This is a genomic window from Chitinophaga sp. 9-1-y (assembly GCF_059511905.2).
The window spans coordinates 5,706,387-5,764,057 of record NZ_CM197955.1 but is presented as its reverse complement, the minus strand read 5'-3'; the positions used below and the strand labels follow the sequence as shown (position 1 = coordinate 5,764,057).

Annotated in this window: 38 protein-coding genes (2 of these 38 cut by a window edge); 27 read left to right on the top strand and 11 right to left on the bottom strand. The window is 45.8% G+C overall.

From position 1 onward, the window contains the following. The 13 genes from AC5ZC7_RS22575 to AC5ZC7_RS22515 all read left to right on the top strand — a co-directional run. Positions 1 to 505, top strand: partial view of an RtcB family protein gene (locus AC5ZC7_RS22575; protein ID WP_496158777.1) — the 3' end only. The gene continues 896 nt to the left of window position 1, outside the view; only the last 505 of its 1,401 coding nucleotides appear in the window; its start codon lies off the left edge, out of view; it ends in the stop codon at positions 503 to 505. Between the two features lie 4 nt (positions 506 to 509). Further along, positions 510 to 1,124 carry a peptide chain release factor H gene (gene prfH / locus AC5ZC7_RS22570; protein ID WP_496158778.1) on the top strand — a complete coding sequence of 205 codons (615 nt, stop codon included), beginning with the start codon at positions 510 to 512 and terminating at the stop codon, positions 1,122 to 1,124. Between the two features lie 123 nt (positions 1,125 to 1,247). Further along, on the top strand, positions 1,248 to 1,808 hold the full coding sequence (locus AC5ZC7_RS22565; protein WP_496158779.1) for a sigma-70 family RNA polymerase sigma factor: 561 nt from the start codon (positions 1,248 to 1,250) through the stop codon (positions 1,806 to 1,808). Positions 1,809 to 1,863: 55 nt separating this feature from the next. Beyond that, complete coding sequence (locus AC5ZC7_RS22560; protein ID WP_496158780.1) at positions 1,864 to 3,033, top strand: FecR domain-containing protein; 1,170 nt, start codon at positions 1,864 to 1,866, stop codon at positions 3,031 to 3,033. 207 nt (positions 3,034 to 3,240) lie between these two features. Beyond that, complete coding sequence (locus AC5ZC7_RS22555) at positions 3,241 to 6,474, top strand: SusC/RagA family TonB-linked outer membrane protein (RefSeq protein WP_496158781.1); 3,234 nt, start codon at positions 3,241 to 3,243, stop codon at positions 6,472 to 6,474. A 10-nt stretch (positions 6,475 to 6,484) separates the two neighbouring features. Continuing rightward, positions 6,485 to 8,002, top strand: a complete 1,518-nt coding sequence (locus tag AC5ZC7_RS22550) for a RagB/SusD family nutrient uptake outer membrane protein (protein ID WP_496158782.1) — start codon at positions 6,485 to 6,487, stop codon at positions 8,000 to 8,002. 10 nt (positions 8,003 to 8,012) lie between these two features. Further along, positions 8,013 to 8,876: a PKD domain-containing protein gene (locus tag AC5ZC7_RS22545; protein ID WP_496158783.1), complete on the top strand. Its 864-nt coding sequence runs from the start codon at positions 8,013 to 8,015 to the stop codon at positions 8,874 to 8,876. 28 nt (positions 8,877 to 8,904) lie between these two features. Then, positions 8,905 to 10,017 (top strand): acyltransferase family protein, encoded by a 1,113-nt coding sequence (locus tag AC5ZC7_RS22540; RefSeq protein ID WP_496158784.1) that lies wholly within the window; start codon positions 8,905 to 8,907, stop codon positions 10,015 to 10,017. A gap of 292 nt (positions 10,018 to 10,309) precedes the next feature. Beyond that, positions 10,310 to 10,852 (top strand): sigma-70 family RNA polymerase sigma factor, encoded by a 543-nt coding sequence (locus AC5ZC7_RS22535; protein WP_496158785.1) that lies wholly within the window; start codon positions 10,310 to 10,312, stop codon positions 10,850 to 10,852. Positions 10,853 to 10,872: 20 nt separating this feature from the next. Continuing rightward, positions 10,873 to 12,015: a FecR domain-containing protein gene (locus AC5ZC7_RS22530; RefSeq protein WP_496158786.1), complete on the top strand. Its 1,143-nt coding sequence runs from the start codon at positions 10,873 to 10,875 to the stop codon at positions 12,013 to 12,015. 257 nt (positions 12,016 to 12,272) lie between these two features. Continuing rightward, on the top strand, positions 12,273 to 15,728 hold the full coding sequence (locus AC5ZC7_RS22525; protein WP_496158787.1) for a SusC/RagA family TonB-linked outer membrane protein: 3,456 nt from the start codon (positions 12,273 to 12,275) through the stop codon (positions 15,726 to 15,728). A gap of 21 nt (positions 15,729 to 15,749) precedes the next feature. After that, complete coding sequence (locus AC5ZC7_RS22520; RefSeq protein WP_496158788.1) at positions 15,750 to 17,582, top strand: RagB/SusD family nutrient uptake outer membrane protein; 1,833 nt, start codon at positions 15,750 to 15,752, stop codon at positions 17,580 to 17,582. Positions 17,583 to 17,699: 117 nt separating this feature from the next. Beyond that, positions 17,700 to 18,917: an IPT/TIG domain-containing protein gene (locus AC5ZC7_RS22515; protein WP_496158789.1), complete on the top strand. Its 1,218-nt coding sequence runs from the start codon at positions 17,700 to 17,702 to the stop codon at positions 18,915 to 18,917. Between the two features lie 703 nt (positions 18,918 to 19,620). Here the strand turns inward: AC5ZC7_RS22515 and AC5ZC7_RS22510 are convergent. Beyond that, complete coding sequence (locus tag AC5ZC7_RS22510) at positions 19,621 to 22,749, bottom strand: efflux RND transporter permease subunit (RefSeq protein WP_496158790.1); 3,129 nt, start codon at positions 22,747 to 22,749, stop codon at positions 19,621 to 19,623. A 203-nt stretch (positions 22,750 to 22,952) separates the two neighbouring features. On the opposite strand from AC5ZC7_RS22510, the gene AC5ZC7_RS22505 reads away from it, so the two are divergent. From AC5ZC7_RS22505 to AC5ZC7_RS22475, 7 genes are all read left to right on the top strand, one after another. Further along, positions 22,953 to 23,378 carry a hypothetical protein gene (locus tag AC5ZC7_RS22505; protein WP_496158791.1) on the top strand — a complete coding sequence of 142 codons (426 nt, stop codon included), beginning with the start codon at positions 22,953 to 22,955 and terminating at the stop codon, positions 23,376 to 23,378. Between the two features lie 80 nt (positions 23,379 to 23,458). Beyond that, positions 23,459 to 24,655 (top strand): DUF4934 domain-containing protein, encoded by a 1,197-nt coding sequence (locus AC5ZC7_RS22500; protein ID WP_496158792.1) that lies wholly within the window; start codon positions 23,459 to 23,461, stop codon positions 24,653 to 24,655. Between the two features lie 9 nt (positions 24,656 to 24,664). After that, a complete protein-coding gene (locus tag AC5ZC7_RS22495; protein ID WP_496158793.1) occupies positions 24,665 to 25,309 on the top strand; it encodes a hypothetical protein in 645 nt (214 codons plus the stop codon). A 26-nt stretch (positions 25,310 to 25,335) separates the two neighbouring features. Then, positions 25,336 to 27,168, top strand: coding sequence for an O-antigen ligase family protein (locus AC5ZC7_RS22490; protein ID WP_496158794.1), 1,833 nt, complete (start codon positions 25,336 to 25,338; stop codon positions 27,166 to 27,168). Between the two features lie 17 nt (positions 27,169 to 27,185). Further along, the gene (locus AC5ZC7_RS22485) at positions 27,186 to 28,313 is read left to right on the top strand and encodes an efflux RND transporter periplasmic adaptor subunit (RefSeq protein ID WP_496158795.1); all 1,128 of its coding nucleotides are present in this window, start codon (positions 27,186 to 27,188) and stop codon (positions 28,311 to 28,313) included. A 27-nt stretch (positions 28,314 to 28,340) separates the two neighbouring features. Beyond that, positions 28,341 to 31,412, top strand: coding sequence for an efflux RND transporter permease subunit (locus tag AC5ZC7_RS22480; RefSeq protein ID WP_496158796.1), 3,072 nt, complete (start codon positions 28,341 to 28,343; stop codon positions 31,410 to 31,412). Positions 31,413 to 31,420: 8 nt separating this feature from the next. Then, positions 31,421 to 32,875: a TolC family protein gene (locus AC5ZC7_RS22475; RefSeq protein WP_496158797.1), complete on the top strand. Its 1,455-nt coding sequence runs from the start codon at positions 31,421 to 31,423 to the stop codon at positions 32,873 to 32,875. Between the two features lie 4 nt (positions 32,876 to 32,879). On the opposite strand, the gene AC5ZC7_RS22470 is transcribed toward AC5ZC7_RS22475, so the two are convergent. Continuing rightward, positions 32,880 to 34,790: a hypothetical protein gene (locus AC5ZC7_RS22470; protein WP_496158798.1), complete on the bottom strand. Its 1,911-nt coding sequence runs from the start codon at positions 34,788 to 34,790 to the stop codon at positions 32,880 to 32,882. A gap of 303 nt (positions 34,791 to 35,093) precedes the next feature. On the opposite strand from AC5ZC7_RS22470, the gene AC5ZC7_RS22465 reads away from it, so the two are divergent. Together AC5ZC7_RS22465 and AC5ZC7_RS22460 are read left to right on the top strand one after the other, a co-directional pair. After that, complete coding sequence (locus tag AC5ZC7_RS22465) at positions 35,094 to 36,611, top strand: right-handed parallel beta-helix repeat-containing protein (RefSeq protein WP_496158799.1); 1,518 nt, start codon at positions 35,094 to 35,096, stop codon at positions 36,609 to 36,611. A gap of 73 nt (positions 36,612 to 36,684) precedes the next feature. Next, positions 36,685 to 36,828, top strand: coding sequence for a hypothetical protein (locus tag AC5ZC7_RS22460; protein WP_496158800.1), 144 nt, complete (start codon positions 36,685 to 36,687; stop codon positions 36,826 to 36,828). 80 nt (positions 36,829 to 36,908) lie between these two features. On the opposite strand, the gene AC5ZC7_RS22455 is transcribed toward AC5ZC7_RS22460, so the two are convergent. The 7 genes from AC5ZC7_RS22455 to nirB form a co-directional block, all read right to left on the bottom strand. Continuing rightward, positions 36,909 to 38,066 (bottom strand): MFS transporter, encoded by a 1,158-nt coding sequence (locus AC5ZC7_RS22455; RefSeq protein WP_496158801.1) that lies wholly within the window; start codon positions 38,064 to 38,066, stop codon positions 36,909 to 36,911. 115 nt (positions 38,067 to 38,181) lie between these two features. Then, positions 38,182 to 39,636, bottom strand: coding sequence for a rubredoxin (locus tag AC5ZC7_RS22450; protein WP_496158802.1), 1,455 nt, complete (start codon positions 39,634 to 39,636; stop codon positions 38,182 to 38,184). A gap of 3 nt (positions 39,637 to 39,639) precedes the next feature. After that, positions 39,640 to 43,137 carry a molybdopterin-dependent oxidoreductase gene (locus AC5ZC7_RS22445; RefSeq protein ID WP_496158803.1) on the bottom strand — a complete coding sequence of 1,166 codons (3,498 nt, stop codon included), beginning with the start codon at positions 43,135 to 43,137 and terminating at the stop codon, positions 39,640 to 39,642. Between the two features lie 24 nt (positions 43,138 to 43,161). Next, positions 43,162 to 44,454, bottom strand: a complete 1,293-nt coding sequence (locus AC5ZC7_RS22440; RefSeq protein ID WP_496158804.1) for an MFS transporter — start codon at positions 44,452 to 44,454, stop codon at positions 43,162 to 43,164. A 17-nt stretch (positions 44,455 to 44,471) separates the two neighbouring features. Next, a complete protein-coding gene (locus tag AC5ZC7_RS22435; protein WP_496158805.1) occupies positions 44,472 to 45,785 on the bottom strand; it encodes an alginate export family protein in 1,314 nt (437 codons plus the stop codon). A gap of 73 nt (positions 45,786 to 45,858) precedes the next feature. Next, on the bottom strand, positions 45,859 to 46,242 hold the full coding sequence (gene nirD / locus AC5ZC7_RS22430) for a nitrite reductase small subunit NirD (protein ID WP_496158806.1): 384 nt from the start codon (positions 46,240 to 46,242) through the stop codon (positions 45,859 to 45,861). 24 nt (positions 46,243 to 46,266) lie between these two features. Further along, positions 46,267 to 48,765, bottom strand: a complete 2,499-nt coding sequence (nirB, locus tag AC5ZC7_RS22425; RefSeq protein WP_496158807.1) for a nitrite reductase large subunit NirB — start codon at positions 48,763 to 48,765, stop codon at positions 46,267 to 46,269. Between the two features lie 185 nt (positions 48,766 to 48,950). On the opposite strand from nirB, the gene cobA reads away from it, so the two are divergent. Beyond that, positions 48,951 to 49,742 (top strand): uroporphyrinogen-III C-methyltransferase, encoded by a 792-nt coding sequence (gene cobA / locus AC5ZC7_RS22420; protein WP_496158808.1) that lies wholly within the window; start codon positions 48,951 to 48,953, stop codon positions 49,740 to 49,742. After that, a complete protein-coding gene (locus AC5ZC7_RS22415) occupies positions 49,717 to 50,406 on the top strand; it encodes a cyclic nucleotide-binding domain-containing protein (RefSeq protein ID WP_496158809.1) in 690 nt (229 codons plus the stop codon). Before cobA ends, AC5ZC7_RS22415 begins: the two co-directional genes overlap by 26 nt. 12 nt (positions 50,407 to 50,418) lie before the next feature. Here the strand turns inward: AC5ZC7_RS22415 and AC5ZC7_RS22410 are convergent, their stop codons facing one another. Then, positions 50,419 to 51,087 carry a cyclic nucleotide-binding domain-containing protein gene (locus tag AC5ZC7_RS22410; protein WP_496158810.1) on the bottom strand — a complete coding sequence of 223 codons (669 nt, stop codon included), beginning with the start codon at positions 51,085 to 51,087 and terminating at the stop codon, positions 50,419 to 50,421. A 110-nt stretch (positions 51,088 to 51,197) separates the two neighbouring features. Between AC5ZC7_RS22410 and AC5ZC7_RS22405 the strand changes: the two genes are divergently transcribed. Together AC5ZC7_RS22405 and AC5ZC7_RS22400 are read left to right on the top strand one after the other, a co-directional pair. Beyond that, positions 51,198 to 53,000 (top strand): chloride channel protein, encoded by a 1,803-nt coding sequence (locus AC5ZC7_RS22405; RefSeq protein WP_496158811.1) that lies wholly within the window; start codon positions 51,198 to 51,200, stop codon positions 52,998 to 53,000. 134 nt (positions 53,001 to 53,134) lie between these two features. After that, entirely contained in the window at positions 53,135 to 54,151 is a 1,017-nt protein-coding gene (locus tag AC5ZC7_RS22400; RefSeq protein ID WP_496158812.1) for an MBL fold metallo-hydrolase, read from the top strand. Positions 54,152 to 54,180: 29 nt separating this feature from the next. On the opposite strand, the gene AC5ZC7_RS22395 is transcribed toward AC5ZC7_RS22400, so the two are convergent. Next, positions 54,181 to 55,017, bottom strand: coding sequence for a class I SAM-dependent methyltransferase (locus tag AC5ZC7_RS22395; RefSeq protein ID WP_496158813.1), 837 nt, complete (start codon positions 55,015 to 55,017; stop codon positions 54,181 to 54,183). Between the two features lie 261 nt (positions 55,018 to 55,278). On the opposite strand from AC5ZC7_RS22395, the gene acnA reads away from it, so the two are divergent. After that, a protein-coding gene (gene acnA / locus AC5ZC7_RS22390; protein WP_496158814.1) for an aconitate hydratase AcnA crosses the window boundary here: on the top strand, positions 55,279 to 57,671 show its 5' portion. Its footprint extends 334 nt past the window's final position; only the first 2,393 of its 2,727 coding nucleotides appear in the window; it begins with the start codon at positions 55,279 to 55,281; its stop codon lies off the right edge, out of view.

Below are 57,671 nucleotides of genomic sequence, written 5' to 3'. Positions count from 1 at the left end.
GCTGTCGATGAACCTGGCCGGCGATTACGCCAAAGCCTGTCATGACCGCATTCATATGAACCTGGTCAAAGCGCTGGGTTTGCAGTCGCTCGCCAAAGTGGAAAACCACCACAATTTCGCCTGGCAGGATACATTGGCCGATGGCCGCTCCGTGATCATCCATCGCAAAGGCGCTACCCCGGCACATGCCGGCGAAATGGGTATCATTCCGGGCAGCATGTGTACGCCTGCTTACCTGGTGATGGGGAAAGGTGTAGACAACGCCTTATACTCCGCCTCTCACGGTGCAGGCAGAGCCATGAGCCGTAAACGTGCCAAAGAAAACATGACCGTTTCCGGCATGAAAAAAATGCTGGCCAGTGCAGGTGTAACACTGATTGGCGGCAGCGTGGAAGAAAACCCGCTGGCATATAAAAATATCGACCAGGTAATGGATGCACAGCAGGAATTAATTGAAATACAAGGCCGGTTTATGCCTGCCATTGTAAGAATGAATAAAGACTAATTATATGGAACAAATGATTATACAGATCACCTCCGGCCGCGGCCCGGCAGAATGTTGCCGGGTAGTGGCCAGGGTGCAGGAGCGCATGATAAAACAAGGTCGTGCGGCAGGCATCGATATGACCGTACTCGAAAATATTAAAGGAGATATCAACGGTACCTTATTGTCTGCCACGCTGTTGGCAAAAGGAGATCAACTGACCACCTTCCTGCAGGAATGGGAAGGGACGGTACAATGGATCGCACAAAGTCCTTACCGCAAATTTCACAAACGTAAAAATTGGTTTGTGGGCGTATCGGTATTCGATGTAAAAAAGCAACTACAATGGAATCCGAAAGATGTAACATTGGAAACTTGTCGCGCGGCAGGTCCGGGCGGACAGCATGTCAACAAAGTAGAAACCGCCGTGCGTGGTACACATCGTCCCAGCGGATTACAGGTGTTGGCAATGGATAGCCGCTCGCAACTGCAGAATAAACAACTCTGCCTGGAGCGGCTGGAAGCCAAATTCCTGGCCTGGCAAACCTCGTTGCTGGTGAGCCAGCAACAAAGCCAGTGGCAGGAGCATAATGAACTCGAAAGAGGACAGGCGGTGAAGGTGATCAAAGATGCGTTGTAAAAAATAACCTCCCCCCACTAGAAGTGGGGGGCTTTACCCACCGGCAGGTGCGCCGGCGTTATAAATTGTAAGTCTTTTTCGCTATTTTTATAGCATCCGTCGGATATCAACCAACTACCACACGTGGATGAACTGAGTGACATAGCACTATTACAAAGACTACAACAGGCCGATGAAGCGGCCTACACCGAAATATTTCACCGCTACTGGGAAAAATTATATGCCATCGCCTATAATCGCCTGCGTGTACGTACCGCCGCAGAAGATGTAGTGCAGGAAGTATTGGCCAGTTTGTGGATACGAAAAGAGGCGCTGGAAATACGTCATCTATCCGGTTACCTGGCCACTGCTACCCGTTACGCCGTATTCCGCCAAATCAGCCGTTTGCTGCCAGATCAGCCACTTGATAACCCGGAGGTGATGCAGCAGTTGGTAGCCACTCCCGATATGGATCATCTCGACTATTACCGTTTACAGGAAAGGTTGGGCATAGAAATAGCCCGGCTCCCGGAAAAATGCCGCCTCGTGTTTTTATACAGCCGGAAAGAACAATACAGCAATAAAGAAATCGCTGCCGCCATGCAGTTGTCTGAAAAAACGGTAGAAGCCCATCTCACAAAGGCTTTAAAGCATCTGCGCATACGTTTGAAAGATGTATATCCCTATCTTTCTTTCTTCTTCTGAAAAAATATTTTAATCCCGACTAAGGGTAGGACAGGTATTCCTGTACTCTACTATTATGCAGCATCTAAAAGACCTGATTCAACGTTATCTGAAAGGCAAGGCTACACCGGAAGAGGCCAGTGCACTCCATGAGTGGTACGAGAGCTTTGATGATAGTGAAGTATCCCTTCCCCTGGAGCCGGGAGAAGACCGGCAAATGCTGGAACAACGCCTGTTGAGCCGGTTGCAGCCCGTTATGAAAGAGCAGAAAGCAGAAAGCGGAAAGCAAAAAGCTATTATCGCGAATGTTGATGGCGGGAAGCTGCCACGTTACCGTCGTTATCTCGTGGCTGCTTCTGTGGCTGCATTAGTAGGTGTGGCGGGTGTAATAGGATTAAAGCATCGGTATTCATCTCCCCCCAAAAATATAATAGCAGTAAATACTCCCTTGAAAGAGGTGCCGCCTGCCCATAAAAAAGCCCTACTCACATTGGGTGATGGCAGCACAGTGGCCCTTGATGATGCCGCCAATGGGGCGATTGGGAAACAAGGAGGCGCCAGCGTTATCAAAAACACCGCGGGACAGCTTTCTTACCAGGCCGGCGACACGCCTGCTGAAGTGGTGTATAATACGCTGTCGGTACCTCGTGGGGGCCAGTTCCAACTGGTATTGCCGGATGGCACCAAAGTATGGTTGAACTCTGCCTCTTCTTTACGTTATCCTACCGCTTTCACCGGCGGAGAGAGAAAAGTGCTGCTACAGGGACAAGCCTATTTTGAAGTAGTCAGTAAAGCAGGACAGCCATTTAAAGTGCAGGCCAATGAAATGGAAGTACAGGTGTTGGGTACCCGCTTTGATATGATGGCATATACCGACGAACCCACTATCAATGCTACCCTGCTGGATGGAAAAATAAAAGTAGCAGATAAAATCCTGCGCCCCGGCCAACAGGCCGTGCTGGCACTTTCCGGGCATCAACTAACTGTCAGGGAAGCAGACATCAACAAAATCATGGCCTGGAAAAACGGACTGTTTGTATTTAATAATATGGATTTGCCCACCATACTACGGGAAGTAGCCCGCTGGTATGATGTGGAAATAGTTTATAATACCACACCCGGTAAAGAGCTGTATGGTGGCGGTATCAGCCGGAATCTTAATTTATCATCTGTATTGCACGTATTGGAAGAAAACGGAACAAATCACTTTAAAATAACAGGGAATAAAGTTATTGTATTACCGTAAAACGTCTGTAAATAAAAATTGATGAACTAAATTTTTGAACAATGGAAAACCGGAGGTGCGGACACACCCCCGGCAAAGTCCAGCATCCTGTAAGATCCGTCGAATGATCATTTAAGAATTCTAAACCTTATTAAAAGTATGGATTTAAAATTTAAGGAGAAACCATTTCTCCCCAAGGGACTTTTATTAACCAAAATTTTGCGGGTGATGAAAATAACCACCTGGCTCATCCTGGTAGCCTGCTTACATGTAAGCGCCAGGAGTTTTTCACAACAGGTAACCCTTTCTGTGAAAAATATGCCCTTACAAAAAGTATTTGCAGAGATCATCCTGCAATCCGGCGCTACCATCGTATACAACGAATCGGCCCTTAAAAATACCCTGCCGGTTACATTGGAGGTGAATGGCGCTTCTGTACAAAGCGTACTGGAACAATGCCTGCTGCATCAACCCGTTACCTTTACCCTGAACGATGGGGTATTTGTGATCCGTCCGAAAGCATTGCCCCCGCCGGCAGCAGCCGATACACTGGGCAAAATATCCGGTATCGTGAAAACAGCCGAAGGCATACCTCTGCCCGGCGCCACGGTGATGGTAAAAGGAACCAACAGGGGAAACGCCACCAACAGCAGCGGCCAGTTTACCGTCAGCGCCAACGCCGGTGAAATACTGCTATTCACCTTTACCGGTTATGATAAACAGGAACTCCCCGCCCGGCAAGGAATGCAGGTAGTATTGAAACCCGGCAACAGCCAGTTGGACCAGGTCATCGTAGTGGGTTATTCCGATAAAAAGAAAAGTGAACTCACCAGCGCCGTTGCCGTAGTAGACGCTACTAAATTAAAAGATGTGACCACCAACGATGTAGGCACTATGCTACAGGGAAAAGTAGCCGGCTTGCAGGTAGTAAGCAGCTCCGGTGTTCCCGGCGCCGCCGCTGAAATCCGCATGCGCGGTATTTCTTCCGTGAATGCTTCCCAAAGTCCGCTGGTAGTGGTAGACGGTATTATTGGCGGTAACTACGACCCGAATGATATTGCTACGGTAACAGTACTCAAAGATGCCGGCGCCACCGCTATGTATGGCTCCCAGGCCAATGCCGGCGTTATCATCATCACCACCAAAAGAGCCGTTTCCGGTAAAACACGCTTTGAAGCAAAGATCACAACCGGCTTTCGTACGCCCGATTTCGGTACCATGGATATGATGAATGGCAGTGAATTGTACGAACGCCAGAAAGAATTTTACCGGGATTATATCCCCGGCGCCACAGATAATTCCTATAAAATTGACCTGGTGAAATTCTACAACGAACGCCCGCTGTCGCTGAAAAACCAGGACTATAACTGGTTAACAGATATGTTCCGCCGTGCACCGATGCAAAATGTATATGTATCTGCCAGCGGCAAAACGGACAAGGCGGATTATTACCTGGGCCTCTCGTACTACAATGAGAAAGGTACTTTTATGAATACCAATTATCAGCGGGTCAACCTGAGAGCCAATTCTACGTATCATTTTACAAAAAATATCAGTCTTACCAACAACATTAACCTCAGCGGCGCTTTCGGTAAAACATACGACTACAACGATATGTATTACGCCTTCCTGAATATGCCCTGGGATAATCCTTACGACAGCAGTGGTAAAGCCTTGTATGTAGATGGCAATGCATCTTTTAAATGGTGGTCGCGCGATAAAGTAAATCCGATACATACCATTCAAAACTCCGAGCATCCGTATAAGAATTTCGACGTGAACTATGATATGGGGCTTAATATCGGCATCACCAACTGGCTGACCTTTACCAGCACCAATCGTTTATCGCTGGGGTATAACAAAAATAAAACCTGGTATTCTCCGCAGGTAGCGGGGCAGTATCACGGCGACGGCTATCTGAATGAACAGAGTACGCTTAACTATGGCTATATCTCCAACAACCTGTTGAAAGTAGATTTTCATATGGGCGATCACCGGATCAGCGGCCTGGCAGGCGTGGCTTTTGAAGGAAGTAATGCTGAAATATTAGGCGCTTCCGGAAAAGGTATACCGGTAGGGTTGAAAGTATTGAACGTGGTATCCCGCAATCAGCAGGTATTTGGTAGCGTGAACGAAGCCATTATACAATCCTTTATTTCGCAGGTAAACTATAGCTACCTGGATAAATATTTTCTCACCGGCTCCTTCCGGGTGGATGGTTCTTCCAACTTCCCTTCCAGCAACCGCTATGCACCTTTTCCGGCGATCTCTGCTGCCTGGTTGGTGAGCAATGAAGATTTTCTGAAAGACAATGAAGTATTCAATAATGTAAAACTCCGGGCCAGCTACGGGGTTACCGGTACACAGGATATCGGATCGTCGCGCTACCTGGCATTGTTTTCACTGACGGGTCAATACTACCAACAAACGGCTGCTACGCCTTCCCAGTTGCCTAGTCCGGATCTTACCTGGGAAAGCAAATACCAGTGGAATGGTGGTATCGACATCGGCTTGTTTAAACGTATAGACCTCAGCGTGGATGTCTACAACAACATCACTAAAAACCTGTTGCTGCAGGTGTCACAACCATTGTCTGTAGGCTTTGAAACCCGCTGGGAGAACGTAGGACAGCTAGTGAACAATGGGATAGAAGTAGGCATCAGCAGTTTAAATGTGCGTGCCGGAAAATTCCAGTGGAACACTGATTTCAATATCAATTTCAATACAAACAGGCTGCAGCAGTTCCCGGCGAATATTATCAACACACAGTCTACCTGGAGTATTTCACAGATCTATCGCAATGGCGGTAACCTGTATGAATTTTATATGCCGAAGTGGCTGGGTGTAGATAAACAAACCGGTGCACCATTATGGGAAGTAGTGGAAAAAGATGGTACCCGGAAATCCACTTCCAATTATGCGAGTGCTACGTACCAGGAAGTAGGATCTGCGTTGCCTAAGTTCCAGGGTGGTATGACAAATACCTTTAGTTACAATGGTATTTCGCTGGGTGTGAATATCTATTTCCTGTCGGGTAATAAAGTATACAGCAATAACCTGCGCTTTGTAGAAAATGATGGTAACGAACCTTATTATAACCAGGTGAATTTGCCCAAAGGCAGCAGTACCTGGAGTAAGCCAAGCGATGATGCTACAGAACCCAGTCCGCAGAATTCCGCCAATTCCACACAAACGTCTACCCGCTTTTTGAAAGACGGCAGCTTTCTGGCATTGCGTAATATCCGCCTGAGTTATGAATTGCCGCATCGCCTGGTAAGCCGCTTAAACATGGAAGGTATTACCGTTGGCTTTACCGCCGACAATGTGCATACGTTCACCAATTTCTTAGGACAGGACCCGCAAACGACCATCACGCCCGGATCACAGGTGATGCCCGGCGTATCGGATTTCAAGTATCCGAATAACCGCCAGTACCTGTTCAACATTAATTTCAGATTTTAAACTGCCTGTCATGAGATCAGTTATTATAATATTGTTGTTACTACCGTTGCTGCTATGGCAAACCGGTTGTATGAAAGATGTAAATCCCAGCGACGCGCTGACAACAGAAACGATTACCAGTTCGCCGGATGGCCTGAAGAATGCTGTGAATGGTGCGTATTCACTCCTGAAAGATCACGTACCATTTAATGGTACCACCGATGATAATAACATGTACCTGCGCCAGTATTTTCAATTGTCTGATTTTGCCAGCGATGATATTGTATGCGGACAAACCACGGAAGATCCTTTATTCTACAGCTTTTCACTGGATCATTCGCCTACGCAACCGAATACCCGCTATTTCTGGTACATCTCTTATAAAATTATCAACGACGCTAACACCGTGATTGAAGCCGTAGAGAAGCTGCCTAACGCAGATGCCACTACGCAACAGTTGCTGGGGGAATGTTATTTCCTGCGTGCGTTTGCTCATTTTAACCTGGTGAAATTATTTGCCATGCCGTACGCGCAGAACCCGGCAGCTCCGGGTGTGATATTGCGTACCGCTACCAGCGATCCGGCACAGAAAGCCCGGGCATCAGTAGGAGAGGTATACAAACAGATCATTGCGGATGCACGACGCGGCGCTGACCTGATGACACAGGCAAGAGGTAAACAGTATGCTTCCCGGGAGGCCGCATGGGCTTTGCTTTCCAGGGCTTACCTCTATGAAGGCGTGAACGACAGCACCCTTTATTTTGCGAACAAAGTAATTGATGGCGGCCGTTTTTCGCTGACCACTGCTGCTACCTATCCCGACTTATTTGCGAATGCCATTAACGGCAGTGAAACCATTTTTTGTGTAGCCTTCACACAGCTGGATGATTATGGCAAATTTGGTTCTATTGCATCCATGATTTACTCAGACGGTAACTCCGGCTGGGGAGAAGAGTTTGCATCCGCTTCGCTGAGAGATACTATGTCGGCTAACCCGGAGGATGTACGCTGGAAGTATATTGTGCCATTGAAAGATGATAACGGTGTATTGCAGCAGAAGAATGGGATTGACATTTACTATATCTCCAAGTTCTCCGGCCAGGATAAGCGGCCTACTTTGAGTTCTCCGATTATGTTCCGTTTGGCAGAGCTGTATCTCAACCGGGCAGAGGCCAATGCCAAAGCCGGTAATGTGGCCGCCGCACTGGATGATGTGGATATGATCCGTGGTAACCGGGGGTTAGCGAATGCGCTGTATCACCAGCAATTGCCGGCGGGTAAATCGGCGCTGGATATCGTATTGAAAGAAAGGCGCCTGGAGCTGGCATTTGAAGGCCATCGCAGTTATGATTTGTATCGCAATAAAAGGCCGATGAACAGAACTTACTGGGGGTATCATTTACCAGGATTGAAGCAATCGGATATTGACCTTTCTAAAAATCCTTCCGGTTATACCAATATGATCATACAGCCGGATAATCCGAAGATCATCTATTACATTCCGATTGATGAAGTAGAAACCAATAAACTGTGTACCCAGAACCCGTAAAATGCTGAACATGCAAAAGTCATTGCTTTATATATTATTGCTGCTGTGCGCAGCTTCTTCCTGTAAAAAAGACGATGCCAAACCGGCGCCTGTGGTGGTATACACGATTGCGGTAGATGGCAACCAGGTAACGTTTAACAATACCACCACGGGGGCGGTGTCGTGGAAATGGGACTTTGGTGATGGTACTACCTCCACAGATCAAAGCCCGGTGCATACGTATAAGGGTAAAGGCAAGTATGTACCTACTTTGTATGCTACTTCGGGAGATGGGGTAACGGCGGAGGGGTCTACGGTAATACGTATTTCGAAGACGTCGCCTGTTAAACTGAACGATAACAGTTTGACGGACTGGGATACGCTGACCCAGAACGTGATGACGGCCGGACCTAAAGGGGGCGTGTTCAAAAAGGCCAAATTCGATTACGACGGGCAGTATATGTATTTCTATGTGGAGATGAGTGGGAAGCAGTCGGATGGGGTGATTTTCGATGTGTACATCGACAGTGATAACAATGCTGGTACGGGGCTACTGACGTCTCTCTTTACCGGTGGGGGCTATGATGTGTTGCTGGAAGGACAATGGCTGTTGAAGTCGGCGCCCATTCCGATGGCGATGTATTATCACAGTGGGCCTCAAACGGGCTTTAACTTTGATCCGCAATCAGGTACAGATTTTTACGCGATAGGTACGCTGCAGGAGGCTAATGGGGTGGTTCGTTTTGAAGGAAGACTGGACCGTTCAAAAATAAAAGGCTTTACGGGGACGGCTATACGACTCGGTATGGTGGCTACTACCAGCGATTGGGGCACCCAGTTGGGGACTATCCCGGATGAAGGGGCGCCATCTTTTTTATTAAATATGCCGGAATAATTATTAATTTAATGCTACAATCAGGATAATGAACAGTACAACCAATGTCAACCAACGACTGATTTCCCTGGATGTGATGCGCGGACTTATCATGATTCTCCTGGCCGGAGAAAGTGCCCGCATTTATGAGTCGATAGCGCAGTTGCATCCGCCGGGTATTGCCGGCAGTATCATTGAACAGTTTTTTCATCATCCCTGGAATGGCCTGCGGGCCTGGGACCTGGTGCAGCCGGCTTTTATGACCATGGCAGGATCGGCGATGTATATTTCTTACTACTATAAGACCCAAAAAGGGGTTACCTGGTCACAAAACTTCCGGCATATTGCGTTTCGTTGTTTAAAGTTGTTTATATTTGGCACTGCCCTCCATTGCGTATATGCAGGAAGGTTAGTGTGGGAGCTATGGAATGTGCTGACACAACTATCTGTAACAACCATTATCGCTTACCTGATTATACGCCGTTCCTATGGTTTCCAGCTGGGAGTAAGCCTCTTATTATTGTTGGCTACAGAGCTCCTCTATCGTTTTATATTGATGCCGGGTTATGAAGCGCCGTTTGTGCAGGATCATAACTTCGGATCATTTATAGATATGGTATTGATGGGAAAGCTGAATAACGGCGGGGGATGGGTGACTATTAACTTTTTGCCAACGGCTGCTCATACCATCTGGGGAGTACTGGCGGGGAAGTTGCTGATCAGCAGCCGGTCATCTGCCCAAAAAATCAAGATATTGCTGGCCGCAGGCGCTATAGGTTTGATTGCTGGTTTCGGGCTGGATTGGGCAGGTATCACGCCTATTATTAAGCGGATTGCCACCAGTTCATTTACACTGGCTTCCGGCGGTTGGGTGATGTTATTACTGGCATTCCTGTACTGGGTGATAGATGTAAAGCAAAACGTGCGGTATGCGTGGCTGGCCACTGTGGTAGGGATGAATGCGATTTTTATTTACCTCTTTTTTGAAACAGTAGGTGGACAGTGGGTAAATCCTACTACCGGCATCTTTGTAAAAGGTTTTACCGGGATGGTAGGGGTACCGGAAAGCATCCAGGAAATTCTTGCCGCCTTTGTAGTGCTTGGATTGGAATGGGGATTATGCTACTGGTTATATAAGAAAAAAATCTTCTTTAAGTTATAAGCTGTCTACTGAAACCCCTGTGAAAAAAAGCTCCGGCATCATTTGCCGGGGCTTTTACTTTTTTTTCCGACCGGATATGTTTTTACAGATTTATTCTTTACCTTGATTTCAAATTAAAATCATCAGGCCAAAATCTTTAGTCACAACAGTTGAACAATAGAAGAAATATGTTTCTTCCAACACTATATCAGGTCATGTAAATGGAATAGTAACTGTTCTGCGATACAGTTACAAGGAAAGTTATGTCAACGTCACGGATAATATACTACAACTAATAGGGCAGTCTTATTAAATGGATCATTCTTCAGACATAGAACTGGTTGAACGGTTAAAAGACGGGGATACCGCCGCGTATGATACTTTGTTTATGAAGTATCATAAGTTGCTTTGTGTGAATGCTTATTGGTTTTTACGCAATGAGGCGGAAGCGAACGACCTGGTACAAACTTTTTTCCTGGATCTGTGGGACAAAAAGTTATACCTTCAATTCAACGGTGATATCAAGGGGTACCTGCATCAGGCTATTAAAAACCGTTGCCTGACCTTGCTGAAAAAGCAAAAGAACGAACGGGAACAAAAAGTTGCTTTCACCCAATTACAGGATGAAACGTGCATGAGTATACCGGATATTTCGCCGGATTATTATAAACAATTATTGACTACTATTAATGGTATGGCCATACAAAAGCGTTCGGCTATACAAATGGTATATATACAGGGTAAGCGTTACCAGGAAGCAGCAGATGAGATGGGGATCAGCATCAATTCTTTCAAAACTCACCTGAAAAGGGGGTTGAAAGTATTGCGGCATGCAGTCATTAATAAAGGGCATTAGCCCGTGTTTTGTTAACAATCATGGAAGTAGCAGCGGAAAAAATATTTGAATTATATATACAACGCCTGTCGGGTGCACTCTCTGCAGAAGAGGAGCGCTATGTGCAGGAACAGTTGCTGCATAATCCGGGATTCAAAGCACAATGGGAGCTGCTGGTAAAGGAAGACGAAACCATGAATGCCAGTGGTTACCTGCAACGGATTGATTCTGCTTCTGCACTCCAGGCTATCCACGAAGAAAGAGCCGCAGTGGTGCCTGTCAGGGTACTACCCTGGAAAAAAATAATGATGGCGGCGGCTATGACCTTATTGTTGGGTAGTGGTATCCTGGTATTTTTCTTTTGGCATAAACCCACGCCGGTATACACTTCTGCCAATGTAATACTACAGCAACAAAAAAGGGCTATCCGCCTGGTAATGAATCACGGAGAAGCCATTACCTTAAATAAAGACAGCGGCGCTCAAACCATTGCCTTACAAAATGCCACGCTGAAAACCAGTAATGGCGCCTTACAATATACTTCTTCCGATACCGTACAAAATACCCTGGATGTGCCAGCAGGAGAAAGTTATCAGTTAACCTTGTCTGATGGCACAGAGGTATGGTTGAATGCCGCCACCAGGCTGCGTTTCCCATTTCATTTTGGAACGGCCTGCCGGGAAGTGTATGTAGAGGGAGAAGCCTACTTCAATGTAGCGAAGGATGCGCAGCGTCCTTTTATCGTGCGTACGGCTTTGAGCCAGGTGCAGGTATTGGGAACGGCATTTAATATTAATACCTACCAGGCTGGCAGGGTGAAAACCTCCCTGGTATCGGGCAGCGTAATAGCCCGTGGCAAAGGAAATGAAAAACAAACCTTACAACCCGGCCAACAGGCAGATTATGGCGCCGACAAAGGATTTACCACCAGTCGTTTTGATGAAGAAGAAGTATCCTCCTGGCGCAGCGGGGTATACTATTATCACAGCATGCCACTTGCTTCGGTAATACAGGAGGCCACCCGCTTTTATGGGATGCGCTTTATAATAGATAAGGATAAACTGGCCGGCAAATCTGTTACCGGCTTAATGGATCGTAAAAGACTGGATGATTTTTTATCCGATCTTAAAACGACTGCCCATCTCGACTACCAACTCTCCGGTAGCGAAATTATCCTGAAATAAATATTTTTCATTTTAGGCTATTAGCTGTCACCCGTTTTATCGAAAACGGAGTAGTTATACAGAAAGCATTCGTGCTGGCCAGTCAACTATTTATCTGTATACTTTTAGGGTACAGCAGTAACATATTTGCGAAAGTTTTTTTTAAAAAAAGTGAGCACTGCGTGTCACCCGTTTTGCCAAAATCGATGTAGTTGTACTGAAAGCATTGGTAGATGCTATTTGCTGTATAATCGTTTTAACTTGTAAACAATTCCCGAATGAAAAAAAGTATATGCCACTTCCAACTGGCTATGCGAAGAGTGGTACACTTACTGGTGCTCTGCAGCCTTATATGTATGCCGTTTTTCAGCGTACAGGCGCAAACGTCCACCCCTTCACTGCAGTCTATTGTTACTGTTACGGGAAATGATGTATCACTGGCGCAGATTTTTCGCGCCATTAAGAAGCAAACTGGACTCACGCTGGTGTACAGTAATCAATTGCTGAATGATGGGGAGAAGATTTCGCTGAATTTTCAGCAGGCGAAGCTGGATGATGTACTGTCTTTTATTTTCAAGAGCAGGAATATTAGCTATGTGGTGCAGCGCAATCGTATTGTATTGGATAAGAAAGCGGTGCCGCAGGAATCAGTGGCGGCGCCTGCTGCTTCAACAGAGAAAGCAGCAGAATGGCTTGTACGGGGGCTGGTAATGGATGCTGATGGTAATCCGTTGCCGGGCGCCACTGTTGCCGTAAAAGGGACCAGCAAAGGGACTGTTACCGATGTAATGGGGGTATTTTCTATCAATGCCACCAAGGATGATATCCTGAAAATAGGGATGATCGGAATGAACCCGGAAGAAATTCGCGTGACCAGCCAAAAGGCCATGAAAATCAGTTTAACCGCCAAGGTAGATAAGCTGAATGAAGTAGTGGTAGTGGGCTTTGGTGCGCAGAAAAAGGTAACCGTAACCGGCGCGGTGTCATCTGTAAATATGGCGGACATGAAAACACCCGTGCGCACACTGACCAACGCGTTGGTAGGTAAAGTAGCCGGGGTGATTTCTATGGCAAGTGCAGGCGGTGAGCCTGGTTATGATAATCCAACCTTCACCATCCGTGGTATCGGTACTTTCGTAGGTAGCAATTCCCCATTGATCATTGTGGATGGGGTACAACGCGAAGACGTGAACAGCACTTACGGAGGGGCATTTAATAATATAGATCCGGAAGACATCCAAAGTATTTCCCTGCTCAAAGATGCTTCTGCTACGGCTGTTTATGGAGCCAAAGGGGCCAATGGCGTACTGATCATCACCACCCGCAGAGGGGTTGCCGGTAAACCCAAAGTTTCAGCCAAAGCAGAAACAGGTTACAGCGGTTTAACCAAGTTACCTAAAATGCTGGATGGGGTGAATTATATGAAGTTGTATAACGAGGCAAGAACGAATGCAGGAGACCAACCTGTTTATACAGATGAAACGATTAGGAAAACAGCCAGTGGGCTGGACCCATACCTGTATCCAAATGTAAACTGGATCAATACTATTTATAAGGATTGGGCAGCTATGGCCAATGCAAATGTAAACGTAAGCGGTGGTGGAGAAGCCATGCGTTATTATGTATCGATGTCGTTTTATAACCAGGATGGACAATACAATGTAAAGAAGATAAATGATTATAACCCCAACCTTAATTTCAAGAGATACGATTTCAGGAGTAATGTAGATCTGAACGTCACCAAAACAACAGTGCTTTCCCTCAACCTGGCTTCCATGCTGGTAAATAGCCGTTTCCCCGGTAACTCCGCCAAAACTATCTGGTATTCAACTTATGGTACCAATCCTATCTCTTTCCCGGTTGCTTATCCGGGTAACAAATGGGCCGGACCGATCAACAACGGTGGCGCCAACCCTTTCAACCTGGTACAGAATTCAGGCTATAGCACAGAATTCAAACCATCTATCCAGTCTGTGTTATCTCTTAACCAGAAACTGGATGCTATTACAGAAGGCCTGAGTGCCAATGCCCGCTTTTCATTTGATACTTATAGCGAATTTGACAATTCCCGGAAAGGGTTGAATGATCTTTGGTATGCATCTGGCAGAAACGAAGATGGTAGCCTCATCTTTGGCGTACCTGTAAGAACAGGTGACACTTACCTGGGATACAGCGCGTCTTCTTCCGGAGAACGCATGATGTACCTGGAAGGTAACCTGACTTATGACCGCAGCTTCGGTAAGCACAATTTCGGTGGCTTGCTCGTAGGTAGTATCCGGAACCGTTTAAAGGGTTCCGCCGGTGATGCGATAGGTGCGATTCCTTACCGTAGCCAGAACGTAGCCGCCAGGGCCACTTATTCCTATATGGATAAATACCTGGCCGAAATAAATATGGGTGCTACAGGTTCTGAAAATTTCCAGAAAGGTAAGAGATGGGGTTATTTCCCTGCAGGATCTGTTGGTTGGGTGATTTCAAAAGAGAATTTCTTCCAGTCTGCTATCAAAACAGTGAACCTGCTGAAGATCAGAGGTTCCTATGGTATGACAGGTAATGACCAGATCGGCGGCGAAAATGCCGACAGGTTTGGATATTTAACAAGATATAACACTAGTGCCGGCGGTGTATCTTTTGGTAGCGCCGGAAACCCTGTTTATAACAATGGTATTGCCCCCAGTGTGCTTGGCACAGACGGACTGACCTGGGAAAAATCAGCGAAAACAGATATCGGCCTGGAAGCAGGCTTCCTGAATAAGCTGAACCTGGTAGTAGATTGGTTCCAGGACAGAAGAACAGCCATCCTTGTTGCACGGAATAGTATTTCACCTATTGGTGGTTATTCTGATGTATCAATCTACGGTAATGTAGGAGAAATGGTGAATAAAGGAATGGATGCCAGCCTGGAGTATACAGATCATATCGGAAAGGATATTTCTATTCGTGTATTCGGTAACGTTACTTATGCTAAAAACCGTATCGTTTATGCAGATGCGCCTAAAGCAATATTCCCTTATCAACAAATGGAAGGACATCGCTACGGTGAATTCTATGGCTACCAGAGCTTAGGATTGTTTACCAGTGACGATGATGTAGCCAAAAGTGCTAAACAAAGCAGGACGGTTTATCCTGGTGATGTGAAATACATGGACCTGAGTCATGATGGCAAAATTAATGGTGATGATCAGACCTATCTCGGCAAGTCATTTTTCCCAACCTGGTCATATGGTTACGGTTTCAATATTGGATATAAAAAATTTGAACTCTCTGCCATCTTCGCGGGTGTAGCCGATGTAGGCATTATGGCGAATGGTACTGATGTTAAATTAGATGGCGCCGGTGCACCAGGTGTTGGTGTGGTACCGTTTGCCGGTATGGGGCAGTATACAGCCGCCGTTATGGAGGATATTATGAACCGCTGGACACCGGATAATCCGAGCCAGCATGTACACTACCCAAGAATCACCGTGGCCAATACCAATGATAATAACTACGTAAACAGCAGCTGGTGGGTAAGAGATGGAAGTTTTATGCGCCTTAAACAGGCTTCTCTCAGTTATTCATTTATTACACCGGAAATGAAGAGAAGAGGTATCAGCAGTTTACAGGTGTATACTTCCTGTACCAACATGCTTACCTTCTCGAAGTTTAAATTATGGGATCCTGAACTGGGTAACAATGCAGCGAAGTACCCCTATTCTAAAACCGTTACGCTGGGTCTAAGAGCGCAGTTTTAATCAAGCAAAAATGATCATGTTATGAAGAGATATAAATACCTGTTACTTTTTTTCAGTGGTATAAGCGTGATGATGTTGGGCGCGTGTACGAAGTACCTTGATAAAAAGCCGGATAATCTTTTATCGGATGACCAGATCTGGGAAACAAGGGCAAACGCAGAAGCCTATCTGAGTAATATTTACAGCTACAGATCCGGCTATAGTGATTATGCCAATATCGGTGTTTCAGATGAAATGTCTGTTTCTATTCCCAGTACCAATGTAAGGTCTATGGTGAGTGGTAACTGGAGTGCATCTGATTGGTACTACTATAACTGGGGTGGTTATTATAACGCTATCCGCAGGTCATTTGTTTTTGAACAGAACATTGACAGAGTGCCGGCTGTTCAGCTGAGTGATGTTTTGAAAGCGCAGTATAAAGCAGAAAACCTGTTTTTACGGGGATATTTTTATTGGATGTTGTTAAGGCAATATGGCCCGTTTGTAATTATGAATGGAATTATGAGTCCCAATGATGATTATAATAAATTGACCAGGGCGCCATTCAACGACTGTGTAGCCCATATCAATGGGTTAATGGATGCCGCAGCAAAAGGATTACCATTTACCTGGAATGCAGGTAATAATGGCCGGGTTTCCAAAGGCGCCTGTATGGCCATCAAAGAAAAGGTGGCACTGTGGGCAGCCAGTCCGTTATGGAATGGTAATCCCCGGTTGGCTAATTTCAAAAACCAGGACGGTACGCCGTTAGCACCTGTCGCTTATGATGTAAATAAATGGCGCACTGCGGCCACTGCTGCCAAAGCCATTATAGACTCAAATATTTATAAGCTGTTCACCAACCTGGATAATGGTGGCAGTCAATTTAATCCATATGAATCCGTACGTGATTTGTTCCTGACTTCCTGGAACAATGAAATCATCCTGGCCTCCATGAACTGGGACCGTTGGGGCTATACCGCCTGTGCTTCGCCTGGCCCCTCAGGACTCGATTTATATAATGCTACGCAAAATGTAGTGGATGCATTTTACATGAACAACGGTAAAACCATTGATGACCCTACTTCCGGTTACAAGGAAACTGGTTTTGCCCAGGAAGCAGGGAAGAAGACATGGGAACAAAATAAAGGTGACTGGAATATGTATGCTGACCGGGAACCCCGTTTCTACGCTTATGTTGCTTATAATGGCCGCCCCGTTACCGCCGCCACCTCCCCTGATGAACGCAATTATTTTTCTTCCGATAATAATAAAGATGGCAAAGGCCGGATAGAGTTTTATTATGGTGGTAAATCAGGAATGATATCCCAGGGAAGTAATGTGATCACGGGTTATTTGCCCAGTAAACTACTGAGTCCTAACGACAATATCCGCACCATGGTGAGTGGCGCCTATCGTTCTCCGTGGATCCTTATCCGTTATGCGGAAATATTGCTGGATTATGTAGAAGCCCTGAATGAATACGATCCTGCTAATCCCGATATTGTTACTTACCTGAATATGATCAGAACAAGAGCAGGTATTCCGGGAATAGAAGTAGCCTATCCTGATGCCGTAGGCAACCAGGAAAAAATGAGGAAATATATCCTGAGAGAAAGACAGGTAGAGCTTTGCTTTGAAGGCGACCGCTATTTAACGTTGATTCGTCGTCAGCTGATGGGTAAACCGGAGAACCAGGCTATTTACAGCATGAACGTAAATGCAAATGACAACAAGCAGGGATTTGCGTTTACTGATTTTTATAACCGAACACTTTTCCAGAAACGTTACTGGGACGACCGGATGTATATGTTCCCTATACAGCAGAAAGACCTGGAAAGAGCAAGGGCGTTGGTACAGAATCCAGGGTGGTAATAATTTTCTTTATTTAATTCTCAATTGACTGCTATGATCAGGCCACTGAATTCATATATACTTACAGGTTGTTTTTTTGTTGCAGCTGCATTTACCAGTTGTAAAAAAGATAATGATTTGAAACATGCTGCAGGCCAGCCTGTTTTACTGACAGATTTTATTCCCACTACCGGCGGCGCTACTACAGAAGTGTTGATTAGCGGTGATAACTTTTCATCTGATACCTCCAACCTGAAGGTCACCATCAATGGTAACCCCTGTAAAATAATAGGCGCCAATACCAAACAAATTATGGTAATTGTACCTAAAAGATGTGGGTCTGGCAACCTCGTCGTGTCTATCGGAAAGGATAGTGTGGTAAGCAGCACGCCATTCAATTATATATTTACCAGGACAGTTACTACCCTGGCTGGCAATGGTACCGCGGGGTATGCCGATGGAAAAGGAACAGACGCCATGTTCAATTTTAATGGACAGAGCTGGTTCAGGATGATGGGAATGGCTACGGATGATAAAGGCAACGTGTTTGTAACAGATCCGGGTAATAATTGTATCCGTAAAATTGACAAGGCGGGTAATGTTACTGTATTGGCAGGTAGTCCCGGCCATGGTGGGGGCGATGAAGGGCAAGGTCCAACAGCTCGCTTCTCCATTCCTTATGGCGTAGCTACTGATGCCGCCGGAAATGTGTATGTAGCGGATCCGGGTGTATGGCATATCCGTAAAATTACACCAGATGGCACCACTTCTTCCCTCGGAGATGCAATACAGGAGCCGTGGAATATCACGGTAGATAAAAAATCCGGCAGAATATTTTATGCCAGTCCGGGTAATGGCACCATCATTGAATTGAAGTCTGATGGCAGCAGTGAGGTGGTGATCAGCGGTATCAATAGCCCCGGCGGAATGAATTTCGATAAAGATGGTAACTTATATGTATCCAGTTATGGCGACCAAACCATTCTCCGGTTTAAAGCAGGGACCTGGGAACGCAGCGTGATTGCTGGTACTACCGGTGTGCCAGGTTTTGTAAATGGTGTTGGCGCTGCCGCCCGTTTTGCTAACCCATGGGGTTTGGCAGTGGGCGATAATGGTATCGTATATATTGCAGGTAATGGTAGTTATGGTGCCAATGTGGATGAGAGTATCCGCGCTATCTATCCCAATACATGGAATGTAATTACTTATGCAGGTAATGGTACGCCTGGTTATTCAGAAGGCATTGGTGGATTGGCTTCCTTCAACGCGCCCATGGGCGTAACGGTAGATAAAAATGATGTAGTGTATGTGTTGGATAAGAATAATAACAGAGTAAGAAAGATAGTATCAGAGTAAATTTTCAATAAGCATTCCAGCGGTAGCAGTCGTGTTACCGCTGCTTTTTTTATTATCGGTTCAGCTATGTGATGTGAACTGATAATTGGTGGGATCGTAAAAGAAGAACTTTGCAGGTAAGTTGGGTTGAGAAATCTAACGTATATGCTGAATTGGAAATGAGTATATCATGATGAAAACTCATATTGATTCCATCGGAAGCTAAATTCCCCAATACACTCATAGTAGTAGCACCCCCTTTCTTTATTGTATTTTATGGGTGCGCCCAATTCTTTCATAAGGTTCAGATAAATAAATAATTTACTTCTCGATAGCCCAATTTTTCTTGCAAACTGCTGCGGTGTGCCGGAACTTTTGGTACGTATAATCGTATCAATATTTTCAAGGCGATGAATGTACTTGATGTTCATGTTAGAATGGGAGTTTTTATTTTTTAAATGGTATGAAAACCAGACATAGGAAGAATGAATTTTTATATGTTTTCGTTGGTAACAAAAAGTGTTCACTATAATGGAATGGGTAATTGAAATGCTCTACAGGGTTGGGTTTATTGGACTTTTTCACAAGTGCATCCCCGTTGTTTAAAGTAAAAACAAACGTATAAACAAATGTAGCGTTTTAATTTTATTTTTCACCTTTTTTCTATCAAAAAAAGCAAAAAAAAAGCTGCTTTTTTTGATAGAAAAAACCTGGAAGATGGGGCCTATGAATTGTTAGTTCTGCGGTATAAAAATACTGGAAAAACAAAGAATATAACCAGCAGTGAAAAGAGTAGGCCGCCTGATGTTCCAATGGCAAATGCATACCAGAATATTTCGTGTTGGCCTTCTGCAAGAAACGGCAATAGCCCGCAGCAGCAGGATATAATTGTTAATAGGATGGTTTTACTGCGACAAAAGATGGCACGGACCAGTAATCGGTTATTGTGTTGATGTGATGATGTACGCAGTTGGTTGTAATCATTAATGATAAAAATACTGGCGTTGGCTACGAGTCCTCCCAACATGATAAAGGCGGCATATCCACCCTGATCAAAATAAGTGTTGCCGGAGGAAAACGAAATGAATAACCCAATAAAGGAAAGAGGTATAACAAGGATAATGAATAATGGTTGCCGCAGGCTTTCAAATAAAACACTACAGATGAAAAAGATGAGCACCATGAGGAATAAAATCAGGTAATAATGTCTGCCACTGTGGCCCCAATCATTGGTCCATTCCGGCTTTTCTGCCGTATAGCCTACCGGCATTGTTTTCTTCATTTCTTCCAGGGCTTCCGACAAATATTTTTCGCCAAACTCCGGGGCGCCCAGGTATTCAAAACTCACGTGCCGGATGTATTGCCTGTTTTCTTTATTTACGGTGGTCATTGTATTCCTGAATTCAAAGTTTCCGACGTCTTTTATCTGCACTGCTCTGTTAGTGTCTAATTGAAGGGCATTGTGCATAATGTTATAGTTGCTATAATTGTCACTGTTTTTTTCTTTTATCAATACCTGGTAGTAAGTGTTGTTCATAATGATGCTGGAAGCGGTATTGACAGGCTTTGATAAATCACGTAATGCATTGATAATTTCATATTGGTCGGTGTTTCTCAACTTCATTTTTTCCGGATTCAGATTAAGTACGTATTCCTGGCTGGTTTGCTCATCATAACTTTGTCTTTCATTGATATTTATTTTTTGTACTCTTTTATGGCGCCCCAATATTTGCCCAAGCCGGATAGCCTGTTGTTCCAGGTTGTCAAAATTGTATCCTTTCATTTTTATAACGAAAGCAGGAATTTCATCTGATCCGTTGTTGGTAAAGCCACGGCCCACACCATGAATTGTCCATTTTACGCCACCCCAGTCAATAGACCGGGAAATCAGGTATTGCTTTAACTGAGCAGGGAATCGGGTGTTTTCTACCGCTTCTTTAAAGGAAATTTCTATGCTTCCATGCTGCCCGGAATAAATACGTGTAATAAATTTATCGATACCTTTTATCGGACCTAACTGGCGCTCAAAATCAGAAATTATGCGATCCATCTGGTCAATAGTATTGCCAATTGGCATGGAGGCATTTACATAAAGCAGGGTTCTTTCGGGTGTTTGATAACCAGATTTTTCATAAACGTTTTCGATGAATGGACGTAGAAATCCTCCTAACCATTTGTTCACAGTAGGCTTGATATGTTCCTGGTAATGGCTGCTACCTATGGTGTTATTGTAAATGTTTGCGTACCAGGTGGCAGAATCACATTTATCCGGAAGCAGGAATACGGGTAACCCAAATAGCAGCAATATCAGGGTGAGATAGATTGCTTTGTATTTTGCCAGGAAACTAATGCCAGCGCCATAGCCGGAACGTATCTTCCACCAGGTTTTCCTGGTGGAGAATTTTACCCGGACAGGTACTTTGTTCCGATCTGTCAATAGCTGGTATAGCGCGGGAATAAACAGGAATGCTACAATAACAGAAGCCGCTAGAGATAAAACAATAATGATGGAAAAATCACTTAGGTTCTCCCGTTGTTCCATGGGCAATAAAAAAACAAGCGACAACGCGGCCATGCTTGTAAGTGAAGAAGCGAGTAAGGCAGGAAATATCTTCCTGTTGAGATACCGGTGATAGTGATCCAGCATTACAATTGCGTTATCCGTCATAATACCAAAAGCAATTGCTATACCTGCGATGGTGTAAAGATGAATGTTTACCTGGAAGAGGTAGGAGAAGATAAGCGTCAGGGAAAGATTTACAACCAGGCCGGATATTAATATCAGTAGATACCGCCATTTGCGATAGGATAAAAAGATGAATAAAGAAAGAATGCTTACGGATAATATGGCTCGTTGGTAGTTCTTGTTCATTTCTTTTTCCAGGAAATCAGCGTTGTCATAGGACATGCTGACATGGTACGCCGCAGGTAAGTCCTTTATTAATTTGTTAATAGCTGTTTTTAATTTTCCCGCCATTAAAATAGCATTCCCGCCTTTTCGGATATACACGCTCATATTAAGTGCATTCTGGCCGTTGATGCGCAGGTACCACTGTGGATCTGCTTCCTCAATAGATACGGTGGCAATATCACCCAGGTGAATGGGGCCGCGCGGGGTTGTTAGCAACGTTTGCGCTATTTCCCGGATGCTTGTTTGCGCCGCCTGGATACGCAGGAAATACTGCTCCCCGGTGTCGGTATGAATAGACCCCGGATAAGTGACCGCATACCTGCTCAGCAGGCCATAGTTGATTTGTGATGGAGATAGCTGTAGTAACTGGCATTTTCGGATATCATAGCGGATCACCACCTGGAGCGGATTAATCCCACTAAGGGTGGCATTTTGCAGGCCGGAGAAGCCGGCGAGTTTTTTTACCAGTAGTTCTTCCACTGTCTGCTTTATTTTAAACGGCTGCTGTGGCGCATGGATGCTATATATCAATAGCGGGCGACTGTCTGTTTCTGCAGATTCGATAGCAGACGACACAACGGGATAGCTGATCCCTGGAGGTAATTTGGGGAATAGCTGTTTGATGATAGCACTGATTTCAAATTCCCGGACATTAAAATCGGTTCCTGGTGCAAAGCTCAACCAGATTTGCCCCTGGTTATAGTCGGAAGCAGACCGGATATTTTTGATACCTGTTACCCTTGATAAAGCATTTTCAAGTAAGGACGTGGCTTGTAATTCCACAATATCCGGACTGCTGTTGGGCAGGTAGAAACTCACCGTGATAGTATTCCCGGAAGTATGAGGTACCAGGTCTACCCGTAGCTTCGGAATAAGCAACAGGCTTAGCAGGGAAAGTGTGGCAATGAGTATTACGATGCGAAAAGGCGAAATAGACTTCATCTGACTATACTTAAAACGGGATGTGGAATCACGATGCGATGGTAGTAGTTCCTCCCGGCATCCTGCTCCATTTGTTCAGAAAATAAACTTTCTGCAATAAGGATTTTTCTAATCTCTAAATATGGGACTAAGGGCAATTACTTTTGATCTGATAATTTTTTTTGTGCGCACAGATTATCATTCAAATTAAAATCAAAAAAATTATGAAAACGAAAATTTTAAACTTTATTGGCTTCATCGCTGTGGCCATGGCTGTTTTGGTAGTGTCAGTACCTTTCTCCTCTAATGGTGAAGTGGAAGGTAGCTATAGCTCCGGAACAGATCAGGGTGGTTCTCCGAATGGTCATGGATGTTATACCTCCACCACACTTAATTGCGGTATCAACTATACTGCCGGAGGAGCATCTGTGTACGTTGGTAACAACGCCTCATTACAAGGGATTTTAGATGGCCTGGGTGGCATCTCCGGCGGCTTCGAAGCCAGCGGATCTGGTAACTACGTGCATTTTACTGCAGGTGGTCAACAGAAAATCTGTGATTTCAGTGGCGCTTATGGATACCCTTACGGTTGCACACAAGTAACCTGCAGCGGTGGTATTACTACGCGTACCTGCGTTCAGAAACAATAACGAATAACTGAATAATAATTCCGGAAGAAGCTCTTTTTATAAGAGCTTCTTCCTATCACAGATAATAGAAACGCAGAAATATGAATCGTGGAATTTTATGGGGGATGATGCTTGGTATTGGCATAATAGCCTGCAATAACGATAAAGAAGCAGACACTAAGGGCCCGGCTCAAACTATTTTTATTGACAATACCGATCTGAAAAATGTGGCTGATGTGGGTTCCTATGTGGATAGTATGGAACTGGTTCCGCTGAAGGAGCAAAGCGGAAATCTACTGGCGGAGGCCACTAAAACGTATGTTAGCCGAAATCATTACCTGGTTTTTGACAGATTTGGCAGCCGGAAAATAGGGCTTTTCGATTCGAAAGGAAATTTTGTTAAAACGGTACTTAAAACAGGAGAAGGCCCCAACGATGCTTTGCAAATAAATGATTGCTGGATAAATAATGAACATAACCTGGAAGCTTATGATTTCGCACAAAAGAAATTATATGTTTTTGATAGCCTTTTCAACCTGCAAAGAATCAGCAAGTTCTCTGAATTTCTCATGTTTAATACCATGAAGTCGATTCCAAATTCTGATAAACATATTGGCTATGCCAGCTTTGACCACACAAATGACCCCTACAAAGGTAACTACTATCACCTGGCTATATTAAATGACTCCCTGAAACTGGAACATGCGTTCCATTATTACAATAAGGCTTTTTCCGGTGCACAGTGGTTATCTTATCTTGAACATTTTTACCAATACAAGGATACCCTGAGATTTGTGGAGCCCTACAATAACTATGTGTATAATGTATCTGCCAGTGGAATGACGGAGCGGTACAAAATCCGGTACAAGGAGCATACACTGCCGGATGGATTAGTAGAGAAAGAAATTGCCAAATACGCAGAGAAACTTAAAGATAGAACAGCTTTTGTACCCAGTACAGATATTATTAAAGGATACACGCTGTTTAATGGTCGTTGGCTGGAAAGTGATCACACTGTATTCCTGACTTCTGCAGATGAGAAGAACGGTTTGTTTTTTTCATTGTTTGATAAGCAGAAAGGGAAAATTGTTTACAACGCGAGGATTTTTGCAGATAATAGTAAGTATAAAACTATTATCCCCGCTCCCAGCTATTATGATGCAGATAACAACTGGTTTATCACGGTTGTGAAATGTTTCGACTTAAAGAAATTGTGTCCCCAGGAAAGCCCCTTGTATCAAGCCATCGCTAATGCAGAAGAGGAAGACCTTTTTATTTTTAAAACCAGGTTTAAATAATTGCTGTTCATGAAAAATACTGCTTCATCAGACAAGCCTTCCCGCATACTACTAATTTGCCTGAGTATATGTGTATTGGGGCTTTCTTTTTTATATGCTGACGCTAAGAAGAAACAACATGCAAAAGCCGGCGAAAACCAATTATTGCTGGATAGTGTAGGCAAGTCAACTTTTGAGAATTATTATCTGGCAGAGATGTCTGAAACCATGTTGAGAGAGCATGATGTGCCGGTAGGGGATCACCCTTTAATGGTATACCAGGTAGGTAAGCAAAAGGGCGATAGTATAGACCTCTTGTCAGAGTTGCGCAGTCACGATAAAACCATTGTATTCAGATTAACAGAATTGGGATGCCATGCCTGTGCCGACAGTTCATTGAGTATTTTGAAAACATACGCTCAAATGCCGGAGAAGTATAATATCCTGGTATTGGTAGATTTTAAAAATTATGAAGATTACATTAAATGGAAGAAGATTTCGGAGATCAACTATAAAGTATTGTGGCTTGACAATGGACGGTTACCTTTTAAGATAGAGAAGAGGGCTACTTCTTATTTCTTTACTATTGACAAGTCATTGAAGGCAAATAATTTCTTTGCTCCCAACAGTCGATACACACACTATATCAGATCTTATTACAATGGTTTGCTGTAGCATACCAGAAAATATTATGCTTAATAATGATGCGCCTGGACTTATATCAAGTGGCCAATGTTGGTAAGAAACCTGCTTTTTATTTTGTTGTACTATCGCTCCTATTCTATGGATACCTGGTGGCTGTTTATCCCTATTCTTTCAACTATGAGTTGGGGATTGGGAAGCATCAGTACTACCTGCTGACCTATGCGATTGCGGTTTTTACGGGTTGGTTTGCGCTATCTGTTTTTGGAAAAGACAAGCTGTTACCGGGTCAGTCGTTATTCGCTGGGGGATTGATATTGGTTTTGTCTATTGTTTTTTTCTCCGAATATTACTCATTCTTCAATGAGCATTTTGTCTCTTTGCTGGCCATTGCTTTGATGGTATGCATATTTATGAATACCGATGCCGGGACCATGCATTGGTGGTGGGTACTAACCGGATGTTTTTATCTGTGGCAATGCTATCTGGGGATGGACCAGTATTTCCGTCCTGGTGAGTATGACTTGCGAAGGCCTGACGGAACGTTCCGGAATTCAGGTATATTCAGTAGTTACCTGGTTATTCAATTGCCGGTTACCTGGTATATATTGAAAACAGTTGTTTTCAAAAACAGGTCGCAATGGTGGATGATAACTGGCTTTAGTTTCTTCCTGGTTTGCACGGTTATAATTGTTTGGACGAATCAATCGCGCACTGCTATGGTGGCATTGGTAGTTATATTGTTTGGTATGATACTACCGCTGTTAAAAAGGTGGGTACTTCTGCTAAAACAGCGTATAGGGAAAAGGTTTATTGCTGTAGTGGCTGTGTTGTTATTCCCTGTACTGGCAATAGCTATATGGATATCAGGAAATCACCTGATACAGATGAAGCTGATGTCGGCTGTTGGGAGGTTGCTGATGTTGGACGTAGCCAGGGAACACGTATTTGATCACTTCTGGCTGGGAACCGGGCCAGGCAGATTCAGTTGGTATTATCCACAGTGGCAGGCGCAGTATTTTCAACAGCACCCGGCGCCCTCCCTGCATTTTTATCTGAGTGCAGGGGAAAGTTATGTATTGTTTAATGAATATTTGCAGGTGTTTGAAGAATTGGGCATTGTTGGTTTAATTGTTTTAGCCGCGGGATTAATTTGGTTTTTCAGCACCACCACTTCAGCAAACAAAGCATTGCTGAGTAGCTGTAAGTTGGTGATGATTGCCATATTGGTGGTGGGACTCACTTCTTATCCTTTGCATATTACCCCATTGATTTTCTTGTTTTTTTGCTGTTTTCTTACTGCATATATATTGGGAGATAGAAAAGAGGATGGAACTGTTATTGCCGGAATGGCTGCCAGGATTTTCCGGATAAGTGGCATGCTTGCATTGAGCATTTTTTTCATGTTGTCGTTGGTAAATGCCGCCGCTGCTTTTAAATGGCAATGTTTGCGTAACCGCTATTTACCTGAGTATGGTGAACAGGTAAAGGAGTACGAAAAGCTGATGCCATTGTTAAAGCATGATGGAAAATATTTACTGGATTATGGAGAAGTATTGTTGCAGAATACAGCCGCGCATCGGCGCTCGGTGTTACTCCTGGAGCAATGTAACAAATACTTCCTCACCTATCGCAGCGCTCAGGCCCTTGGTATAGCTTATAAACAATCATTGGATTATGAGAAGGCATTGGCACAGTATCAGTATTTGTCCAACCTGGTTCCTTCCAGGTTTTCGCCCAGGTATGAAATGGCCGGATTATATCTTAAGATGGGAGATAGTGCCCGGGCCAGGCAGGTGGCCGCAACAATTGTTAGTATGCCGGTTAAGATAACTTCAGATGAGGTGAAGCGGATAAGAATGGAAATGAATGCTTTATTGAAACATCAGTAATAAAAACAGGATAATTCATGAAGATACCTATAGTTCAATTATTGTTGTGTGTAGTGGCGCCACTGAGTTGGCTAAATATGTCCTGCAACGCCTCCGGTGGGGATAGTGGTGAGATAAAGGAAGGGCAGGACTTTTCATTAAAGAATACAGCTACGGCCACCAGCGTGCAAATTGCGCTGGCTGCTAACAGGACTTTTAATTATGTCGTTAATACCAACGGAAAAATAAAATCATTGCATGAACAAGTCATTACCGCAGAAAGCGGCGGCAAATTAGTTATTTGTAAAGCAGCGGTTGGCGCAACGTTCAGTAAAGGGGCATTGCTGGCCCAAACAGAAACGACTCCGATTGAATTGAGAATGGAGCGGGCACAGTTAAATCTTTATAATGCAACGAAAGAATATGAGAGCCAGTTATTGGGATATCAGAATCTATTTACTGGAACAGATACACTTCAGGCGGCCGGGATCAGGAAAAAGCTACGTATCAGCTCCCGGCTTTCGGATGCCGAACAGGATATCAGGGAGTTGAAGTACGAACTCTCCCGGTCTTACATCTATGCATCGTTTGATTGTCGGGTATCAGATGTAAAGGTACAGGAAGGTGGCTACCTGAGGCCGGGGCTGGATATGTTCCGCGTATACGATGCGGGGAACCTGGTACTGGAGGTAAAGGTATTGGAGTCTGATGTGGCTATGCTCAGCAAAAATATACCTGCTGTTATTATCCCGGTGGCTTCTCCGGAAAGTAAGTATACTGCTGTATTATATGATATTAACCCTTATATAGATGAGAATGGTATGGCGTTAGTCAGATTGAAAGTAAATGGACAGCCACCGTTGTACCCCGGCATGAATTGCCAGGCAATGATAAGTATACCGACCCGGCAGTCAATAGTGGTGCCCAAAGAGGCTGTTGTTATGCGGAGCGGTAAGGCAGTTGTTTTTACCTGCGAAAATAACGTGGCCAGGTGGCACTATGTAACGGTAGGAGGCGATAATGGCGCAGAAGTGCAAATTATCAGCGGCTTGAAAGGTGGGGAGAAGGTCATCATTTCTAACAATCTGCAGTTGGCAAACGATGCTCCGGTGAAATCGGAAAATATATCAAAAGACAGCAGTAGGGTGAATCAACCGGAACTATAACACTATTCAAAGCATTTAACAGATCACATGATCAGATATTTAATACAGAAACCTATTGCCGTTTTAATGTGCTTTCTGGCTTTGGTTGTTTGTGGGTTGGTATTAATTAAAAAAGTACCGGTGTCACTATTGCCCAATATCGATGTGCCACAAATCGTTATTCACGTTAATTATCCTAATACGTCTGCAAATGTGCTGGAGCAGAATGTGTTGCAGCCTATACGGGAAAACTTCGCCAATCTTGGTCATCTAAAGCAGATAGAAAGTCAGACGTCTAATCATACCGGTATCATATACCTGACCTTTGAATATGGTACCAGAATGGACCTGGCCTATATAGAAGTAAATGAAAAACTTAACCGGCTTAGCAGCACATTTCCACGGGATATGCCCGCTCCGCAAGCCATGCGTATCAATACATCAGATGTACCGGTTATCAGGGTACAGGTAATCCCCGTTGCGTCGGGAAGTATGGCCGCCGCATCCGAGTTAACCATAAAGACATTAAAAAGACGTCTTGAACAAATCGATGGCGTTTCCCTGGTAGATATCAATGGGTACCAACATCCGGTTATTGATATTATACCCGATAAGGCGGCTTTATCTGCCATCGGACAAACGGAGGCAATTATTGTTCAGACAATCCGCAATGCCAACCAGGATATGGGAGGCCTCAGCGTAAAGGACGGACATTACCGCTATTTTGTGAAACTCAGTAATGTCCTGGAAACTGCCACCCAAATGGAGAAGCTGCCAGTGAAACTGACAGATGGATCTATTATCCCACTGGGGCGTATTGCTGCCGTGCAGCAAACGGAAGAGAGACCCACCGGGTACCATGTATTCAATGGAAAAGAGGGCCTGGTGATAACTGTACAGAAACAAACCGACAGTAAAATGAATGAGCTGGTGCCGCGGATTAAATCAGCAGTAGAACAATTTAAGAAAGATTATCCGGGTATTCAGTTTTACATCTCCCAGGATCAAACTTTTTTGCTGGATGCTGGTATCAGTAATTTATACCAGGATATTGTGATAGGGGGGATACTAACTATCTTACTGTTGTTTGTCTTTCTGGGCAATTGGGCATCCCCGTCTCTCATGAGCATCAGTATTCCATTATCGCTTATTTTAACGTTCATTTTCTTTTACATTTTCAATATCTCTTTCAACATTATTTCCCTGTCAGGATTGGCATTGGGAATAGGGATGTTGATTGATAACTCTATTGTGGTAATAGATAACATCACGCGGAAGCGGAGAGCAGGTATGGATATGATGGAAAGCAGTGTGCAGGGTACCAATGAAGTAGTGGCGCCGGTGATTAGCCAGGTACTCACTACGGTGGCTGTATATGCCCCGCTTGTATTGCTGAATGGAATGGCAGGTTCGCTGGTGACCGATCAAAGCATTGCATTAACTATTTCATTGGGGGTATCTCTACTGGTTGCTTTTATTCTCTCCCCGTTATTGTACCGATTGATGTTGAAGGGGGCTCCGGAAAAAATGAAGGAAGACACTATCTTTTATAAATGGGTGTCGCGCCATTATCACCGGATGATTTCACATATATTAAAACACCGGTTACGCTATTTTTTGATTACCATCCTGGTAATGCCCGTTGGTGTTTTTATTGCAAAGCAAATTCCTGTTAGCCCCCTTCCGGCTATTGAGAAAAAGGAGAGCCTGGTATTGATTGATTGGAATGCGCCGGTAGACGCACAGGAGAATTTGAGAAGAGTGAAGGAGCTGCAGCAATCCATACAATCCACCTGCCTGCTCACCGAAGCCGAGGTGGGCATTCAACAATTTTTAATACAGGAAGATAATAACAATATTCAGAATGCCTCCCTTTATTATGCCTGCCATAGCGAGCAACAGAAAAGCGCAACAGACAACGTGCTGAGAAAGATGTTGAAACAGCACTATCCTCAGGCACTTGTAAGAATCATTGATGCCCCTAATGCCTTTACCCGTTTGTTTTCAAATAATACGCCTTATCTGGAAGCACGTTTTAGGCCGGAAGGGAGTTTTTCTGACTTTGACAGTATTAGCAGCCGGTTGGAAAGTATTTCACAAAACATACAGGTAGCAGCTGAAATGGGCGCCGGGCTGGTAAAGCAGCGGAATGTGGAAGTGATCCTGGATGACGAAAAGATGGCGCTATATGGCATAAGCCGGTATGCGATAGAGGAGGTGCTGCAGCAATTATATGGTCACTATACCATTACAGAAATTAAGCGCTTCGGTAATGTAAAGAATGTAAGATTACAGCCTCCTTCAGGAAGAGAAGAGATCATGAATACCATGGTAATGGCCAGCAACGGCATCAGTTATCCATTACGAACATTTGTGCACATGAATTATGGAGAACAGCAAAAGTTTATAACAGGAGACCGGGCGGGCGCCTACTATGCCATGGTATTTAGTAGAAAGATAAAGAATGTAGATGCATTACAGCAACAAATCAGGCAACTCGCCGCAGCGGGTAATCTCAACGTATCATTTTCAGGGAGGTATTTTGAAGACCAGGACCAACTGAAACAGCTATGGACCATTTTCTTCATCGTGGTATTTCTGCTGTATATCATCCTGGCTATCCAATATGAAGACCTGGTTCAGCCATTCATTGTAATGCTCACGATTCCTCTCGGTATATCCGGTAGCATGTTTTTATTGTGGATAACCGGCGGCACCCTGGACGTGATGGCTTGCGTAGGATTCATCGTTATTCTTGGATTGATTGTAGATGATCCCACCCTGAAAATGGAAGTATTAAACAGACTGGAAAAAGAATATAAAGCAAAAGGCTATGTGAAAAATGACCAGCTGTTGGAGAAAATGATTCATGAAGCAGGTGATATCTGTTTGAAACCTTTGCTGATGGTATCTCTGACCACCAGCATCGCTATGGTGCCGGTATTGTTTGTGGGCGGTATCGGCAACGATTTACAGAAACCCCTTGCCTATGTAATTATTGGAGGTTTAACCATTGGTACCTTTTTTACCACCTGGTTTATTCCACTCGCCTACTGGTATGTAAGTAAATGGAGAGAACAATGGAACACATATAGGTATCAGCGGTCTCAAAAAACATGATGTGAACAATGATGAAACACTTATTTTTTTCTACAGGACTTATTTTAATAGTTATTGCCGGCAATGCCCAACATGCTGTAACCTTAGACGAAGTGATAACAAGGGCACAATCCCAGTCTCCTCAATATAAACTCTATCATACACAACGGGAGGTAAGCTATTATGTGTATCAGACGTTTAAAAGTGATCTTAAACCACAGATCTCTTTCTACGGAAATGCGCCGGTATATAGCAAACAATACGGCGCCATTACCCAGCCAGATGGAACTATCTATTATTTGCCGGTAAAACAAAATACCGCAAGTGCCGGGTTTAGCCTTAGCCAGAAGATTAAGGCTACTGGTGGGGATATTTCCCTGAATACAAGTCTGAGCCGATATGACGACTTACAGGGAGGTACGCATCAATATAATGGTACACCTGTTTTTCTGCAGCTGAATCAACCATTATTTGGTTTTAATGCATTGAAATGGGCTTCAAAAATAGAACCACTCAAACTGGAGGAATCAAAGCGAACTTTTGTGCAATCAATGGAGAGTATGGCTCAACAATTTACCGGGTTGTATTTTAATGTCATCGGTGCACAGGAGAATATCCGGATTTCCAGTCTCAATTTTAATAATACAAAAGACAACTATGAAATAGAGAAGCAACGTATATCATTGGGCACCACCACAGAAGACAGGTTGCTACAGCTGCAATTACAACTGCTGACAAACCAGCAGAACCTGGAAAAATCCCGTTATGATTACCAGGTGGCATTGCTGGCACTTAACAGCGCACTAGGTAGTAACGACAGTAGCAACGCAACTTTCGTACTGCCGGAATCGGTTCCTGATTTTAACATTGACCTCAATAAAGCATTGGAATCAGCAAGAAAGTATAGACCGGAGTTCCTGGCATTTGAACGAAAAAGACTGGAGGCAGCGGGGAATGTGGATAATGCGAGGGCGGCAAAACAGCAGGTAAATGTGAGTGCTACCTTTGGGTTAAATCACGCCGGTACAGATTTAGGAAAGGTTTATACGGATGGCCGGGATCAGCAAACACTGTCAGTTGGCTTTAATATACCTATTATTGATTGGGGGCGGCGTAGTGCATCCTATAATGCGGCGAAAGCAAATCTGAAGCTCACCATTTACAACAATGAAATTGATGAGGTGAATTATATACAGGAGATCGTAACACTTATTAAGAATATTCCGCTGGTGCGGAATAATATTTCCCTTACACAAGTACGGGATACCGTAGCTCAAAAACGTTACCTTATTGCCAATGAGTTGTATAAGGTAGGTAAGTTGTCCATCTCAGATCTCAATATTGCTCAAAATGAAAAAGATAATGCCAGGCAGGAATATGTTGCAGCACTACGTTCATTCTGGGAAACTTTCTATTTACTGAGACGGACAACTCTATATGATTTTCAGCGTAATAAAGAACTATATAATTCCGGCGACAACTAACAGGTTACCACCATATTTGCTGATCGTTCTCGTAGGTAAAGAGTCTTTCTTCCTTGCCGGTAGTATGATTATGCAAATAGTATAACCCATTTTTAGGAACACCGGTGAAGCGGAGTTCGTAACTGGTTGCTTTCATTCTGCCGGCAGAGTGCCATTTCCCATCGTTGCCCCAGTAAAATAATTCATAGTCGTGCCCAATGTTCATACCATTGTTGTCACTCCTGGCTCTATAGTCAAGTCCGGCAACAGTTACCGGTTCATCATATGCCATTCCTACCCAGGTTGAATCGAGCTTGCCGGAATCGAAGAAGGTAACCGGGTCTCCATCAAAAACGGCTTCTTTCCGCTGGCTTTTATTATTTAAGTAAGAGCCATCTGTACCAATGATCTTACCTCTCAACACGTTATGTTGATTGTCATAAAAGTTGAGTTCTGCGATATTTCCGCTGGAATTTTTAGGAGAAAAATATCGGAGGTACCGGAATGATTTTGGTTGCCGGAATTTAACGGTGTTGATACTATCTCCCGGCATCCTGGTAATAGTGAAAAGGTCAACGGCATCGGAAAAATCCGGTTGATTCGCTCCCTGGAAAATTCCCTTTAACATCCTGGAGTGGAAGAAGGTAATATAGCTTTTGATGGGAAATTTACGGGTTAATTTCATCGTTTGCCGGTGCAATGTATCTGCCTGCAGGTATACTACACGACCGATTGTATCCACAAGAAATGGCAGCGATACTGTTTCTGTTTTATTTTTTGTAATAGCTGTTGCGAGATATACAATTTCTCTTCCCATTTTTTCAAATGTTGCGGCGGTATCATTGGCTACTGCCCAGCTAACCGGCATCCACGTTTTACTATCATAGCAGTTTAGGTAAACGAATTGATTTTGATGATCTTTTATGGGCAGATGAACGGTGGAAACAGGCATGTATTCCGGGGTCACATCAGTGATGAACGCGCTATTTAACCAGTCGGGGAGGAAAGGGCAAACGCCTCTTTGTTTTACGTGGGAGAAAGGATTGGAGGAGTAAGAGTACCGGTATATTTTCGGATTTCTTACTTCCACCGCTTTATAAATGCCCAGTCCCCATACGGAAGGAATATCAAATGGAATACAGTTGAGACTGTCTCTTACCAGCGATACCCATTCATGGCCACCGTACGCGTTGCCATGTTGCGGAGAGAAATCTTTTGCTACCGGCATGCCGAGGGTCCGTAACATGAAAAGCCCTTCGTTGCTGAATTCCTTACAACTACCCATCGACAATAACTCAAGGGCAGAATTAGGAAGTGGAGGCAGATTCAGGCTGGTGGAGCCATATCTTCCATTGAAAGCTACCCTGATGGAGCCCAGGTAGCGGTTGGCATCTGCGCAGGCAGTCTGGATATCTGGCTTTATCCACATGTTGTTGAAGTAATAGTTATACTTCAGAATACTATCCCGCCAGTATTCCAGGGGCTCTTCTTCCGCTTTATACGGTAATATATACTCGCAGAAATTTTTAAAAGAAACCGTTCCATTCCAGGAGGAGCGGTGATAAGCATAAAAAGCGTTGTCAATATTTTTTTTAAGATAGCCTACCGTGATGGTTGTACTATCGGGTACCCTTGCAATCGACCAGCCTTTCTTTCTTATAGAATCCAGTTTTGCTGCCAATACTTCCTCATCCCTGTAATATTGATGTATTACCGAGATGTAAGGATTAGCAGAAGAATCAGCAAGGTGATTTTTCTCCTTCATATGGGTAACCAGGAAAATAGCAGCCTGCCGTTGCAGGCTGTCTTCGGGAGCAGCATATTCCCGTAAAAGGCCGGCTAATAATTCATCCCTGTTGTGCGACGGCTGCTGACTATTACGGCAGGCAAACAGGAGCATCAGGCATAACAGGAACAGGGTGGAGATTTTTTTCATTTTTTTTGTTATTCACGGTGAGTGTAGGAAGAAAAATGTTTATAAATAATGAGTTTGATATACCCTAACTAAACTGTATTTTTATCCGGATATAGACGAACGATGAATTTATACAACGGGAAACATCAGCACTATACTTTAAATGAGTAATAAGAAATACAGTAACAAATCAAAGGAATAATAATCTCTTATTACGGGACCAGTGAGTCTTAATAGCCAGGTTGTGAATTAATCCAATCACCATCATTGAACAAAGGAGCGATCAATAGCTCTGATTTTAATAATTATATGCTGAACAGGAACATGAATTTATTTTTAATTGCCATGCTGGCAAGTGCTTGCAGTAAAGACACGGTGGTACCAACCAACCCTGCTATTCCACCTCACACTTATTATGTATCGGTTACAGGTAGCGATGCGGCCAGTGGTACTATTGGCAGCCCGATGCGCAGGATCAACAGTGCACTGGCGAAAGCCATTCCGGGAGATAGTGTCATCGTAAGAGAGGGCATTTACAATGAAAAGGTGGTATTCCCTGCATCCGGTCGCCTGGAGAAATTAATCACGCTGAAAGCATATACCGGAGAAAAAGCCGTGATCGACGGTACGGGTCTTACGGTATCAGGCAGCGAAGCACTGGTAACCATCAGCAACGTGAGCTATGTAGTACTGGAAGGATTTGATATCTGTAATCTAAAGACCAGCACCGCTCAAACGAATGTAAACGGTGTGACCGCAAATGCCGGGTCCGGCAATATCATCATCCGGAAAAATAAAATTTATAACATCGAAAATAATGCAGATCCTTCACAGGGAAGAAGCGGTCATGGTATTGAAATTATCGGCAATACCGCGGATGTGATGAAGAACATCCTGGTAGAAGATAATGTGATTCATGATACTAAAACAGGATACAGTGAAAACCTGACCATCAATGGATATGTAGATGGATTCACCATTCGCAGAAATACTATTTATAACACCGAAAACATTGGTATTGATGCTGCAGGTGGTTATGCCGCCAATAGCAATCCCGCTTTCAATTATGCGCGGAATGGGGTGATCAGTGAAAATGAGTTATATAACATTGACATGACCCGCGGCCCGATAGGTGGGGCACACGGACATGGAGCCATTGCTATTTATGTAGACGGCGCCCGGAATATTATTGTAGAAAGGAATAAAATACATGAAGCCGATCGGGGTATTGGAATTGTAAGCGAGACAGATAACTATCCTACCAGTAATTGTACGGTGAGAAATAACTTTGTGTATAACTGCTGGCGCACCGGTATTTATCTCGGCGGCTACCTGGGCTACACTTCCGGTGGTACCCGCAATTGCTTCGTGGTGAATAATACCCTGATGTTTAATGATAAAGAACCTGGCTCCTTTAATGAAATTGAAGGAGAGATCCGGCTTACAGAACAATGCTTCGATAATGTCATCAAAAATAATATCGTATATGCCAGACCGGTAGATGTATTTGTGCATAAGTATACCAATACCGGCTCTGGTAACATCATCGACAACAACCTGTATTATACCACCGGTACGCCGCAGTGGATATGGGGTGGCACAAATGATCATGTGATCACCGACTTTGCCACCTGGAAAACGACTACCGGTGGAGAAGCCAATTCAGTATATGGTGTTGATCCGTTATTGGTTAGCATCACCTTACCTGACCTGCATATCTCCGCTAACTCACCCGCTAAAAATACGGGTGTGGTGATTTCCGGAGATGTAAATGGAACGTTGGATATTGATGGCCGTCCGCGTATCGTGGATAATAAAATCAGTAAGGGAGCACAACAATAATAAATCCCCTTTTTCCGTGATTGACAGGCAGTACTTCTTTGTGTAGATTCAGGAAACCTAAATCTGTACTATCATGAAAAAGAAAATCACATCAAAACTGAAGCTGACAAAAATTACCGTAGCCACTTTGAATAAAGTGTCTCCCCAGGTAAGTAAAAATCAGTCGTTGCCGACTACACAGTTTATCAGCTGTGGAGAAACTTTTTGGGTATGCTAATAGCCGGTTGCCCAAAAGCTCAGGTTTTGTTTTAGTTATCGAGCCTCGCCCCTGCCTTAAGCGGGGGCGAGGCTTAAATATTATGCTTCCTTCAGACCTCTTACCATCAGTACAATGAGCAGGCCGCAGATGGCCATGATAGCAAACGACAAACGCAGGCTGGTAGCTTGTGCTACAAACCCAATCAGGGGAGGCACTACCAGGAACCCAAGGTAGCCGATAGTAGAAATAGAGGCCAGGGTTTGGCCGCTATTGGTATTTTTTGATTTGCCTGCCAGGCTGAATACCAATGGTACCACGCAGGCCACGCCCAATCCGGCAAAAATGAACCCAATGCCCGCCGTTACCGGGTAAGGCAGCAAGATAGCCAGCAACAGGCCACTGAGGATCAACCAGCCACTATATAACAGGATGGATTTAATGCCCCATTTTCTTACCAGCCTGTCGCCGGCAAAGCGCCCGGTAGTCATGGCTACCATATAGATCACAAACGCAGCCACCGCAGTGGGTTTACTGGTGCCTACCACCTTTTGAAAATATAAGCCACTCCAGTCGTACATCGTATTCTCCGTGGCCATACAGGCAAAACAGATCAGGGAATATTTCAACAATGATTTATCCGGCAACGCAAAGGCGGCGCGCTTCACGGTGTCTTTTACCGGTTGATCAGGGAACGTTTTGGGATAATAGTATACACAAAATACCAGTAGTAATATGCTCACCAATAACAGGTGATAAGAGGGCGCAATATTCATAGATACCATGAGCAGCCCGGTCAACGCACCTACAGAACCTGCCACGCTCCAAATACCGTGAAAGGTGGTCATAATAGAGCGGGAATATAGGTGTTGCACGGCTACCGCCTGTGCATTCATGGATAAATTCAGCAAATTACGGGCAGAGCCAAAGCAAAATAACAGCAGGGCCAACTGCCAGATATTAGTGGTGAAGCCAGGTAAACTCAGTACCACGTTAAACGCCATGGCGCCAAACATCATGATTTTCCGGCTGCTGAAATTGCCCAGCAATTTGCCGGTTACCGGCATGGTGAGCATGAGTCCTATCGGCAAAGCAAACAGGACGGCGCCCAGTTGTGCTTCATTTAAGTGCAACTGCTGCTGAATAGAAGGAATCCTGGATGCCCAGGAAGAATAACCTAGTCCCGAAATAAAAAAGAATACTGAAGTGGCGATTCGGTATTGCCGTGCATCGGTTTCGTTGTGAATATCTGCTAACATGATCTGCGGATCACACCTGTTGCGGCGCTGAAGTGCGCAAAGTTAGACAATTTCAGGCAAAAAGCAGGCGTAGATTGTCCGGATGACACGAAAACAAGCCCCGCTGCAGGATTTTTTATCCATTTGCCTGTAGTGTGGCAGCGCTAATAGGCCGGAAATCAGTTGAAGGGGCCGCACACACGAAGCATTCATAATCTGCCGGTAAATGCTCCCATAAAGTACCGGCGGCTACCTGCTGTGTGGCATCACCGGCTGCTTCGTCGTACACGGTAAAACAATGCGGGCATTGATACACCATTTTTTCTACCACCGGAAGCGTGACCATAGATTGTTGCTCCCTCACATAATGTTGCAATACATTAGCGGCACTTTTTTGTTCGTAAAATGATTTGCAAAGGGAAACGATGTAAGCCCCCAGCTGTTCTTTTGTTACACCTTCGCGATATAGCAGCAGTTGTGCAGAGTTAGCGTTGTAGTCTGCCGTGTACAGGATATCATAGCGCTGCAGGTATTTTAATTTGCTTTGATGTTTACTTTCTTTTTTACGGATAACAACCGTACCAAAAAGACTGGCGGGCCGGTTCACCCTCACACTGAAACAGAGGCCATAGGTCCGCACATCAGCGGTGTCGAAATACCTGATGATATGCCGCTTCAGGATAAGGCCATCTTCACAATTATCTTCTACCTGCCAGTTTAGTTCATTGGCCGCATGCCGTACATTGATACCATGTTTGCCCAATGTGTAATCCCACAGGCCACGATGTGAGGCATCGATATTTTTAATGATGAGCGATTTCCATGGGGTGGCATATAGCTGCCCGGTGCGGGTTTCGAGGCAAATAGTACATACTTCTTTCAGGAAGGGGATGGGGAAGTCCTCATTGCGGCGATAGATGCCCAGCCAGTAGCTGTTATTGTATTTATTAAACCCTTCGTAATAGGGTAAATGAAAGGCGGGCAACTCAGGTTCCTGCTCTTTTGGTCGGGAAATATAATGTAACGTTTGTTTTATCTGCATATATAGCTGCTCCGGTGTGTATCCATTGTTGAGTGCGGCTTCCACCTGTTTGCTAACTGCTGCAATATGATTGGTATAAATCAGTTCCGGCCATGCAAATAACTGCTGACTCCCCGGTGTGCGAAGATATAAGTACCAGTAGTGGGTATTGGGAGAAGTGATCCAGTTGATATGCCCGGTGAATAATGGCACAAAGGTTTGCTGGCTGTCGCAGATATTTATTTTCAGCGTGGGTGCATAGTCAAAAAGATTAAACACATCTTTATAAATTCCTTCACTCAGCCAGCTGTTTTGTATAAAGATATCTGCGGCCGGATAAGCGCTCATGATATTAGGTGTAGTGGCAAAGGAAAGCTGCTTTTCTGCACACCGGGTTTTAAAAAAATCCAGGCATTTATCGGGGATGTCTATCAGCAATTGTTGGCGCAATCCGAAGCGGATATGCATGGCCTGCGCGGCTTCCGCAATGTCCAGTATTTCCAGTAACCATCCGGGCGAGATAATGCCGCCGGTGAAGTTGATTGTAAAAGTATGTGTTTGTTTTGCCATAGATTATACCAATGCAGCCACCTGTTTAGGGATGGCCTTTTCCAACAGCGCTTTTACTTCCGGTTTACAACTGCCGCAGCCCATACCGGCGCCGGAAGCGGCGCACAGTTGTTGCAGGTTATCACAACCGGCGGCAATTTTTTCCAGGATATTTCCTTCTCCCACATTTCCGCAGGAACATACAAGTTTCCCAATAACAGGTGTTCCTTTTTTACCGGAACGTAACAGTTCCAGCCGCTTATCGGACAACTCTGTTTTTTGTTGGATAAGGTCGCGGAATTCTGTAAACTCTGATTTGTCACCTATCAGGATAGCACCTACCAGTTTGTCCTGGTGAATGATACATTTTTTGTAATAACGTTTTGCTTTATCAATGAATACCACTTCTTCATATGCCGGATCTTTCGGCGTTTCTACCATGCCCAGTGAGCATAGATCGGTGCCGTGCATTTTGAGAATATTCATGAAGAGAGAGCCCTGGTAATAACTGCTGATATCACCGTTGAGGTAACGGGCTACCACCGCGGCTTGTTGTTCTGCGGCGGCAGTAATGCCATATAATGTTCCATTGAATGCTGCAATTTCTCCGATGGCATAAATATCCGGATCGCTGGTTTGCAGGTATTCATTTACTACTACACCGCGGCTGCAGTGAAGCTGGGCGGCCTGCGCCAGTTCTATATTCGGAACGGTGCCAATAGACATCACCACTGCCTGGCAGGGAATGTAAGCGCCACTTTTCATGCGCAGTCCTTCCAGTTGATCCTGGCCCACGAAACGATCAATTTCATCATTGTAATAAATATCGATACCCCGGTCGGTGAGCTCTTCGTAGAGTAACTGACCACCGAGGGTGTCCAGTTGCCGGTCCATCAGCCGGGAGGTACGCTGTATAACTCCCACGTCTATATTAATTTCTTTGAGAGATGCTGCCAGCTCTATCCCCAGTAATCCACCGCCTACGATCATTACCTTCCCTTGTTCAGGTGCAATATGTTGTTTGAAAGCGTCTGCATCCATGCGTGTCCGCATGGTAAATATGCCCGGGATGGGTGGAATATCCCGGAGAGTGGCCGCCCTGCTGCCGGTAGCCATCAGGAGTATGTCGTACGTATGTACGTTGCCGTTGCTATCGGTCACGCATTTGTTAGGGCGGTCAATATGCACAATGCTCACCCCCCTGTGCAAGGTAATGTTATACGCCGTTTCCTCCGCCCTGGTCATTTTAATTAACTGCTTCCATTGCTGGGTGCCGCTGATATAATCAGGCAGCATCACGCGATTATAGAAGGGCAGGTCTTCTTTGCTGAATACGATGATGTCGTCGGTGGTGTTGAGCTCGCGGTACGACTTTACAAAGCCGCATGCGCCGGCGCCAGCACCTATCACCACAATTTTTTGCGCGGGTTTCCGGTAGCGTTGTACCTGTACGGCGGCGTATTTAAAATCAGGCTGTTTGGAGATAGGATCCAGCAACTGATGGGTGAGATTATTGGCCCTGTGCAAATCGTTTTGCAATATTTTGCCCCAATGCATCGGGAGGAACACCACCCCTTTTTTTATATTGTTGCTGAGTTGTGCCTTTACCCTTACTTCGCCTTTCTCATTGTGGATAGTTACGATGTCATCTGCCTCAATACCCCGCTGCCGGGCATCTTCCGGGTGTATTTCCAGGAAAGAGGAAGCAATATGTTGTTTGAGTTTGCTGACCTTGCCGGTTTTACTCATAGTATGCCACTGATCACGTATGCGCCCGGTGGTCAATATCAGCGGTAATGCTTTGGTGGGTGTAACCGATTGATTAAGGTCATCAAAGCTATGTATTACTGCTTTGGCATCCGGCGTATAAAATTGTTGATCTTCAAACAGGCGTGCTGTGCCATGTCCTTGGCGATAGGGCCACTGTACACTACGACGGGTCTTTAACTGCTCATAGTCCAGCCCGTTGATATCTATGTTAGTGCCTGCGGTCAGGCGTACATGCTCCGCGTAAATGTCCGACATGCTCGTATAGTCGAAGCCGTGATATCCCATTTTTTTCGCAAAGCGGCAAATGATTTCTGCGTCCGGCAGTGCTTCGCCGGGGGCCTCCGTTAATTTGCTGAGGTAGGTGATGCGGCGTTCGGCATTGGTCATGGTGCCTTCTTTTTCTGTCCATGCGGCGGCGGGCAGCACTACGTCCGCATAGCGCAGGGTTTCCGGCTTATTGGAAATTTCCTGTACCACTACAAATTTGGCTTTCAGCAGTCCCGCTTCTGCAAAACGTACGTCGGGCAGGCTCACCAAGGGGTTGGTGCACATGATCCAGATGGCTTTTAACCGGCCATCGTGCAGGGCGTTGAACATTTCTGTTGCGGTAAGCCCGGGTTTGTCGGATAGTTCGGTGCCGCCCCAAAATTCCTGCACTTCTTTGCGGTGTTGCGGATTGTTGAGTACGCGATGGGCGGGCAGGAGGTTGGATAGTCCGCCTACTTCCCGGCCGCCCATGGCGTTAGGTTGGCCGGTTAAAGAGAACGGACCGCTGCCCGGCCGGCCAATATGCCCGGTAATGAGATGGAGATTAATCAGGCTCAGGTTTTTATGTACCCCTACCACGCTCTGATTGAGGCCCATGGTCCACAAGGTCATAAAGCCGGTCGCGTTGCCGATGTAGGCAGCGGCGGTGTAAATATCTTCTGCAGGGATACCGCAGATGGCGGCGGCTTCTTCCACGCTTCGCTTCATCACGGTTTCCTGGTATTGTGCAAAACCATTGGTGTGGGCCTGTATGAAATGGCTATCGGTATGGCCTGCCATAATGAGTGCGCGTCCAATGGCATGATGCAATACAATGTCGGTGCCTGGATGTATCTGCAGGTGAAGATCTGCCATGGCACAGCTTTGCGTGATACGGGGATCGCTGACAATAATTTTCAGCGCCGGATTGGCGGCTTTGGCAGCTTCCACCCGTCGCCATAAAATAGGATGACACCAGGCGGGGTTGGCGCCGGCCACAAAGATGCAATCGGCGAGTTCTATGTCGTCGTAAGTGCCTGGTACGGCGTCTTCTCCCAGTGCCATCTTATAGGCGGCCACGGCGCTGCTCATGCACAGGCGTGAATTGGTATCGATGTTGTTGCTGCCAATGAACCCTTTGATGAGTTTATTGACTACATAATATTCTTCCGTCAGGCATTGCCCGGATGCGTAAAAGGCCACGGCATCCGGGCCATGTTTTTTGATGATGGCAGCAAATACGGCGGCTGTTCTTTCCAATGCCTGGTCCCAGGTAACTCTTTGCCGTGGCAGGTTCCGATGGTAACGCATTTCAGGATACAGCAGCCGGTCGGAGGTGTCCATCACCGTATAGTGCAGGTTCATGCCTTTGGAGCAAAGCATGCCTTTATTTACCGGGTGTGTTTTATCCCCTTCCACATGCAGCTTTCCCTGCCGGTCTTTATGTACTACTATCCCGCAGCCTACGCCACAGTAACAGCAGGTGGTTTTAAATGATGCTTGCATGCCGGAAGTTTTAGTGATGGTATATTAAGAAACAGCTATAGGAGCCCCTGTGGCGGTTGTTGTTGCGCTGGCAGATAAGCGGGTGAACCGGGTAATGACTACGATGCAGGAAACGCCTATCACAATAAACCCGATATACGTGAATGCCTGTACGTAAGTAATGCTATCGGATTTGAAGAGGAAGCCAAACAACATGCCGCCCATATTACCACCGGCGCCCACAATGCCACTCACCAGCCCCGCATTTTTTTCATTTATAAAGGGCACAATGCCATAGGTAGCGCCATTGGCCATTTTCAGGAACAAGGCAAAACTTAGCATAGCGATAATGGCAACTACCAGTGATCCTGCCTGTGCAAATAATAACAGCCCAATACCTTCTGCAAGCAGCATTAATGCGAGCAGGCGGCCTTTCCCTTTCATGCCTGACCTGGCGCCTACCCGGTCAGAAATATAACCGCCCAGGGCGCGGGCAAAGAGATTCATAAACCCAAAAATGCCTGCCCAGAATCCGGCGCTGCCCTGCGATAAGTGAAAGGTGTCTACAAAGTGGAGCGACGCCACATTGTCGAAGGTGATTTCCATTCCGAAACACATGCCGTAAGCCAATGTCAGTGCCCATATGCGCCAGTCGCCTAATACCGACCAATCTGTTTTTTGATGGTTTTTATGCTGCTGCAGCTCATCAAAGTTGCCGTTGGGGGTGTCTTTGGTATAACGATGATACAGGTACGCTACGATCAGCATCATCGTACCTGGCACAATCATGGCATAACGCCAGGCTTCCGCTTTGGTGTAGCCGAAGCCCACAATAGCCGCGAAAATAACCGGCATCACCATGTTGGTAACACCGCCACCCAGGTTGCCCCATCCGCCGGTAATGGCGTTCGCCGTGCCCTTTATGGCGGGTGCAAACATCAGCGAGGTATGGAATTGCGTGATCACAAAAGAACCACCTATTACGCTGATGGCTAAACGAAACAGCAAAAAAGAAGTATAGTCTTTCGACAACCCTACCAGAAATACCGGTAAGGAGCCAAGTAGCAATAGCCGTACGGCGGTTTTGCGCGGGCCCCAGGTATCGCACAGCCGGCCAATTACCAGGCGGGCAATGATAGTACCGGATACAGATGCAATAATGATATTGCCGATCTGCGATTTGGTAAGTCCCAGGTCGGTGCGGATAGTGGGCATCAGGGGCGCTAAACCAAACCAGCCGAAAAAGCAGACAAAGAACATGAGCCACGTGATATGGAACGTGCGCATCTGGATGGTATCAAGACTAAAGAGTTTTATTTTTTCGAGCGGAGCAAGCATAGTAAAATGTTTACGGGTTATTTAATCGACCATTCAGGACGGATGTTGACAGACAGGTATGCCCAGTTGCTGTTGCTGGCGGCATTTTTTATATTTTTTACAGTGGGAGAAGTGAGCGTGGCCGTATTCCAGAAGTGGCTGTATCCGGCTTCCAGGCCAATCATTTTAGTGAGGGTATAATTGGCGGTGATATCTGCTTCTGTACCCAGCTGTTTACTCATCCCCGTTACCCCTGCAGCTGTATAAAATTCGTGTACGTCTCCGGTAAATGCCCAGCGGGCACCTGGCTGCCACTTTGTTTTGACGTAGTAATCCTGTAGTCCTTTATTACCAAAGCCACTCGCTACATAGAAGTAGTCCATGTTGCCCCAGAATTTATGCGGGGTGCCATACAGCGGGTCAAAGTCCGGACTGGTATAATCAGTGCCGGCGCCGGCACTGAAGGTTTTGCTCAGGCGGTACTGGAAGGAGCCGGATAGTAAAGTACCACTCACCGTTTGTCCGCTACCGTTAGTACCGAACTGATGATAAGCAGCGGCGGTATAACTCACCTGTTTAAATTGTTGTGTATAAAACAGGCCGGTTGTCATACGTGCATAGGCGCCGGTTTCCCATACTTTGGTGGCTACATGTTCAACGCTGTCGATATGATATTTTGAGAACTGATCCGCCAGGAAAAGGAAGGATAAATTTCCTTTGGGCAGCTTCCGCGATGCGTATACAAACTCCAGGCTTTTATACATGTTACCACCATTGGTATTAGCAGTATAGTTGCCTGGTGGCGTGGGATTGTAAACGGTGCCGCTGGCATTTTCTTTATTTTGATTGAAAGCGGCGCCGGCATGTAGCATCCATTGATTGCTTTCGTATTTCAATACGGCGGCATCGTGTCGGCGGCCCTGTTGCAGCCAGTCGAGGTTACCAAGCAACCGGCTGTCATCGTATACCAGTTCCTGGCGGCCTATTTTAAGTGACAGGCGGCTGTTTTTAACGATGGTATCGGTGAGTAATATTTCTGCCCAGGCTTCATGCAGCATAAACCCGTTATTGTCGGGTGTGGTGGTGCGGTTAATGGTAGAAGCATCCTGTCCCCATACGCGTGTATCCTGTAGCGTTAGCCCCAGTTTAATGCGGTAAGTATTGAAGCCTGCCATGATCCGGGTGCGTTGTGAGGTGAAGAAGGCTGGGTCGGCGCCCTGTGTTTGCGGGGCGCCTTGTCCGTTGCGCAGTTCGGTGCGGGTTCGTAGTTGTGCGCCGATATTGAACTGGGCATAACCATACTGCGAAAGGAGCAGGCATGGAAGTATCGGCAACCATTTTTTAATGTACATTTGGTTGATTTTTAGTGAGCCAATCATGTAAGAATCAGAAGCCCGGTTAGCCTGCCAGCTGCCGGGTTTCGCTTTATACTGCTGCGGATACCATTTCGGCTTCCACCGCTACGCCAATGTATACCCGGTCTTCTACGATTTTTACGGGGTAAGTGGTGATAGCACATTCTGTTTCATCAGACAGGCATCGGCCGTCTTTCAGGGAGAATGTTTTTTTGTGAAAAGGGCAGGCTACTTTAGGCTCGTCTTTTACAGTACCGGTCATACCGCGACTAAGCGCCATCTGTTGCCGGTGTGGGCAGAGGTTCTGCGTGGCATACCATTCATTTCTGCGGGCAAAGTAAAACAGGGCAATCTGTTCGTTTTCATACTTTACGCATACGCCGCCATTGGTGGGTACATCCGATGTTTTACAGGCAAAGAACCAGCTGGTAGTGGTGGTGTGAATTGTAGACATAGCAGTATGTTTTTTTGAAAAGTATTATTTCCATTCGGCGGCTTTTTTCTGCGCGCGCATGGTTTCGAATTTTACAGTAGGGTCTTTATCTGCCGGTGCATTAACGAAGTGGGAGAAGCGCTTGCGTAGTTCCGGGTTTTCCACTACTTCTTTCCACTCACATTTGTAGTTGTCGACCAGCAGCTGCATTTCCGCTTCCAGTTGGGAAGCAATGCCCAGGCTATCGTTCAGTACTACATTCCGGAGATAATCCATGCCGCCGTCGAGCTTATTGAGCCAGGTAGCGGTGCGGGTGAGCGGATCGGCTGTTTTGATATAGAACATCAGGAAACGGTCAATGTAACGGATGCAGGTGTCGCTGTCCACGTCGGCTACCAGGAGTTGGGCATGTTGTGGTTTGGAGCCGCCATTACCGCATACATAAAGGTTCCAGCCTTTTTCGGTGGCAATGATGCCAAAATCTTTCGATTGTGCTTCGGCACATTCGCGAATGCAGCCGGATACGGCAGATTTGATTTTATGAGGCGCCCGCAGTCCCCGGTAACGTTCTTCTATACGGATCGCAAAGCTCACACTGTCGTGCAATCCAAAGCGGCACCAGGTGGAGCCTACGCAGCTTTTAACGGTACGCAGTGCTTTTCCGTAGGCATGTCCGCTTTCGAATCCGGCGGCAATCAGTTCTGCCCAGATATCCGGCAAGTCACTCAGGTGGGCGCCAAATAAGTCGATACGTTGTCCGCCGGTGATTTTCGTATAGAGGTTATATTTAGTACCTATCTCCCCAATGACTACCAGTTTTTCCGGTGTAATTTCTCCGCCGGGAATGCGGGGAACTACGGAATAAGTGCCTCCTTTCTGTATGTTGGCGAGGTAGCGGTCGTTCGAGTCCTGTGCAGTATCATTGCCTTTGTCGAGGATCATGTCGTTCCACAGGCTGGCGAGTATGGAGGCAATCACGGGTTTACATACTTCGCAACCTTCTCCTTCACCGTAGTGGTCGAGTACTTCATCGAAGGAGCGGAGCGATTTTACGCGGATGAGGTCCAGCATTTCCTGGCGGGAGTAGGCGAAGTGTTCGCATACTACGTTACGGATATATTTGCCCTGTGCTTTCATAGTAGCCGTGATGAGGTCTTTTACCATGGGGGTGCAGCCACCGCAGCAGGTGCCGGCTTTGGTACATTTTTTTACGGCATCCAGTGTTTCAATGCCATCGGTCACTGCCTGGCAGATAGTTCCTTTGCTAACGCTTTCACAGCTGCAGATGATAGCTTCGTCGGGGAGTGCGGTTACGCCGGCGCCGGTATCCACGCTCCCGCGGGTGCTGCCCAGGAGCAAGTCTTCCGGGTTAGGTGGTAATGCTAATTTGTTTTTAGTGGTTTGGAGGAGCATGTTATAGGCAGCGGCGTCGCCAATGAGGATGCCACCTAACAGGAACTGGCCATCGGTAGTAATATTGATGCGTTTGTAGGTGCCTTTGTATTTATCTTCAAATACAATGCTATGGCAGGTTTCCGGGTCGGCAAACGGGTCGCCGAAGCTGGCTACATCTACACCGATGAGTTTGAGTTTGGTACTCATATCAAACCCGGTAAAGGCTTTTTCGTCGCCGGTGATATGTGCAGCGGCTACTTCTGCCATTTCGTAGCCAGGTGCTACGAGGCCATAGATCATGTTGTTATAGAGGGCGCATTCACCGATGGCGTATATAGCGGGATCGGCGGTTTGCATTTGTTCGTTGACGATAATGCCACCGCGCGGGCCGGTAGGCAGGCCGGCGGCTTTAGCTACTTCGTCGCGTGGTTTGATGCCGGCCGATACCACGAGTATGTCTGTCTCCAGGATGGTATCATCGGCAAACTGTAAGCCGGTGATGGCCTCTTCTCCAAGTATTTCGCGGGTGTTTTTGCCCGTTAGTACTTTCAGTCCCAGGCTGGCCAGCTTGGTTTGCAGGATGGCAGATCCCTGTTCATCAATTTGCCGGGGCATGAGTCGGGAAGAAAATTCAATGACATGGGTGTTGCTGATGCCCAGGTCCAGCAGGGCTTTGGCGGCTTCCAGTCCGAGGAGTCCTCCACCTATCACCGCGCCACGGGTAGCTTTCGGGGCATAGGCTTTCATCATTTCCAGGTCTTCGATGGTGCGGTAAATGAATACGCCTTTTTTATCAATGCCTGGTACGGGTGGTACAAAGGCGGCAGATCCGGTAGCGATTACCAGGTAATCATAGGATTCCCTGATGCCTTTGTGGGATAATACCGTTTTGTGTTCCCGGTCTATTTGTACCACCGGGTCGCCCAGGTGCAGGCGTATGCCTTGCTGGGTGTACCATTCGGCGGATGCAAGCAGGAGGTCATCAGCTGTTTTGCCATCAAACCAGGAAGTGAGATGTACGCGATCATAGGCGGGGCGGGGTTCTTCTCCAAATACAATCAGTTCCGTAACGGTACCGGCTGATTTGGTGATCATCTTCTCGCAAAACTTATAGCCCACCATACCGTTTCCAATAACTACTATTTTCATGGAAGTATATTTATGGATCAGAAAAAGTTAATTATATTATAATTAAATTAATATAATGTTATTTCGCGTTTTGGAGATGATTTTTAAGGCAGGTGTATGATGTTTGTTATAAAATTAAGCGTTTTTGTTTTAATTTTAGGCATAGTTGCTCGTTAAATTATTATATAAATTTAATTGTAATGTGTATGCAGGTGCCAAATCCCATCTTATCTTTAGTCGGCGCAGGACCCGGAGATCCTGAAATGATTACCCTGAAAGCCATTAATACCATCCGGGAAGCTAATGTCATATTATATGATGCATTGGTGAATGAATCATTACTTGCGTATGCAGCGCCTACTGCTATTACCCGGTTTGTAGGAAAGCGCTATGGGTGTCATGTTCTTTCCCAGCAGGAAATCAACCAGCTCATTGTAGAAATGGCCTTCAAACACGGGCATGTGGTACGACTAAAAGGTGGGGATCCTTTTATATTTGGCAGGGCAGTAGAAGAAATACAAGCGGCGAAGCAACATGGCATCCCGGTAAATATCATACCCGGTATATCCAGTGCTATCGCGGTGCCGGCCTCACAAATGATACCGCTTACCTGCAGGGGTACCGCTGAAAGCTTTTGGGTTATTACCGGTACTACTGCTGCCGGTGATATTTCGGGAGATATTGCACTGGCTGCCCGTTCTACTGCTACGGTAGTTATATTGATGGCCATGAGTAAACTGGAAGGCATCATGCAACACTTTATGCAGCAGGGAAAGCGTGATACGCCGGTGGCTGTTATACAAGATGGTACTACACCCCGGCAACGCACGATAACAGGTACGGTAAAGGATATTGTGTGGAGGGTGCAGGCGGAAGGGATCGGGAATCCCGCTATTATTGTGATAGGAGAAGTAGTTGCCTTATCCGCTATACTGGCGGCAACAGGGCCATTACAACATAACGATGTAATATATGAAGAAAGACAAACAGGGCTGTGATGGCAATACCTGTCTGCTTTGCAGGTTATCTATGAAAGAATGGGCGCCGGCAGTAGCGTTGCACCGGAAAAACTTTATGCTGAATAAAGGGGAAACGCTGTTTACCGAAGGAGATAAAGTAAATGGCATTTATTTTATTTACGAAGGCCGTATGAAAGTGCATAAACACTGGGGACCAGAAAAGGAATTGATTGTTCGCTTTGCACAAAAAGGTGATATTGTTGGGCATCGCGGCATGGGCGGTGAACAGGTGTACCCCGTGTCTGCTACTGCGCTGGAACCGGTAAAAGTTTGTTTTGTAGAGATGGATTTTTTTCAGTCATCTCTCAAAATAAATCATACCCTCTTATATGAACTCATGCTATTTTATGCACAGGAATTACAATCCTCCGAAAAGCATATGCGTAACCTCGCACACATGACTGTTAAAGGCCGTATGGCCAATGCATTCCTGCTATTACAGCAAAAGTTCGGATTTAATAAAGATGGTTTTATAGATATAGCGCTTAGTAAACAAGACCTGGCTTCTTATATTGGCGCTTCCTATGAAACAACGTTCAGGATCTTGAATGAATTGATAGAAGAGCGGCTGGTAGCAGTTGCCGGAAAGAATTATACGGTGCTGAATGAGGAAAAACTAAGACAGCTGACCGCCATTACCTGAGTAAATATGATCTCATCCTACATATTTCTTCAACTTTTTTTCATTCAAAATATGAATGGTTTTGCCTTCTACGGCAATTAATTTTTCCTGTATAAACTCCTGCAGGTTTCGGTAAATGGTTTCATAAGTAGTCCCTGCAAACGAAGCCAGATCCTGGCGGCTGATGGTAAACTGCGTGTCCTGGTGCAGGCGGCCTATTTCCAGCAAAGCATCTGCCAGCCGGCCTTTTACATCCATATGTACCAGGTTGCGCATCTTTCTTTCTGCTTCCTGTAATTCATCTGCATAGAATTGCATCAGTTTCAGCGTAAGGGACGGATTTACTTTCAGCGATGCTTCAAAAAATGCGAGATCAGTGTAACACACCGTAGTGTCTTCCAATGCGGTGGCAGATACCGTATATAATCGCTCTCCGCTGCCAAGGCCACGATGCCCGAGGATATCACCTTTCTGCGCAAATCGAACAATCAGGTCTTTCTCAGTTCCCCATTGTTTATGCACTTTCACTTTTCCTTCATACAGGAAAAAAATGCCTTTTACAGGTTGTCCCTCCTGGAAAATGACTTCGTTCTTCTTATAAAAAAGGTGCTGTTTATGGTCCGATACCGCCGCTATCCACTCCGGAATGCTGAACTGGCAAAGAAAACAGGTTTTTAAATCGCAGGTCCCGGCTTTTTTCATGATTGCAATAGTAATGTTTTTTTGCGTTTTTGAAAGAAAAAATAGGTTTTAATATGATTTAGATCATATTTTTGTGCTGTTTTTAGTTCAGGATTGTTATTAAATGTTGTATGAATCATAAAAGAGAGCAAAAGTTTGCCGGGAATATGTCCCGGAGAGTATTTTACCTCAGTATGCAGGCAGCTATCAATGCCATCGCCATAGGCTTTGTAGCCAAAGGATTGGTCATGTTGATCAGTCTTATCACCAACCTTTCTTTTTATGGTCAGTTTTCGTTTGAAGAAAGTGGGCCGGCAGGCAACCACCTGGGCCTGATGGTCATATTGGTGCCTGTTATCGGTAGTCTTATTGTGGGTGTAATGGCCCGTTTTGGCAGCAAAGCCATTCGCGGCCATGGTATTCCTGAGGCGATGGAGAATATTATCCTGAATGAAAGTAAGATACCGCCGGTGATCACTTTACTAAAACCAATATCCGCCGCTATTTCCATTGGTACGGGTGGTCCCTTTGGTGCAGAAGGTCCCATCATTGCCACAGGTGGCGCCATCGGATCTTTTACCGGACAAGTGATTCATATTTCTTCGGCAGAAAGAAAAGTGTTGCTGGCAGCCGGTGCTTGCGCCGGTATGGCCGCTATCTTCGGCAGCCCGCTGGCGGCCATATTGCTGGCCATCGAATTGTTGTTGTTTGAGTTCTCTCCCCGTTCTGTTATCCCGGTAGCTATTGGCTGTATTGTGGGCGCGGGTATGCACATTGGCTTATTCGACAGTCACCCGGTATTTGCCATGCCGGATATCCCCGCAGTATCAGACCGGGCATTGCTGACCTATGTACTGATGGGGGCCGTTATTGGTGTAGTAGCCGCCTACGTATCAAAATCCGTCTATTTTGTGGAAGATATGTTCGAAAAGCTGCCCATTCACTGGATGTGGTGGCCGGCATTGGGCGCAATAGTAGTGGGTGTTGTCGGTTATTTCGCACCCCATACCATGGGGGTGGGATATGATAACATCAAAACCCTGCTGACCGGCAATGCACCGTTGGCACTGGTGGCATCGCTTTGTGTGCTCAAATATATTTCCTGGGTCATTTCCCTGGGTAGTGGTACTTCCGGCGGTACACTGGCGCCTTTATTTACCATCGGTGGTGCGTTAGGGGCACTGACCGGCATGCTGGTGCTGAAATTTTTTCCCGGCAGCGATATCAACATTGCTACGGCCGCGCTGATAGGAATGGCGGCAATGTTTGCGGGTGCATCGCGTGCATTGCTTACTGCTATTGTGTTTTCGCTGGAAACAACCGGGCAGCCACATGGCCTGCTGCCGCTCATCGGCGCCTGTACAACGGCCTACTTTGTATCCTTCTTCCTGATGAAGGGTAGTATTATGACAGAGAAAATTCGTCGCCGGGGCGTAACGGCTCCGGATGAATATACACCGGATATCCTGCAACTAATCAATGTAGCAGCGGTAGCGCTGAAGCCATCGTTAACGCTGCGAAGCAACATGACCCTGGCACAGGCACATCATCAGTTGCAACAACAGGCAGCTACCTATTATCATCAATACCTGCTGGTTACAGATGACGATGGCGATTTCAAAGGTTATCTCAACCGCGCACAGTTATCTGCACAGGATGCCCGTATGATTTCAGATACGCTGGAATCGGCGGCTCCCTTTCTCCATACCTCGGATGATATTAACCTGGTCACCGCGTTGTTTAACAGCTACACACCGGATGTACTGGCAGTGCTGGATACAGATAAGAAAGTAACGGGTATGGTGACCGCCGATGCGGTATTAAAAGCTTACGATGAGCGTCGCAGAGCCGATGCCCGTTACCATTCTGCTTTTTATGGAAATACCCGTTTGCTGCGGCTGATGGCCCGGGGCAAACGAATCCTTGTACGTTAGAACATATCTTTGTTGGATAGGTTGAATGCAGGGGCCGCTCATGGAAGCGGCCCTTTTTTATGATACAATATATCCTCCCGCTGTTCGTCTACGGTATAAGAACGTTTTTATAAAACACTTCTTAACTTTAATACATGCAGCGCAAGTCACCTTCTATAAAGGAAAAAATACAACAATCACAGAACTTCCGGGATGGGGCATTCCAGAACTTATCAGTCACGCCCATGAAACCGGATGATGTTACTTATTACCAGATGCTGAAAGAGACCTTTCAGCGTCCGGCAGATGTAAGACCACCAGCGCCATTGCCTTCTGTAAAAACGGATCTGAAAAAGTTGTATTCAGAAAAACCTGTAGTGGTTTGGTTTGGACACTCGTCTTATCTCCTCCATGTAAAAGGGTTTAATATGCTTGTAGACCCGGTGTTTAGCGGCAGCGCTTCTCCCATGTCTTTCATGATCAAAGCTTTCCCGGGAGCAGATGCCTATACGCCGGCTGATATGCCCGAGATAGATGCGATGATTATCACTCATAACCATTATGATCATCTTGATAAAAAAACACTGGCGCAGTTAAAACCCCATACCAAAAGAATTTTTACTTCCCTGGGAGTAGGCCGGGACCTCCAATCCTGCCTGGTGAAGGAAGATAATATCACAGAACTGGATTGGTGGGAAACAACACCCGTAGCCGGGGAAGTTACCCTAACAGCTACGCCTGCACGACATTTCTCTGGTCGCGGGCTGAAAAGGGGAGGCAGTCTCTGGTCTTCTTTTGTGCTGGATATATTCGGATACCGGATTTTTATTGGGGGAGATTCCGGTTATGATACGCATTTCAAAGCGATCGGCGATCAATACGCTCCTTTCGACCTGGTGATACTGGAATGTGGGCAGTACAATGATAACTGGCCGTTTATCCACATGAAGCCTGAAGAAACTGTGCAGGCAGCCGTCGACTTGCAGGGTAAAGTATTATTGCCCGTACACTGGGCTAAGTTTGCACTGGCTAACCATCCCTGGAATGAATCTGTCAAACGGGTGACTGCCAGCGCTGCACAACGCGGCCTGCCTGTTGCTACGCCTAAAATAGGTGAGTTGGTGGTGGTAGGGGAATATCTTCCCCAGGAGCATTGGTGGTTAAATGTTTAGCGACCAATATTCCGGGAATATACCTGTTATTATAAACTAAAACTCAGCATTTCTACCACACCTTCGCCGGGGGCATGAAACAGCCGATTGCGCCCGGTAATTTTCCTTTCTGTTTCACACAAGGGTTCCAGGTTTTCCAGTGTAGCATCGAGCTGGTAAATAATGCCAGCCATGTCGGCATGGCTGTTCACATTTAAATGCGTGTTCACATAGGATTCCAATATGCGTATGACGCCCTGGTGGATAGGAAGAAAAGCGGCAGGCACATCTTCTTCCGATAGCGAATAATCCAGCATCGCCAGATTTTTCCTGGTAGCGGTTTTAAACAGTTTCATCGTGTTAATAAAGGCTTCATTACTGATGTAATGAAGTAGCCCCTCAAAAACGATCGTTGCCGGCAACTCTTCCCGGTAGCCGTTTTCCAGCAGTTTACTCCATAGCAGTTCCGTATTTGTTACATCGCACTTTGAAAACCGTATCAGGGGTTCGCCGGGAATAATGCCGGCATAGAGTTGTTGTTTTTCTGCGATATAACCATTGTCGACTTCAATGATAGTGGTTATCTGTTTGGGATATTTTTCCAGGAGATATAAAGAAAGTGGGTCCAGGCCGGCGCCCAGCAAGACGACCTGTTGTCCCGGCCAGTGGGTAAGCCTTTCATGGAGCATTGCCCGGATGCATTGTTTGCGCAGGCAAACCAGGTCGATTACGAGCGGGTAATGCCGTTTCAGTTCATAAAAAAGGCGGCTGGTTTCACTGAAGTCGATCGCTTCAATGTAGCGTTGTTGCAGGGGCGAGGTATATAGTTGCATAGCGGCTTCCAGCACCAGGCGGGAAGTCGAGGGGACTTTTAATTGCTGGGTCATTTTGAGGGGTATTTAGGTTAAAGCTAGTAAGCAGGAGTGCGTGGGCATTGCAGGAGGGTATTAGGAATTACGAATTAGGAATTACGAATTACGAATTACGGAGTTGTGGGGAGACCGTAAACGCGAATAATGATATTCGCTAATATCTCCCCACAACTCCGTAATTCGTAATTCCTAATTCGTAATTCTTAATTAAGGTATATTTATACAACAAAACCTTTGGGTCATTGTTTCCTTATTGTCGTCAACTAATCATTTATTATGGAGCCTCGTATCGCATCACTCAGCAAGCTGGAACAGGAAGGCCGGCGAATTTCCCGTCTCCCTTTTTCCATCAGGATCTTATTAGAAAATGTATTACGGAACCACGATAACTTCGCGATCACCGATGAACACCTGGAAACCTTGGTGAATTGGGATCCTGCAGGCACCGATAAAGAGATACCGTTTAAGCCGGCGCGGGTGCTGATGCAGGATTTTACTGGTGTAGCTGCCGTGGTAGATATTGCTTCTATCCGCGCAGAAGTGATCCGGAAGGGCCGGGATGGGGCTAAAATTAATCCTGCCATACCGGTTGACCTGGTGGTAGATCACTCTGTACAGGTCGACTTTTTCGGCACCGATTATTCCTATACAAAAAATGTAGCCTACGAATATGAGCGGAACAAAGAGCGGTACCAGCTGCTCAAATGGGCGCAACAGGCTTTCGATAATTTTACGGTGGTACCTCCGGGTATGGGTATTTGTCACCAGGTAAACCTGGAATACCTGGCTAAAGGCGTTATCAGTCGCGATGGCTGGTTATTTCCCGACACGCTGGTGGGTACCGACTCCCATACGCCTATGGTAAACGGTATCGGGGTATTGGGTTGGGGTGTAGGTGGTATAGAAGCAGAAGCGGCTATCCTGGGTCAGCCGATTTATTTCAGCTGTCCGCAGGTAATAGGGCTGAAGCTGACGGGCCGCCTTATGGAAGGGGTTACTGCCACTGATATGGTGCTGGCCATCACCCAACTGCTGCGTAAATACGGGGTGGTAGACAAATTCGTAGAAGTTTTCGGCGAAGGGTTGGATCGGCTGTCGGTGCCGGACAGGGCTACGATTTCCAATATGTCGCCCGAGTTTGGTTGTACTGTCACCTATTTCCCGATTGATCAGCAAACATTGCAATACATGCACCGCACCAACCGTCCTGCCGCAGAAATTGCGCAGGTGGAAGCATATTGCCGTGAAAACATGTTATGGCGGCATGGCAACGAGGATATCACGTATACGGATATACTGGAAGTGGATTTGAGCAGTATTCAGTCGGCGGTGGCAGGCCCCAAGCGGCCGCAGGACCGCATCCTTGTCAGGGATTTGCACAATGAGTTTGAAACCTTGCTCAATAAAGAGTTTAAGCGCATGTATACGCCGGAAGGCAAGCGCCGCGATACGGCGTGGCTCTCCGAGGGAGGTTCCGGTACGGCATTTACCTACGAAATACAAAAGCCGGTAGAAGAGGTAGCTGTAGAAGTAGACTACCTGAAATCAGTACGTATCAAATTAAAAAATGAAGAATATGTGTTGAGTGACGGGGCTATTACCATTGCAGCTATCACCAGTTGTACCAATACTTCCAATCCCAGCGTAATGATAGGCGCAGGGCTGGTGGCAAAGAAAGCGATTAGTCGCGGGTTGTACGTAAAACCCTGGGTGAAAACCAGCCTGGCGCCGGGATCGAGAGTGGTAACGGAATACCTGAAACGCGCCGGCCTGTTGTCGGAACTGGAAGCGCTCCGTTTCCATACGGTAGGTTATGGCTGTACTTCGTGTATTGGTAACAGTGGTCCGTTACCGCCGGCTGTTGCAGAAGCCGTAGATAAAGGCAACCTCGTAGTGGCGTCTGTGTTGTCGGGCAACCGGAACTTTGAAGCCCGTGTGCATCCACAGGTTAAAATGAACTTCCTGGCTTCTCCCTTGCTGGTGGTGGCGTATGCCATTGCTGGTCGTATTGATGTGGATATGCTCACTGATCCGCTGGGCTATGATCCCAACGGCGAACCGGTATATCTCCGGGATATCTGGCCTTCCCAGGAAGAAATCAATGAAGCGGTAGCAGCAGCCGTAAAGCAGGAAGATTTTGAGCGGGTGTATAAAGTAATCTTTGATGGCGATGATCAGTGGCGCGGACTGCTGGCACCTTCCGGAAAAGATTATCACTGGAGCAACGACTCTACTTATATCCGGGAGGCACCCTTCTTCAATGGGCTGCCGGAGCAGCCGGCAGCATTGGAAGATATTAAAGATGCAAGGGTGTTGCTGAAGCTGGGCGACTCTGTTACCACGGATCATATTTCTCCCGCAGGCTCCTTCAAAGCCGATACACCTGCCGGTAAATACCTGCTGGATCATGGTATTGATCCCCGCTTATTTAACTCCTATGGTTCCCGTCGCGGTAATCATGAAGTAATGATACGGGGTACATTTGCCAACGTGCGTATTAAAAATGAATTGTCGCCTAAAGAGGGTGGATTTACCACGATCATTCCTTCCGGGATGGTGATGCCCATCTATGATGCGGCGATGCAATATGCAGCAGGTAAAGTGCCGTTAATCATATTGGCCGGAAAAGAATATGGCAGTGGTTCTTCCCGTGACTGGGCCGCCAAGGG

What these genes read in the sequence shown, in the direction of transcription:
- AC5ZC7_RS22465 (WP_496158799.1), top strand. Translation starts at nt 35,094, where the DNA reads ATGAATTTATTTTTAATTGCCATGCTGGCAAGTGCTTGCAGTAAAGAC.
- prfH (WP_496158778.1), top strand. Translation starts at nt 510, where the DNA reads ATGGAACAAATGATTATACAGATCACCTCCGGCCGCGGCCCGGCAGAA.
- AC5ZC7_RS22545 (WP_496158783.1), top strand. Translation starts at nt 8,013, where the DNA reads ATGCAAAAGTCATTGCTTTATATATTATTGCTGCTGTGCGCAGCTTCT.
- AC5ZC7_RS22435 (WP_496158805.1), bottom strand. Translation starts at nt 45,785, where the DNA reads ATGTACATTAAAAAATGGTTGCCGATACTTCCATGCCTGCTCCTTTCG.
- AC5ZC7_RS22505 (WP_496158791.1), top strand. Translation starts at nt 22,953, where the DNA reads ATGAAAACGAAAATTTTAAACTTTATTGGCTTCATCGCTGTGGCCATG.
- AC5ZC7_RS22555 (WP_496158781.1), top strand. Translation starts at nt 3,241, where the DNA reads ATGAAAATAACCACCTGGCTCATCCTGGTAGCCTGCTTACATGTAAGC.
- AC5ZC7_RS22460 (WP_496158800.1), top strand. Translation starts at nt 36,685, where the DNA reads ATGAAAAAGAAAATCACATCAAAACTGAAGCTGACAAAAATTACCGTA.
- AC5ZC7_RS22455 (WP_496158801.1), bottom strand. Translation starts at nt 38,066, where the DNA reads ATGTTAGCAGATATTCACAACGAAACCGATGCACGGCAATACCGAATC.
- AC5ZC7_RS22440 (WP_496158804.1), bottom strand. Translation starts at nt 44,454, where the DNA reads ATGCTTGCTCCGCTCGAAAAAATAAAACTCTTTAGTCTTGATACCATC.
- AC5ZC7_RS22405 (WP_496158811.1), top strand. Translation starts at nt 51,198, where the DNA reads ATGAATCATAAAAGAGAGCAAAAGTTTGCCGGGAATATGTCCCGGAGA.
- AC5ZC7_RS22550 (WP_496158782.1), top strand. Translation starts at nt 6,485, where the DNA reads ATGAGATCAGTTATTATAATATTGTTGTTACTACCGTTGCTGCTATGG.
- AC5ZC7_RS22480 (WP_496158796.1), top strand. Translation starts at nt 28,341, where the DNA reads ATGATCAGATATTTAATACAGAAACCTATTGCCGTTTTAATGTGCTTT.
- AC5ZC7_RS22450 (WP_496158802.1), bottom strand. Translation starts at nt 39,636, where the DNA reads ATGGCAAAACAAACACATACTTTTACAATCAACTTCACCGGCGGCATT.
- AC5ZC7_RS22445 (WP_496158803.1), bottom strand. Translation starts at nt 43,137, where the DNA reads ATGCAAGCATCATTTAAAACCACCTGCTGTTACTGTGGCGTAGGCTGC.
- AC5ZC7_RS22490 (WP_496158794.1), top strand. Translation starts at nt 25,336, where the DNA reads ATGATGCGCCTGGACTTATATCAAGTGGCCAATGTTGGTAAGAAACCT.
- AC5ZC7_RS22485 (WP_496158795.1), top strand. Translation starts at nt 27,186, where the DNA reads ATGAAGATACCTATAGTTCAATTATTGTTGTGTGTAGTGGCGCCACTG.
- AC5ZC7_RS22495 (WP_496158793.1), top strand. Translation starts at nt 24,665, where the DNA reads ATGAAAAATACTGCTTCATCAGACAAGCCTTCCCGCATACTACTAATT.
- AC5ZC7_RS22410 (WP_496158810.1), bottom strand. Translation starts at nt 51,087, where the DNA reads ATGAAAAAAGCCGGGACCTGCGATTTAAAAACCTGTTTTCTTTGCCAG.
- AC5ZC7_RS22520 (WP_496158788.1), top strand. Translation starts at nt 15,750, where the DNA reads ATGAAGAGATATAAATACCTGTTACTTTTTTTCAGTGGTATAAGCGTG.
- AC5ZC7_RS22400 (WP_496158812.1), top strand. Translation starts at nt 53,135, where the DNA reads ATGCAGCGCAAGTCACCTTCTATAAAGGAAAAAATACAACAATCACAG.
- AC5ZC7_RS22500 (WP_496158792.1), top strand. Translation starts at nt 23,459, where the DNA reads ATGAATCGTGGAATTTTATGGGGGATGATGCTTGGTATTGGCATAATA.
- AC5ZC7_RS22415 (WP_496158809.1), top strand. Translation starts at nt 49,717, where the DNA reads ATGAAGAAAGACAAACAGGGCTGTGATGGCAATACCTGTCTGCTTTGC.
- AC5ZC7_RS22560 (WP_496158780.1), top strand. Translation starts at nt 1,864, where the DNA reads ATGCAGCATCTAAAAGACCTGATTCAACGTTATCTGAAAGGCAAGGCT.
- AC5ZC7_RS22525 (WP_496158787.1), top strand. Translation starts at nt 12,273, where the DNA reads ATGAAAAAAAGTATATGCCACTTCCAACTGGCTATGCGAAGAGTGGTA.
- nirB (WP_496158807.1), bottom strand. Translation starts at nt 48,765, where the DNA reads ATGAAAATAGTAGTTATTGGAAACGGTATGGTGGGCTATAAGTTTTGC.
- AC5ZC7_RS22470 (WP_496158798.1), bottom strand. Translation starts at nt 34,790, where the DNA reads ATGAAAAAAATCTCCACCCTGTTCCTGTTATGCCTGATGCTCCTGTTT.
- AC5ZC7_RS22475 (WP_496158797.1), top strand. Translation starts at nt 31,421, where the DNA reads ATGATGAAACACTTATTTTTTTCTACAGGACTTATTTTAATAGTTATT.
- AC5ZC7_RS22535 (WP_496158785.1), top strand. Translation starts at nt 10,310, where the DNA reads ATGGATCATTCTTCAGACATAGAACTGGTTGAACGGTTAAAAGACGGG.
- AC5ZC7_RS22530 (WP_496158786.1), top strand. Translation starts at nt 10,873, where the DNA reads ATGGAAGTAGCAGCGGAAAAAATATTTGAATTATATATACAACGCCTG.
- nirD (WP_496158806.1), bottom strand. Translation starts at nt 46,242, where the DNA reads ATGTCTACAATTCACACCACCACTACCAGCTGGTTCTTTGCCTGTAAA.
- AC5ZC7_RS22395 (WP_496158813.1), bottom strand. Translation starts at nt 55,017, where the DNA reads ATGACCCAGCAATTAAAAGTCCCCTCGACTTCCCGCCTGGTGCTGGAA.
- AC5ZC7_RS22510 (WP_496158790.1), bottom strand. Translation starts at nt 22,749, where the DNA reads ATGAAGTCTATTTCGCCTTTTCGCATCGTAATACTCATTGCCACACTT.
- AC5ZC7_RS22540 (WP_496158784.1), top strand. Translation starts at nt 8,905, where the DNA reads ATGAACAGTACAACCAATGTCAACCAACGACTGATTTCCCTGGATGTG.
- cobA (WP_496158808.1), top strand. Translation starts at nt 48,951, where the DNA reads ATGCAGGTGCCAAATCCCATCTTATCTTTAGTCGGCGCAGGACCCGGA.